The sequence below is a fragment of the Parasediminibacterium schistidii genome (genome assembly GCF_046546515.1).
GTDB lineage: Bacteria > Bacteroidota > Bacteroidia > Chitinophagales > Chitinophagaceae > Parasediminibacterium.
In genome coordinates this window covers 1-57,203 of the sequence record NZ_JBKHKJ010000012.1, presented here as the reverse complement: position 1 = coordinate 57,203, position 57,203 = coordinate 1, and the positions used below count along the sequence as shown (strand labels likewise).

The 57,203-nt window shown below is 40.5% G+C and carries 58 protein-coding genes; 23 read left to right on the top strand and 35 right to left on the bottom strand.

Annotation, left to right across the window (positions count from 1 at the left end):
* Positions 1–65 precede the first annotated feature (65 nt).
* The 3 genes from ACHFIY_RS08845 to ACHFIY_RS08835 are packed head-to-tail and all read right to left on the bottom strand — an operon-like array spanning position 66 to position 1,711.
* On the bottom strand, positions 66–293 hold the full coding sequence (locus ACHFIY_RS08845; protein ID WP_410845719.1) for a hypothetical protein: 228 nt from the start codon (positions 291–293) through the stop codon (positions 66–68).
* Positions 294–320: 27 nt separating this feature from the next.
* Entirely contained in the window at positions 321–443 is a 123-nt protein-coding gene (locus tag ACHFIY_RS08840; protein ID WP_410845718.1) for a hypothetical protein, read from the bottom strand.
* A 35-nt stretch (positions 444–478) separates the two neighbouring features.
* Positions 479–1,711: an NAD(P)/FAD-dependent oxidoreductase gene (locus ACHFIY_RS08835; protein ID WP_410845717.1), complete on the bottom strand. Its 1,233-nt coding sequence runs from the start codon at positions 1,709–1,711 to the stop codon at positions 479–481.
* A gap of 293 nt (positions 1,712–2,004) precedes the next feature.
* Here ACHFIY_RS08835 and ACHFIY_RS08830 point away from each other — a divergent pair, with 293 nt between their 5' ends.
* Positions 2,005–2,403 carry a DUF4890 domain-containing protein gene (locus ACHFIY_RS08830; protein WP_410845716.1) on the top strand — a complete coding sequence of 133 codons (399 nt, stop codon included), beginning with the start codon at positions 2,005–2,007 and terminating at the stop codon, positions 2,401–2,403.
* Positions 2,404–2,484: 81 nt separating this feature from the next.
* Here the strand turns inward: ACHFIY_RS08830 and ACHFIY_RS08825 are convergent, their stop codons facing one another.
* From ACHFIY_RS08825 to ACHFIY_RS08785, 9 genes are all read right to left on the bottom strand, one after another.
* A complete protein-coding gene (locus ACHFIY_RS08825) occupies positions 2,485–3,726 on the bottom strand; it encodes a pyridoxal phosphate-dependent aminotransferase (RefSeq protein ID WP_410845715.1) in 1,242 nt (413 codons plus the stop codon).
* A gap of 103 nt (positions 3,727–3,829) precedes the next feature.
* Complete coding sequence (locus ACHFIY_RS08820) at positions 3,830–4,252, bottom strand: DUF4293 domain-containing protein (RefSeq protein WP_410845714.1); 423 nt, start codon at positions 4,250–4,252, stop codon at positions 3,830–3,832.
* 101 nt (positions 4,253–4,353) lie between these two features.
* Positions 4,354–5,634 carry a serine hydroxymethyltransferase gene (gene glyA / locus ACHFIY_RS08815; protein WP_410845713.1) on the bottom strand — a complete coding sequence of 427 codons (1,281 nt, stop codon included), beginning with the start codon at positions 5,632–5,634 and terminating at the stop codon, positions 4,354–4,356.
* 244 nt (positions 5,635–5,878) lie between these two features.
* Positions 5,879–6,283, bottom strand: coding sequence for an RNA-binding S4 domain-containing protein (locus ACHFIY_RS08810; protein WP_410845712.1), 405 nt, complete (start codon positions 6,281–6,283; stop codon positions 5,879–5,881).
* A 26-nt stretch (positions 6,284–6,309) separates the two neighbouring features.
* Positions 6,310–7,938, bottom strand: a complete 1,629-nt coding sequence (locus ACHFIY_RS08805; protein WP_410845711.1) for an NHL domain-containing protein — start codon at positions 7,936–7,938, stop codon at positions 6,310–6,312.
* A 36-nt stretch (positions 7,939–7,974) separates the two neighbouring features.
* Positions 7,975–8,412 (bottom strand): IPExxxVDY family protein, encoded by a 438-nt coding sequence (locus ACHFIY_RS08800; protein WP_410845710.1) that lies wholly within the window; start codon positions 8,410–8,412, stop codon positions 7,975–7,977.
* The gene (locus tag ACHFIY_RS08795; RefSeq protein WP_410845709.1) at positions 8,409–8,759 is read right to left on the bottom strand and encodes a hypothetical protein; all 351 of its coding nucleotides are present in this window, start codon (positions 8,757–8,759) and stop codon (positions 8,409–8,411) included. Before ACHFIY_RS08795 ends, ACHFIY_RS08800 begins: the two co-directional genes overlap by 4 nt.
* Positions 8,760–8,860: 101 nt before the next feature.
* Positions 8,861–9,184, bottom strand: coding sequence for a hypothetical protein (locus ACHFIY_RS08790; protein ID WP_410845708.1), 324 nt, complete (start codon positions 9,182–9,184; stop codon positions 8,861–8,863).
* A 755-nt stretch (positions 9,185–9,939) separates the two neighbouring features.
* Positions 9,940–12,243, bottom strand: coding sequence for an ATP-dependent helicase (locus ACHFIY_RS08785; RefSeq protein WP_410845707.1), 2,304 nt, complete (start codon positions 12,241–12,243; stop codon positions 9,940–9,942).
* A 771-nt stretch (positions 12,244–13,014) separates the two neighbouring features.
* On the opposite strand from ACHFIY_RS08785, the gene ruvA reads away from it, so the two are divergent.
* From ruvA to ACHFIY_RS08770, 3 genes are all read left to right on the top strand, one after another.
* Positions 13,015–13,596, top strand: coding sequence for a Holliday junction branch migration protein RuvA (ruvA, locus tag ACHFIY_RS08780; protein ID WP_410845706.1), 582 nt, complete (start codon positions 13,015–13,017; stop codon positions 13,594–13,596).
* Between the two features lie 43 nt (positions 13,597–13,639).
* A complete protein-coding gene (gene sov, locus ACHFIY_RS08775) occupies positions 13,640–21,232 on the top strand; it encodes a T9SS outer membrane translocon Sov/SprA (protein ID WP_410845705.1) in 7,593 nt (2,530 codons plus the stop codon).
* Between the two features lie 125 nt (positions 21,233–21,357).
* On the top strand, positions 21,358–21,552 hold the full coding sequence (locus ACHFIY_RS08770) for a hypothetical protein (protein WP_410845704.1): 195 nt from the start codon (positions 21,358–21,360) through the stop codon (positions 21,550–21,552).
* 382 nt (positions 21,553–21,934) lie between these two features.
* On the opposite strand, the gene ACHFIY_RS08765 is transcribed toward ACHFIY_RS08770, so the two are convergent.
* Positions 21,935–22,096, bottom strand: coding sequence for a hypothetical protein (locus ACHFIY_RS08765; protein WP_410845703.1), 162 nt, complete (start codon positions 22,094–22,096; stop codon positions 21,935–21,937).
* A 198-nt stretch (positions 22,097–22,294) separates the two neighbouring features.
* On the opposite strand from ACHFIY_RS08765, the gene ACHFIY_RS08760 reads away from it, so the two are divergent.
* On the top strand, positions 22,295–22,447 hold the full coding sequence (locus tag ACHFIY_RS08760; RefSeq protein ID WP_410845702.1) for a lmo0937 family membrane protein: 153 nt from the start codon (positions 22,295–22,297) through the stop codon (positions 22,445–22,447).
* A gap of 282 nt (positions 22,448–22,729) precedes the next feature.
* Here the strand turns inward: ACHFIY_RS08760 and ACHFIY_RS08755 are convergent, their stop codons facing one another.
* The 3 genes from ACHFIY_RS08755 to ACHFIY_RS08745 all read right to left on the bottom strand — a co-directional run bounded on the left by ACHFIY_RS08755 (position 22,730) and on the right by ACHFIY_RS08745 (position 24,209).
* On the bottom strand, positions 22,730–22,960 hold the full coding sequence (locus ACHFIY_RS08755) for a hypothetical protein (protein WP_410845701.1): 231 nt from the start codon (positions 22,958–22,960) through the stop codon (positions 22,730–22,732).
* 104 nt (positions 22,961–23,064) lie between these two features.
* Positions 23,065–23,544 carry a hypothetical protein gene (locus ACHFIY_RS08750; protein WP_410845700.1) on the bottom strand — a complete coding sequence of 160 codons (480 nt, stop codon included), beginning with the start codon at positions 23,542–23,544 and terminating at the stop codon, positions 23,065–23,067.
* A gap of 119 nt (positions 23,545–23,663) precedes the next feature.
* Positions 23,664–24,209 carry an RNA polymerase sigma factor gene (locus tag ACHFIY_RS08745; RefSeq protein ID WP_410845699.1) on the bottom strand — a complete coding sequence of 182 codons (546 nt, stop codon included), beginning with the start codon at positions 24,207–24,209 and terminating at the stop codon, positions 23,664–23,666.
* A gap of 353 nt (positions 24,210–24,562) precedes the next feature.
* On the opposite strand from ACHFIY_RS08745, the gene ACHFIY_RS08740 reads away from it, so the two are divergent.
* The 3 genes from ACHFIY_RS08740 (at position 24,563) to ACHFIY_RS08730 (ending at position 25,778) form a co-directional block, all read left to right on the top strand.
* The gene (locus ACHFIY_RS08740; protein ID WP_410845698.1) at positions 24,563–25,069 is read left to right on the top strand and encodes a pyridoxamine 5'-phosphate oxidase family protein; all 507 of its coding nucleotides are present in this window, start codon (positions 24,563–24,565) and stop codon (positions 25,067–25,069) included.
* Positions 25,070–25,212: 143 nt separating this feature from the next.
* Positions 25,213–25,398 (top strand): phosphatidate cytidylyltransferase, encoded by a 186-nt coding sequence (locus tag ACHFIY_RS08735; RefSeq protein WP_410845697.1) that lies wholly within the window; start codon positions 25,213–25,215, stop codon positions 25,396–25,398.
* 35 nt (positions 25,399–25,433) lie between these two features.
* Positions 25,434–25,778, top strand: coding sequence for a hypothetical protein (locus ACHFIY_RS08730; protein ID WP_410845696.1), 345 nt, complete (start codon positions 25,434–25,436; stop codon positions 25,776–25,778).
* Between the two features lie 157 nt (positions 25,779–25,935).
* Here the strand turns inward: ACHFIY_RS08730 and ACHFIY_RS08725 are convergent, their stop codons facing one another.
* Positions 25,936–26,115, bottom strand: a complete 180-nt coding sequence (locus ACHFIY_RS08725) for a DUF6496 domain-containing protein (RefSeq protein WP_410845695.1) — start codon at positions 26,113–26,115, stop codon at positions 25,936–25,938.
* 593 nt (positions 26,116–26,708) lie between these two features.
* On the opposite strand from ACHFIY_RS08725, the gene ACHFIY_RS08720 reads away from it, so the two are divergent.
* The 3 genes from ACHFIY_RS08720 (at position 26,709) to ACHFIY_RS08710 (ending at position 28,294) form a co-directional block, all read left to right on the top strand.
* Positions 26,709–27,293 carry a DUF4142 domain-containing protein gene (locus ACHFIY_RS08720; protein WP_410845694.1) on the top strand — a complete coding sequence of 195 codons (585 nt, stop codon included), beginning with the start codon at positions 26,709–26,711 and terminating at the stop codon, positions 27,291–27,293.
* A gap of 224 nt (positions 27,294–27,517) precedes the next feature.
* Positions 27,518–27,979 (top strand): PA2169 family four-helix-bundle protein, encoded by a 462-nt coding sequence (locus ACHFIY_RS08715; RefSeq protein ID WP_410845693.1) that lies wholly within the window; start codon positions 27,518–27,520, stop codon positions 27,977–27,979.
* Positions 27,980–28,000: 21 nt separating this feature from the next.
* Positions 28,001–28,294: a hypothetical protein gene (locus ACHFIY_RS08710; RefSeq protein WP_410845692.1), complete on the top strand. Its 294-nt coding sequence runs from the start codon at positions 28,001–28,003 to the stop codon at positions 28,292–28,294.
* 71 nt (positions 28,295–28,365) lie between these two features.
* Here ACHFIY_RS08710 and ACHFIY_RS08705 read toward each other — a convergent pair whose 3' ends face one another.
* A complete protein-coding gene (locus ACHFIY_RS08705; RefSeq protein ID WP_410845691.1) occupies positions 28,366–28,578 on the bottom strand; it encodes a general stress protein CsbD in 213 nt (70 codons plus the stop codon).
* 3 nt (positions 28,579–28,581) lie between these two features.
* Positions 28,582–28,977 (bottom strand): cupin domain-containing protein, encoded by a 396-nt coding sequence (locus ACHFIY_RS08700; protein WP_410845690.1) that lies wholly within the window; start codon positions 28,975–28,977, stop codon positions 28,582–28,584.
* A gap of 121 nt (positions 28,978–29,098) precedes the next feature.
* Between ACHFIY_RS08700 and ACHFIY_RS08695 the strand changes: the two genes are divergently transcribed.
* The 5 genes from ACHFIY_RS08695 to ACHFIY_RS08675 all read left to right on the top strand — a co-directional run bounded on the left by ACHFIY_RS08695 (position 29,099) and on the right by ACHFIY_RS08675 (position 33,962).
* Positions 29,099–29,635 carry a ferritin gene (locus ACHFIY_RS08695; protein ID WP_410845689.1) on the top strand — a complete coding sequence of 179 codons (537 nt, stop codon included), beginning with the start codon at positions 29,099–29,101 and terminating at the stop codon, positions 29,633–29,635.
* Positions 29,636–29,855: 220 nt separating this feature from the next.
* Positions 29,856–30,713: a UbiA family prenyltransferase gene (locus ACHFIY_RS08690; protein ID WP_410845688.1), complete on the top strand. Its 858-nt coding sequence runs from the start codon at positions 29,856–29,858 to the stop codon at positions 30,711–30,713.
* Between the two features lie 12 nt (positions 30,714–30,725).
* Entirely contained in the window at positions 30,726–31,808 is a 1,083-nt protein-coding gene (locus ACHFIY_RS08685; protein ID WP_410845687.1) for a type III polyketide synthase, read from the top strand.
* Between the two features lie 114 nt (positions 31,809–31,922).
* Positions 31,923–32,621 (top strand): methyltransferase domain-containing protein, encoded by a 699-nt coding sequence (locus tag ACHFIY_RS08680; protein WP_410845686.1) that lies wholly within the window; start codon positions 31,923–31,925, stop codon positions 32,619–32,621.
* Positions 32,622–32,768: 147 nt separating this feature from the next.
* Positions 32,769–33,962, top strand: a complete 1,194-nt coding sequence (locus ACHFIY_RS08675) for an NAD(P)/FAD-dependent oxidoreductase (protein ID WP_410845685.1) — start codon at positions 32,769–32,771, stop codon at positions 33,960–33,962.
* 138 nt (positions 33,963–34,100) lie between these two features.
* Here ACHFIY_RS08675 and ACHFIY_RS08670 read toward each other — a convergent pair whose 3' ends face one another.
* Together ACHFIY_RS08670 and tgt are read right to left on the bottom strand one after the other, a co-directional pair.
* Positions 34,101–35,195, bottom strand: a complete 1,095-nt coding sequence (locus ACHFIY_RS08670; protein ID WP_410845684.1) for an LptF/LptG family permease — start codon at positions 35,193–35,195, stop codon at positions 34,101–34,103.
* A 489-nt stretch (positions 35,196–35,684) separates the two neighbouring features.
* The gene (gene tgt / locus ACHFIY_RS08665; RefSeq protein ID WP_410845683.1) at positions 35,685–36,824 is read right to left on the bottom strand and encodes a tRNA guanosine(34) transglycosylase Tgt; all 1,140 of its coding nucleotides are present in this window, start codon (positions 36,822–36,824) and stop codon (positions 35,685–35,687) included.
* A gap of 822 nt (positions 36,825–37,646) precedes the next feature.
* Here tgt and ACHFIY_RS08660 point away from each other — a divergent pair.
* Both ACHFIY_RS08660 and ACHFIY_RS08655 read left to right on the top strand, forming a co-directional pair.
* Entirely contained in the window at positions 37,647–39,206 is a 1,560-nt protein-coding gene (locus tag ACHFIY_RS08660; protein WP_410845682.1) for a sensor histidine kinase, read from the top strand.
* On the top strand, positions 39,203–39,616 hold the full coding sequence (locus tag ACHFIY_RS08655) for a response regulator (protein ID WP_410845681.1): 414 nt from the start codon (positions 39,203–39,205) through the stop codon (positions 39,614–39,616). Before ACHFIY_RS08660 ends, ACHFIY_RS08655 begins: the two co-directional genes overlap by 4 nt.
* 56 nt (positions 39,617–39,672) lie before the next feature.
* On the opposite strand, the gene ACHFIY_RS08650 is transcribed toward ACHFIY_RS08655, so the two are convergent.
* Positions 39,673–40,155, bottom strand: a complete 483-nt coding sequence (locus tag ACHFIY_RS08650; RefSeq protein ID WP_410845680.1) for a hypothetical protein — start codon at positions 40,153–40,155, stop codon at positions 39,673–39,675.
* A 272-nt stretch (positions 40,156–40,427) separates the two neighbouring features.
* Between ACHFIY_RS08650 and ACHFIY_RS08645 the strand changes: the two genes are divergently transcribed.
* A complete protein-coding gene (locus ACHFIY_RS08645) occupies positions 40,428–40,598 on the top strand; it encodes a hypothetical protein (protein WP_410845679.1) in 171 nt (56 codons plus the stop codon).
* A 384-nt stretch (positions 40,599–40,982) separates the two neighbouring features.
* Here ACHFIY_RS08645 and ACHFIY_RS08640 read toward each other — a convergent pair whose 3' ends face one another.
* Both ACHFIY_RS08640 and purU read right to left on the bottom strand, forming a co-directional pair.
* On the bottom strand, positions 40,983–41,555 hold the full coding sequence (locus ACHFIY_RS08640) for a hypothetical protein (RefSeq protein WP_410845678.1): 573 nt from the start codon (positions 41,553–41,555) through the stop codon (positions 40,983–40,985).
* A gap of 105 nt (positions 41,556–41,660) precedes the next feature.
* Positions 41,661–42,488 (bottom strand): formyltetrahydrofolate deformylase, encoded by an 828-nt coding sequence (gene purU, locus ACHFIY_RS08635; protein ID WP_410845677.1) that lies wholly within the window; start codon positions 42,486–42,488, stop codon positions 41,661–41,663.
* 406 nt (positions 42,489–42,894) lie between these two features.
* On the opposite strand from purU, the gene ACHFIY_RS08630 reads away from it, so the two are divergent.
* Positions 42,895–44,667 carry a hypothetical protein gene (locus tag ACHFIY_RS08630; RefSeq protein WP_410845676.1) on the top strand — a complete coding sequence of 591 codons (1,773 nt, stop codon included), beginning with the start codon at positions 42,895–42,897 and terminating at the stop codon, positions 44,665–44,667.
* Between the two features lie 190 nt (positions 44,668–44,857).
* Here the strand turns inward: ACHFIY_RS08630 and ACHFIY_RS08625 are convergent, their stop codons facing one another.
* The 9 genes from ACHFIY_RS08625 to ACHFIY_RS08585 all read right to left on the bottom strand — a co-directional run bounded on the left by ACHFIY_RS08625 (position 44,858) and on the right by ACHFIY_RS08585 (position 50,339).
* The gene (locus tag ACHFIY_RS08625; RefSeq protein ID WP_410845675.1) at positions 44,858–45,358 is read right to left on the bottom strand and encodes a DUF6691 family protein; all 501 of its coding nucleotides are present in this window, start codon (positions 45,356–45,358) and stop codon (positions 44,858–44,860) included.
* 11 nt (positions 45,359–45,369) lie between these two features.
* Positions 45,370–45,939, bottom strand: a complete 570-nt coding sequence (locus tag ACHFIY_RS08620) for a YeeE/YedE family protein (protein WP_410845674.1) — start codon at positions 45,937–45,939, stop codon at positions 45,370–45,372.
* A 243-nt stretch (positions 45,940–46,182) separates the two neighbouring features.
* Positions 46,183–46,644: an OsmC family protein gene (locus tag ACHFIY_RS08615; protein ID WP_410845673.1), complete on the bottom strand. Its 462-nt coding sequence runs from the start codon at positions 46,642–46,644 to the stop codon at positions 46,183–46,185.
* A 2-nt stretch (positions 46,645–46,646) separates the two neighbouring features.
* Positions 46,647–46,856 (bottom strand): YgaP family membrane protein, encoded by a 210-nt coding sequence (locus ACHFIY_RS08610; RefSeq protein WP_410845672.1) that lies wholly within the window; start codon positions 46,854–46,856, stop codon positions 46,647–46,649.
* 10 nt (positions 46,857–46,866) lie between these two features.
* Positions 46,867–47,181, bottom strand: a complete 315-nt coding sequence (locus ACHFIY_RS08605; RefSeq protein ID WP_410845671.1) for a rhodanese-like domain-containing protein — start codon at positions 47,179–47,181, stop codon at positions 46,867–46,869.
* A gap of 47 nt (positions 47,182–47,228) precedes the next feature.
* Complete coding sequence (locus ACHFIY_RS08600; protein WP_410845670.1) at positions 47,229–47,444, bottom strand: hypothetical protein; 216 nt, start codon at positions 47,442–47,444, stop codon at positions 47,229–47,231.
* A 122-nt stretch (positions 47,445–47,566) separates the two neighbouring features.
* A complete protein-coding gene (locus ACHFIY_RS08595) occupies positions 47,567–48,190 on the bottom strand; it encodes a Crp/Fnr family transcriptional regulator (RefSeq protein ID WP_410845669.1) in 624 nt (207 codons plus the stop codon).
* Between the two features lie 380 nt (positions 48,191–48,570).
* Positions 48,571–49,887: a DEAD/DEAH box helicase gene (locus tag ACHFIY_RS08590; protein ID WP_410845668.1), complete on the bottom strand. Its 1,317-nt coding sequence runs from the start codon at positions 49,885–49,887 to the stop codon at positions 48,571–48,573.
* 263 nt (positions 49,888–50,150) lie between these two features.
* Complete coding sequence (locus ACHFIY_RS08585; protein WP_410845667.1) at positions 50,151–50,339, bottom strand: hypothetical protein; 189 nt, start codon at positions 50,337–50,339, stop codon at positions 50,151–50,153.
* A gap of 1,061 nt (positions 50,340–51,400) precedes the next feature.
* Between ACHFIY_RS08585 and ACHFIY_RS08580 the strand changes: the two genes are divergently transcribed.
* Positions 51,401–52,096 (top strand): DUF1345 domain-containing protein, encoded by a 696-nt coding sequence (locus ACHFIY_RS08580; protein WP_410845666.1) that lies wholly within the window; start codon positions 51,401–51,403, stop codon positions 52,094–52,096.
* Between the two features lie 87 nt (positions 52,097–52,183).
* Here ACHFIY_RS08580 and ACHFIY_RS08575 read toward each other — a convergent pair whose 3' ends face one another.
* Positions 52,184–52,939 (bottom strand): lysophospholipid acyltransferase family protein, encoded by a 756-nt coding sequence (locus tag ACHFIY_RS08575; protein ID WP_410845665.1) that lies wholly within the window; start codon positions 52,937–52,939, stop codon positions 52,184–52,186.
* 250 nt (positions 52,940–53,189) lie between these two features.
* On the bottom strand, positions 53,190–53,888 hold the full coding sequence (gene ung, locus ACHFIY_RS08570) for a uracil-DNA glycosylase (protein WP_489685639.1): 699 nt from the start codon (positions 53,886–53,888) through the stop codon (positions 53,190–53,192).
* A 280-nt stretch (positions 53,889–54,168) separates the two neighbouring features.
* On the opposite strand from ung, the gene ACHFIY_RS08565 reads away from it, so the two are divergent.
* A complete protein-coding gene (locus ACHFIY_RS08565; protein WP_410845664.1) occupies positions 54,169–56,547 on the top strand; it encodes a DUF5916 domain-containing protein in 2,379 nt (792 codons plus the stop codon).
* A 206-nt stretch (positions 56,548–56,753) separates the two neighbouring features.
* Positions 56,754–57,119, top strand: coding sequence for a DUF5618 family protein (locus ACHFIY_RS08560; RefSeq protein ID WP_410845663.1), 366 nt, complete (start codon positions 56,754–56,756; stop codon positions 57,117–57,119).
* Positions 57,120–57,203: the final 84 nt, after the last annotated feature.

Sequence of the window (57,203 nt, the reverse complement as noted above, 5' to 3'; positions counted from 1 at the left end):
GGATTAAAGTGATTCCACTATGCTCAATTTTTCCCTTTAATCTTTATAATCCCAAAAATCCCGGTTCAGACCAATTGCATTTTAGCCACTTTAGGGTCAACCTCTACGGTGTCGTGTTCAAAGTTTAGCTTGATGCGCCATTTTTGCATAGTAGCGGCACCAATGATGGCCTCCTCACTTAGGCCAGGCACTACTAAAAATTCATCGCTTAGTAGTACATCGTGCAAATAAAAATCTAAACGGACTACTTCTTTTATTTCTATATAATGCCCTTTTGATGCCGTAGAAATCATGCGGATGCGACCAAGGTTTACGGGTATTTATAATCCTTCCACATAATCAGGGTGTATGCAGGACAGGTTTACTCCGCTGTCAAACAGGGAATACAGGTGCTTTTCTCCTTTGGAACCAACGTACAAAATGGGTAGGTTGATAACTGACATATGTCAGTTTTTGGTAAAGGTAAGAAAACTGTATTTTAATCTAAATTTACAGTTACCTCTTTTTGATAGGCCGTTTTTAGCCAGCCTTTCATGATATAGTTAAAACCAATGCGGCATATAAAATTGTCTCGTACAAAAAAGCCCATGAACGTATTGGTAATGCCAGGATGCCGCAGGTTGAACTCGTAACTTTTTATTTCTTGCTCCATCCGTTTAAATACCTCCCTGCTGTAATTGGCCAATGTGCCTTCGCTGAAACTCTTTGCTTTTATGCCTTTATCAATAAATTTTGCAGCTATATAGCCCGTCATCATGCCAGTGCCAATGCCTTCCCCTGTATTGGGAGACACCATGGAGGCTGCATCGCCAACCAATAGCCACCCATCTCCCACCACTTTCCTTTTTAAGGAGGCAAGGGGTATGCCCCAGCCTTCTACAGGAGCAATTGGAGTGGCATATTTAAAGCGGTGCGACAGTGCAGGGTCTTTTTCTATTAATTCAGCAAAAGTATTCCGCACGTTTAGGTGCTGCTTGCTGGCTATGCTGCTGGTAATGCCATAGCCTACATTGGCTTCGCCATTGCCCAGTGGGAAAATCCAGAAATAGCCCATTGGTATGTTGGGGGCATAGTAAAATTCTAATAAATTATCGGGGTGCGTGCCAGCAACATTTTTCCAGTATTGCCTTACGGAACTGGCATAATGCTCACGGTTTATTTTCCGGTCGCCTAGGTAACGCAGCAAAGTAGAGTGATCACCATCAGCACCAACCAGCATTTGGCAGGTAATTTCTACTTCGCCCGTGCTGCTGGTGGCTATTATTTTCCAGTCTGCCCCTTCTTTAGCAATGGTTTTTACAATTGTGCCTTGCCTGAATAGGGCAGTTGCGGAGTTTATTTTTTGGATTAAAAAATTATCGAAATAAAAGCGTTTGGTAATAAAAAAAGGGCATTCGTTTTCTTTGCCTGCTGGGGGCTTGTAAGCAAAATCTATATTTTTCCCATTGGTGGTGATGTAGCGCATACCCCATGATGGCGTGAAGTTGGGGTTGGGCATTATTTCATTAGGGATAATGTTGGGGTCGATATGGTTGAGCATACGGATACTTTTCATGTCAAGTCCATCGCCGCACACCTTATCCCTAGGGAAAGTTGCCCCGTCAATAATAATATGCTCAATGCCCAGCTTGCTTAAAAAAATAGAGGTTGAAGCACCTGCGGGGCCAGCCCCAATAATGCAAACTGTTGAATGAAGTTTTTCTAAAGCCATGAATAAATTTGATTTATATGTTGGTTGCTTACAACCATATTTAAACACAATAATAGCTGTTTTGTTTCTATTTGGTATTATTTTGCCACAAAGCTACAAATACTGGAAGACGCAACAAGCAAAATAAAGAAAAGGTGTGTTTCCGTGCTGTTCCAATTCATAAGCATCAAGAGTTGTGTCAATAAATCACAAAAATCCTATTAATCTTATAAATCTTGGTTAAGACAAAGGTTTTATTCCATTTCCACGTCTTATTTTCTGTACTTCATTTTAAAAAGTAAAAATTGCATAACATGAAAAAGAATGTATGGTTAATGGGGGTTTTATTGTTTATCACCGGTTTTACAATGGCACAACCAGGTTCGGAACATAAGCCACCCAAGCCCCCAACACCGGAAGAACACTTGAAAAAAGTAAGTGAAAAGCTAGACAAGGAACTGCATCTAACAGCAGCACAGAAAGAAACTGTACTAGCTGCCTACAAGGCATTTTTTGCAGATATAGAAAAAGAAAGGGTGAAAGAAGGCAAACCTGCAACACCGCCGCCACCTCCACCGCCACCAGTAAAAAGGGAAGTTGCTGAAAAGCTTAGTGGGGAAAGGGATGCAAAAATAAAGCAGGTGTTAACTGAAGAGCAGTTCCAAAAATATAACGAAATAGAAAAAACAATGCGCCCCAAAAGGCCTTGTTAATTATGAGTTATAAGTTATTAATTATGAGTCAAAGGGCAATACATAACTCATAATTAATAACTTATAATTAATAATTTAAAGCTATGCATACATTGCCTCTGCCAACACCCCTGAATCAGCAGTTATGGTAGTATGCTGTTTGTATTCTTTTAGTGCTTCTTCTAGGCAATCCATGGCAGCATTGATATCCGTTAGGTTTAGAACATAGGCCAACCTAACTTCTTTTTTGCCTAAGCCCGGCGTGGCGTAAAAACCAGTGCCGGGTGCAAGCATTACAGTAGCACCATTATAACTAAATGACTCCAACAGCCATTGGCAAAATTTGTCTGCATCGTCAATTGGTAGTTCTGCAATGGCATAAAAGGCACCACTTGGTTTAGGGCAGTTTACGCCCTTTATCGCATTTAGCCTTTTTACAATCAAGTCGCGCCTGTTTTTGTATTCTGCTTTAGTTGTATCGAAATAATCTGCTGGCAGGTCTAGTGCCGCTTCGCCCGCTATCTGGGCAAATCCAGGGGGGCAAAGCCTTGCTTGTGCAAACTTCATCACGGCATTTACCAGGTCTTTGTTGCGGGTTACCAAGGCGCCAATACGGCCGCCACATGCACTGTACCGCTTGCTGATGGTGTCCACCATTATAACGTTGTTGTCCACCCCTTTCAGGTTCAAAGAGGAGAGGGGCATTTCGCCTTCGTAGTTAAATTCACGGTAGGCTTCATCGCAAAACAGGAATAAATCGTGTTTTAGCACCATCTCGCCCAGTTGCTTCATTTCTTCCTTGCCATATACATAGCCAGTAGGGTTGTTGGGGTTGCAAATAACAATGGCTTTGGTGCGTGGGGTTATTTTTTTCTCCAGTTCCTCAATAGGTGGCAAGGCAAAGCCATTGGCAATATGCGAGGTAACCGTAACTACTTCCACGCCCGCTTCTGCGGCAAAACCGTGGTAGTTGGCATAGAAAGGCTCTGGGATTATGACTTCATCGCCATAATCCAAACAGGCCATGAAGCCAAACAAAATGGCCTCGCTGCCGCCAGTGGTTATTACTATTTGCGTGAAGTCAATATCTATATCCACGCTTTTGTAATATTTAACCAGTTTCCTACGGTAGCTTTCGTTGCCTGCGCTATGCCCATATTCGAGTATTTTAAAATCGCTGTGGCGCACAGCATCCAGCATTATCTGCGGCGTTTCAATATCGGGCTGCCCAATATTCAGGTGATATACTTTTGTGCCACGCTTGGTAGCCATCTCGGCAAAAGGAACCAATTTCCGTATAGGGGAGGAGGGCATGTCCTGCCCCCGTTTGCTTATTTTTAGCATATTTATTTGTGAATTATGAGTTATAAATTATGAATTATGAGTTATGGATAAAAAGTAGGTAGCCCCAACTTAAAACCCATAATTCATAACTCATAATTCATAACTAGCGAAGCCTATCTGTGCTTTTTACTAATTTTTCATCTTTCCAAATGCCCCTCACAGCAAGCAATAAAAAAATGGGAATAAGGAAAGAAAAGATCGAGGTTAAATTAAGTTGCCCTTGTGTGTATAATTTTATCTGGGTAAAATACAAAGCTATGGTTAGTATAGCCCCTATGGCAATGCCTGCTGTTATTAATAGTTGTCTTTTCCTGTCTTTGTATAAGAAAATGGCAACAAAAGCCGCAGCGGCTATTGCAACAGTAATGATAAGCAACGGGTTGGTGCTAAGCGCATTCAAGTGTGTGTAAACAGTTGCTTTTGTGGCATCATCTACCTTCATGCCGCTATAAAAAGACAACCGCAGCGTTATAAAAGCGCAGATTGTTGCTAGCAATAACCATACTGTTTGGATACGTTGTATCATATTTAATTAGGAATTAGGAATTAATAATTAGGAATTAGCCCATATTATTTAAAGCTAAATATTTATAATAGGGGTTGTTCTAATTCAAAATTTAAAATAACCTACCCAAGTTCCGGGTACAAAACAAATTGTGTCATAAACTCGTTCACTTGCTTTTTTACTGATGCTATCTCAGTTTCATTGTCTGCATTCATCAATACCCTATCTATTACATCTACCACAAACTGCATCTCGGCTTCTTTAAAGCCCCTTGTGGTAATGGCTGGTACACCAAAACGGATGCCACTTGTTATAAAAGCACTCTTGTCGTCAAAAGGTACCATGTTTTTATTGGCCGTGATGTCTGCTTTTACCAGTGCCTGTTCAGCTTTCTTGCCGCTGATGTTCTTGTTTCTTAAATCAATCAACATCAAATGATTGTCAGTACCACCACTAATAATATGATAATCCTTATCTACAAATGCCTTGGCCATGGCCTGTGCATTTTTTTGTACTTGCTGCTGGTAAACCAAAAATTCAACGGTTAATATCTCCCCAAAAGCAATTGCTTTAGCAGCTATCACATGTTGTAATGGTCCGCCCTGAATGCCTGGGAAAACGGCTAAGTCCAGCAGATTGCTCATCATTTTTGTGTTGCCCTTATTGTCTTTTTGGCCAAATGGGTTTTCAAAATCCTTGCCCATCATTATCACGCCGCCACGGGGGCCACGCAGGGTTTTGTGGGTAGTAGATGTTACAAAATGGCAATGTGCAAAAGGGCTATTCAACAAACCTTTTGCAATTAACCCCGCTGGATGCGCAATATCTGCCCAAACCAATGCGCCTACCTCGTTTGCCACGGCACGGATGCGGGCATAATCCCAATCCCGGCTATAGGCACTTGCACCACAGATAATCAATTTGGGTTTCAGTTCACGGGCTTGTTTTTCCAGCATTTCATAGTCAACCAAGCCCGTTTCTTTCACCACGCCATAAAACTGTGCATTGTACAATTTTCCGCTATAGTTTACAGGGCTGCCATGGGTAAGGTGTCCGCCCATGCTTAAATCTAGCCCTAAAGTAGTATCCCCTGGCTGTAACACTGCCAATGCAATAGCCGCATTGGCCTGTGCACCACTGTGTGGCTGCACGTTGGCATATTCAACGTTAAAAATTTCTTTGAGCCTGTCAATGGCCAATTGTTCTGTTTGGTCCACAATTTCGCAGCCGGCATAATAACGCCGCCCCGGGTAGCCTTCCGCATATTTATTGGTCATTACGCCGCCCATTGCCTGCATTACCTGCAACGAGGTGAAGTTCTCGCTGGCAATCAATTCTATGCCATGCCGCTGGCGTTCCAGTTCCTTGTTGATGAGGTCAAAAACCAATGTATCTCTCTGCATTCCTTGCGTTTTTACAGTCAAACAAGCGTGCCTATTTGAAAATGAGCGGCAAAAATAACAGTTGCAAGCGAGTAGGCAATATTTTTTGTGATACTATCCAGGTATTTTTTCACCACATAGGCAGATAGCACAGATAAATTTATGCAAGTAAAAGAAAAAGAACATCGTTTTTTGACTTATTTCTAACTTTTTTATATGCCTTGGAAGCTAAAAAACACAAGCAAAGTACTATGTTTTCTTTTTCTTAATCTTCCATAAACCCATCCAAGTCCCTTCTTCCCCTTTTGGTGGGGCGGCCTACTTTGCTTAGGCGTTTGCCAGTATGGAATGATGATGGTTGGAATTTGGTAATGTCCAATTCTTCTGCTGGGGTAAGGTCTATATAAAAATTGAGCGATTCGGTATAGGCTACCCTGTTGTGCAGCAAGCCAGTTACCTTTATGATCCATTTTTTTGCTTCTGTTTTTACTTCGTATTCATCCCCCACGTTCACGGTTTTGGATGCTTTTACCGAGCTGCCTTGTAGTTTTACCTTGCCTTTGTCGCATGCTTCTGCCGATAGGCTGCGGGTTTTAAACAGCCGTATGGCCCATAGGTATTTGTCTATCCGTAGTTTTTCTTTTGCGCTGTTTGGTGCGGGTGCTGCCATAAGTGTTTTCTAATAAACCAAAATTACTATTTTACAATTACTTGTTGTTGCTGCGTTGTGCCGTTTGCCGCCATTATTTTTATTAAATAAGTGCCACTTGCCATGCCATTAAGGGTAAGGATATACTCAGAAACAATTGCATTTATACCTTTGTTTAATATTTGCTTTCCATTCATGCCATATACGCCAATAGCTTTAACCATTGTTGGGATGTTAAAAGAAATAGTTGCTTTTTTTCCTTGTATGGGGTTAGGGCTAATTGAAAATTGTTGCCTAATGGAAGATAAATCTAGTACAACTATTTTGCTGTAAGCAAAACTGCCATCCTTGTCCTGTATTTTTAGGCGGTAAGCCCCCATGCCCTGAAGGGGTGTTATATCCGTAAAAGTATAGCTGTTGTTGCCACTGCCTTTAGCTGCTATTGTGCCTATTGAACTGAAAGATTGTGCATTATTGCTTCGTTCTATAATGAATTGTTGGGTATTGGTTTCGTTCGTTGTTTGCCATTGCAGCAGGGCGTTCATTTGTTTGTTTAATGATATTGCAAAGGTTTCTAACTTTACACCCAAGGTAGGGCTATAAGTTATCTTCCTAATCCGGTTATTATTTGCATCTGCAATATAAAAGTTGCCAAAAGCGTCTTGGCAAATGCCATCAGGGGCGTTTAAACCAGCATTTGCAGGGGAGCCGTTGTCGCCACTAAAACCTTGAATTCCATTGCCTGCGATGGTAGTAATTATGCCAGCAGGGTTAACCTTACGAATACGGTTGTTGCGGGCATCTGCTATATATAAATTGCCAGCAGTATCTATAGACGCACCCCAAGGCCAGCTTAAACTAGCAGATGTAGCTAGGCCATTATCGCCACTAAATACCTTATTGCCATTGCCGGCCACAGTAGTAATGATGCCAGCTGTATTTACTTTTCGGATAACGCTATTCCAAAAATCAACAATATAAATGTTGCCTGCTGCATCTACTGTAACGCCCGAAGCCTCATGCAAACTAGCAGCAGTGGCAGGACCATTGTCGCCACTGTAATTATACATCCCATTGCCTGCAACTGTAGTAATGATGCCGCTCGTGTTTACCTTTCTAATCCTGCTATTCCACTGGTCGGCTATAAATAGGTTCCCGGCATTATCAACGCATACGCTCGAAGGCTTTGATAACTGTGCTGATATGGCTAAACTACTGTCGCCACTAAATCCATAGCTAGTGCCTGCTACGGTGGTGATGATACCAGCCACACTTACTTTCCGCACACGGTTGTTTTCTGTATCTGCTATGTACAAATTGCCAAAGGAATCAATGCATACGCCATAAGGGCTACCTAAACTAGCTGCTATTGCTGGGCCATTGTCGCCACTAAAGGCTGCTTTGCCATTGCCAGCAACTGTTGTAATAACCCCACTTGTGCTTATCTTTCGGATACGATTGTTGGTGCGGTCTGCAACGTACACATTGCCAAGTGCATCCACGCATAATCCTGTTGGGTTAGACAAACTTGCACTAGTAGCAAGGATACTATCCCCATTAAAACCTGTTGAGCCATTGCCAGCAATAGTAGTAATTGTTTGACCGTTGCTTTTGTAGGCTATACATACGATAATGAATGCAAACACTAAGTTTGCTCTTTTGTTAAATTGTTTCATTTAAGTTCTTTAGTCAAGTAATTAGTTTCAATAATGCTAAAACACTAAATTCCCTTTTGTTTTTATTTGTTCGTTGCTTAGCTCGGTCACAAATTGCACGTCGGCAATGCTTTTGATGCCTTGCTTTATCCATTGGTAATGTTCTTCTTCTATGGAGTCGCCCCTTATCAACCATAAATAATCTATATGTTTAAATTCTGGCAGCAGGTATTCGCCGTCGCATTGGTTGTAGTACACCAAATGTTCTAGGCTGCTATTGTACTGCTGCGAGCGGTATAGGGCAAAAAAATAGTTGCGTTCTTTTTTCCGTAGTGGTATTTCTATCTCATTGCTTAGGTTGAAAGAAAAGCCCATTGTATCGTTTAGCCGCCAACAAAAAAGGTGCTTTTTAATGGGCGCAATAATGCCAAGCAGCCTAGTGCCTTCAAAAAAGTCATCGTTCAGTATGTCTATATTGAGCTTGAGGGGTTTCATTGGTTTTTCAAATGTAAGCTAACTAAATTTATTTTAGATGATGTTTTTTGATTTAATTTCATGTCCAATAAAGGAACTGGATAGGTTTCTTTAAACCACTTTATGTCGTGTATGGCCACAGGGCTTTCTATAAATTCTAAAAGGGCTTTTTCTTTTGTTACAATTATCTCGCTGTTGGTTTGTATTACCAAGTCGAAAAGGAAATTATCTTTGATATCTGGGCTATCTGTAAAATATGGAAATTTTTCTACTAGGGTAGTAAATGATTTTATGGTATCCAAATCCTCTTTTGTATTTGTTGTTTTAGTCCAACCAATTTTGGGAAGGTTTTTTTCTAATTTAAACAAAATGTTACTGTTTATAAATACCTGTATATCATACATTGCCACAGCGTTGGAAAGGCGGAAGAGTTTGCCATAAGAAGCAATAAGTTATGAAGACAGAGGTGTCAAGGATTAAGCGAGGCATCATAGTTTTCTTTTCTGAATTTGCTTATCATGTCTCCTATTTCATCTTCCGTCAAGGTTATTTTATTGTCAGCATACCTTTCATCCATTGCTTTTATCTTTGCTTCCACCTCATCCCAGTGCAATTTCATGTATTCAAATTGTTCATCAGGGGGCATTTTAAGTTTTGCTTCCAGATCAAATTTGCCTATATTAGTAGATTGATTTACATTATTTTTTGTTTCTAACAATGTTGCTTGTTCCTTAATGGATTGTTTGTAACATGCAAGATAAAGAATAATCTGTAAAAGTTCTTGGGCTTTCAAACAGAAGGGTGCATAAAAGTTTTTCGCTTTTTAGTGAAAAAATACCCTACTATAACCCTGCCCGCCACTTATCCCAAAAAGCCGGAACAAACACCCCCAGGGGCAAGAAGATGGGATGCAAAACGAGGACACTTATACAATTTCTATACTATTACTTTTTCTGGGTTTTTTATTAAAATAGTTTCAGTTTTGACAATTTTCGGTTTTTTTTTTCCTATTTGCGATTTTTTGAAAAAACGTCCCCTCTCCTTTAAATCATTGATTATCAACAATAACGGCAAATTTTAATGCGTATTTTGTGCGTATTTTGTGCCTATTTTTTGAGTGATTCGTGCATACTTTTTGCGTATTTCATGCTCATTTTGTGCGTAATTTTTGCGTATTTTACAGCCATCAATACAAGGCTAATTTTTTAAGCTAAAACTATCTTAATATTAATAAAAAAAGAACATTGATGCAAATACTAGTTGATAGCTAGTAAAATGTGTTTAACCTAGGTTTTTAGCAAGGGCATTTCTGGCACAAAGATAAGGTTTTTAAAGATTAAGGAATAGCGCCACAAAGCGAAAAACTCCTATACAACTAATTAGCCACTAATGCACGAATAGCACTAATTTTTTATACAAATTGGTTGTTTTTAGCTAAACAACAGTTGCTTGTAGGGAGACTTTTATGCACCCCAAACAGAAAGCCCGAGACTTTACTTAGCTTTTAGCTTTATATTCAACCTCCGCCTAACTCCAGATAACTTCCACTTATTCCACAATCCTCAGTTTCGCATAATTCAGCATTATTTTTTTCTCTCCGTTTAGTTTAAAGTTGATATTGGCAATAGGGTTGTGTGCAGAGCCTTCTACTTTTATTACGGTGCCAAAGCCAAATTTTTGATGTTCTACTTGCTGCCCTTCCTGCAAGGTGCTAGTATCGCTGGCCACAAAGTTTTCGCTGGGTCTGTGTTCTACCACTTTTGGGGCAACTGGTTGAGCTGGCAGGTAAGTAGGCTTCGGTTTTGCTGCAGTTGTTGTTTCACGGCTGTAGGCTTGCTGGCCACCCCTTTGCATACGCTCAAAAGCGCTGCCCATATTGCTCATGCCTTGGTTTTTGGCACCGCCGCCAGAATATGTCCTGTCTAAATATTGGTCTGGCATCTCGTCTAAAAAGCGGCTGGGTTCATTTTGCACCAATTGCCCAAAACGGTAGCGTGAGTTGGCATGGGTAAGCCAAAGCCTGTCTTTTGCCCTTGTAACAGCCACATAAAACAACCGCCTTTCCTCCTCCAGTTCTTCGCGTGTATTGATGCTCATGGCATTGGGGAAAAGGTTTTCTTCTACCCCACCTACGAACACGCAGCCAAATTCCAGGCCTTTAGCGGCATGGATGGTCATTAGCTTTACCACATCGCCATTTTCTTTGTCATCGTCTGCATCTGTAAACAGGGTAACTTGTTGTAGGAAAGCCCCAAGGTCTTTCGTGCCTACCTCGCCGTCTTCGTTGTCCGGTATTTCTGTCCAGTATTTAATAGAGTTTAGTAATTCCTGCACGTTCTCGTAGCGGGCAAGCCCTTCGCTGGTTTTATCGGCAAATAGCTCCTTAACTAGGTTGGTGTGTTTGCCTACCAGTACAGCCACGTCATAAGCATTTTTTTCTGCCAATAGGGTTTGGAAATAGCGTATCATGGTTTCAAAGTTTTGCAGCGATTCCAGCGTGCCGCCCTTGAAACCAAATTCGCCAGCCCTGCCCACGGCCTCGTACATAGTCATGTTTTGCTCGTTGGCCACGATGGCCAATTTTTCAATGCTGGTTTTGCCAATGCCACGCACTGGGTAATTGATGATGCGTTTCAATGCTTCCTCGTCCCTAGGGTTGGCAATGATGCGCAGGTAAGCCAGCATATCCTTGATTTCCTTACGCTGGTAGAAGCTAACGCCCCCGTAAATGCGGTAGGCAATGCCCATGCGGCGCAGGCTTTCCTCATAAGAACGGCTTTGGGCATTGGTTCGGTACAAAATGGCAAAATCACGGTTGAAATAATGGTTGCGCAGTTTTTGTTCCTGTATGCTGTCGGCCACAAATTTGCCTTCCTCATTATCGGTCATGGCGCGCACCACTTTTATCTTGTCGCCGAGTTTATTGTCTGTCCATAGTTCCTTAGGTATCTGCCCCTTGTTGTTGCCAATAATTTCGTTGGCTACTTTTAGTATGCTTTGCGTGCTGCGGTAGTTCTGTTCCAGCTTCACCACTTTCACATCATCGTAATCTTTTTGGAACTGCAATATGTTTTCAATAGTAGCCCCTCTAAAACTATAGATACTTTGTGCATCATCGCCCACTACACAAATGTTCTCGTTCATGGCAGCGAGTAATTTAGCAATTTGGTACTGCACGGCATTGGTATCCTGATACTCATCTATCATGATGTACTTAAACTTGCGCTGGTATTTGCTCAGGGCATCGGGCTGGGTATTCAGCAGTTCAAACATTTTTAGCAGCAGGTCGTCAAAATCCATTGCCCCGTTCTTAAAGCAGCGGGCACAATATGCTGCATAAATTTGCCCCAAGGCAGGCCTGTTTGCTCGGATGTCTTCCTGTTGAATATAGCTGTCAACAGAATAGGCCACAGGCCCCACCAGTGCATTTTTGGCTGAAGATATGCGATTGCCCACCACATTGGGTTTGTAATGCTTGTCGTCTAGGTTTAGCTCGTTTACCACTGTTTTTATCACGCTGCGGCTATCGTCTGTGTCGTAAATAGTGAAATTGCTTGGGTAGCCAATGCGTGTGGCTTCTGAACGCAGTATGCGTGCAAATACGCTGTGGAACGTGCCAATATACAGGTTGCGGGCTTCGTTGTTGCCTAGTATTTTGGCTATCCGCTCTTTCATCTCGGCGGCGGCCTTGTTGGTAAATGTAAGTGCTAATATGTTAAAGGCATCTACGCCTTGTGCCATCAAGTGGGCTATTCGTGTGGTTAATACTTTTGTTTTGCCGCTACCTGCACCCGCCACAATCATTAGCGGACCATTGATATGCTCTACGGCTTCCTTTTGGGGTTCGTTCAATCCTATTAAATAATCCTGCATCGAGCGAAGATACGGAGCGGATTTTGTTATGGCTTATGGTGGGTGCATAAAAGTTTTTCGCTTTTTTAGTAAAAATTAACCCTAGCACAAACATGCTCAACTTATCCAGAAAAGTAGCGATAAATTCTCGCATAGGAGTGGGAGTAAGCAGAGGGAGCGCAAAACGAGGACAATTGTACATTTTTTACAATATTATTTTCGCCGGTTTTTTTATTAAGATAGTTTCAGTTTTGCCAATTTTGGGTCTTTTTGCCGCTCCTGATTTTTTTTTAAAATCCTCGCTTCTTTTGCAATCCATTGATTATCAATAATATTAGCGAATTTTTAGTAGAAAAAAAAGTGTCATTTTATGATAATTTACTATCATTTATTGGCAAGAAACTGATAATAAACTAATCATTTTATGATAGTAAAGTGATTAGTTAGTGATAAGAAATTATAATACCCTAATTTTTTAAAAAATACTATTTTAATATTAGTAAAAAAAGAACTACGATATTGTTGCCATGATACTAGCTTTGTAAAAGCTTTGTATCAGGTGAATTTATACACTAAAGATAAGGTTTTTTATAAATTAGGGCAGGTTTCAGGACAAATCAAAAAAGACAGTTCAAGCGAAAAACTTTTATGCACCCCTTACGGTTGCACAATCATATTACTGCAGAAAGTATAAATTAACACTTATATCCACCGTTTTTTCTGCCAGAAATAGCTGTTTCATTAGGTAAACACCTATTTTCGTTGTTAAGTATGATAGCATTTGTAAGAGGCAATTTTATAGACAAAAGCCCAGCCCGTGTAATAGTAGATGTAAACGGGGTTGGGTACGACCTGCACATAAGCCTAAACACGTATAGTTTTATTACAAATAAGGATAGTGGGCTGCTATATACTTACCTCCACCTGTTTGAAAATGGGCAAACTATGTATGGCTTTGCAGAGGTGGCTGAAAAAGAAATGTTCCTGCAATTGATCAGCGTGTCGGGCGTGGGTGCAGCAACAGCAAGGATGATGCTGTCTGGCATGAAGCCGGAAGAAATAACAAGGGCGATAGTACAAGGCAACACTAAGCTGCTAGAAAGCATCAAAGGCATTGGGAAAAAAAGCGCAGAAAGGATAATAGTAGAGTTGAGGGACAAACTGGGCAAACAAGCCTTGGAAAATCCATTAGGGGGCGTTTCGATGGCATCAACAGACAATGACGCCATCACTGCATTGGTTTCTTTGGGCATAGCAAGGCCTATGGCCGAGAACGCAGTAAAAAAAGTAATGCAAACAAACCCTAATATTGCATTGGAAGACATTATTAAACAAGCCCTAAAAAATCTCTGACATTTATTGGAATCATCTCTACTTTAACTAAGGTTTACTCGTTTTGAATCAGTTTATCAGGTCATTATTTTTCTTTTTGTCCCTTGTTCCTGCTTGTTGCCTAAGCAGTAGCACTGCTATGGCACAAGGCAAAGACACCACCGCAAAAAAAGCAAAAGACACTACCCTTGCCAATGCGAAAGACACTGCTATAAAACCGTTTATAGATAGTTCACGTTTTCCACTAGGCGACAGGCGGGGTGATAGGTTTACCTACAGGAACAAAAATAGTTTTGATGTAAACGATACTGCCCTGATAAACCAGAACATAGAATACGACCCAAAGACAAACCAATACTATATAACTGAAAAAGTAGGCGGTAATATATACCGCAAAGCAACTTACCTCACTTTTGAGGAATTTTATGCCTTGCAAAACAGGCTGAACGAAGCTGCCTATTTCAAGCAAAGGTCAGATGCGCTGGCCATGCTGAACAGGAAGGTAAAACGCCCAAACCACAATGTGGTGAGCAGCCTCTACGACAGGATTTTTGGCGCATCGGACAGTGCATCCAACAACCCCATAAATAATATAAAGAAGCAAGCAACAGGGTTGAAAAACAAGGTAAACGGCTTAAAAGACAGTGCTGCAAATGCCCCGGCCAATATTGCGGAGCAACTAAAGAATGCCTTGAAAATAGACATAAAGCCGCAAGGTTCCATCGACATATTAGCAGGCTACCAAGGGCAAAAAACACTAAACCCCACATTGCCCGAGTCGGCTCGCAAAAATGGCGGGTTTGACTTTAACATGAATACCAACTTTAACATGAACGCTAGCATTGGTAATAAATTAAAGCTGCCTATTAGCTACAACACTTTGGCCAATTTCGATTACCTGAACCAGCTAAAGCTGGATTACAAGGGGAAAGACGATGAAATAATTAAAACCATAGAAGCAGGCAATATGTCCTGGCAATCGAAAGGCACATTGATACCTAGTTTCCAGAACCTGTTTGGCTTGAAAACAAAATTGCAGTTTGGCAAGTTTTACTTCACGGCAGCAATTGCCAACCAAAAAAGCCAGCGTCAGACACAGACACTAAAAGGCGGGGCAGCGTCCACCACTTTCCAGAAAAAGCTGGACGACTACGAAGAGAACCGCCACTTTTTATTGGCACAGTACTTCCGCGACAATTACAACACTACCATGGCAAAGCTGCCCGTGGTAAGCAGCCAAGTACAGATACAAAGGATAGAAGTTTGGATTACTAATAAAACGGGTGCTACTACCGATGCCCGCTATGTAGTAGGCTTGGCAGACTTGGGTGAAAAGAACCCTTATAACCCCAGCAATGCAGGGGGTAGCCCTTCTGCTGGCGGTTACCCAGACAATGGGGCCAATGGCCTGTATTCAAAGGTAACGGCTGGTGGCCTACAATCCGATTTCCGTAGCCCATCTAAAGTGAGCCAGCAATTGACTGGCATTAATTTAAAACCTGTAAACGACTATGAAATAACGTTTGCCCGCAAGCTAGCCCCCAGTGAATATTACTTTAACCCACAAGTAGGGTTTATCTCTATCAATTCGCAGTTGCAATCAGACGATGTATTGGGCGTGGCTTATCAATATACTTCTAACGGCAGGGTATATCAAGTAGGTGAATTTAGCCAGGACATTGCCCTAGACACCACCACGCAAAATGCAGGCGTGCAAAAAGTATTGTTTTTGAAACTATTAAAAGCAACATCTGCACGCACGCAATTGCCTATCTGGAACCTGATGATGAAAAACGTGTATTCGTTAGATTTGGCAGGGCTTTCAAGGGAAGATTTCAAGCTGAATGTTTTGTACGATGACCCAAGCGGCGGGCTGAAAAGGTATTTGCCCGAATCATCCCCGGCAACTAGTGGCAAATCGCTGCTAAACGTGCTGAATTTAGATAGGCTGAACAACCGGAACGACCCACAGCCAGACGGCGTGTTCGACTATATTGAAGGTTTCACGGTGCTGTCTCAGCAAGGCAAAATTATTTTTCCTGTGCTGCAACCCTTTGGCAACGACTTACAAACACTTGCGTTTACAGGCGTAAGCCCCATTATTACCAATAAGTATATTTTTCACCAACTGTACGATTCTATAAAGGCCATTGCCCAAACCTACCCAAACCTAGACCGATTTTTGATGCAGGGGCAGGCAAAAGGCACAGGCGGCAGCGAAATTTACCTAGGTGCATTCAACATACCACAAGGATCAGTAAAAGTAACGGGAGGCGGGCAAGTATTGATAGAAGGGGTGGACTATACCATAGACTACAACCTAGGCAGCGTAAAAATATTGAACCAAGCCATCTTAAATTCTGGTGTGCCCGTAAACGTTTCTTACGAGAACAATGGCAATTTTGGCATACAGCAAAGAGGCTTCCTAGGGTTAAGGGCAGACTATATTGCCAATAAAAAATTATCACTAGGTGCTTCGCTTGTACGCTTGAAAGAACGCCCGTTTTTCACAAAAATGGACTATGGCGACGACCCCATTAACAATACCATGTATGGGTTTGACATCAGCTATAGGTCGGAAATGCCTAGTATTACCCGTTTGCTAAACAGGCTGCCATTTTATAAAACAAAAGCACCAAGTTCTATCACTGCTTATGGCGAAGCCGCTTACTTAAAGCCCGGCCATGCCTCGCAGATAGGCAGTGGCGACAACGGCTTGATTTATATTGACGACTTTGAAGGCAGCAGCAGCACACTAGACTTGAGATTCCCGTTAATATCTTGGGCATTGGCTTCTACCCCACAAAGGTTTCCAGAAGCCCAATTAAACGACAGCTTGCCTTATGGCCAAAACAGGGCAAAACTGGCGTGGTACAATATAGAGCCAAATTTACAGGACAAGAACAGCAGCACCAACCCGCTGAAAAGCAACCTGAAAGCCCTTAGCGACCCACGCACACGCTTGGTTTACACCAACGAGTTGTTCCCGCAGCAAACAACTAATATCACCAACACGCAGACAACCACTTTCGACTTAGCGTATTACCCTAAAGACCTAGGGCCATACAACTACGAAAGCGACCCCGGGCAAATTGATGCCAACGGCAAGCTAAAAAACCCTGCCAGCCGCTGGGGAGGAATTATGCGTGCGCTAGACCAAACAGATTTTGAAACAAACAACTTTCAATACATAGAGTTTTGGGTACAGGATCCTTTTATTAAAAACCCAAGCAACAGTACTGGCCAATTGGTGTTCAACCTAGGCAGCGTGAGCGAAGACATTTTGAAAGACGGGCAGCGTTTTTATGAAAATGGCTTGAACACGCCTACCTCGCCTGCCGCAGTTGACAGCATCAGCAGCGTGTGGGGTAAAGTACCCGTGAACCCAATACAGGTAACCCAGGCATTCAGCAACGACCCCAACGACAGGCCTTACCAAGACGTGGGCTTTGATGGGCTGGACGATGCTGGGGAAAGGTCAAAACGCAAGAAATACCTAGACACAATAAAAAATAATTTTGGGGAAACCTCTACTTTTTACAAAAACGCCTTCAATGATCCATCGCACGATGACTATGTATGGTACAGGGATGCTAGCTATGATGCTGCTGGCACCGACATATTAGGCAGGTACAAAAATTACAATAACCCACAGGGCAATTCGCCTATCGCATCTTCCAGCTCACAGTTTTCATCGGCAGCCACGCTGTACCCCGATAATGAGGACTTGAACAAAGACAATACCCTGAACCAAACAGAAGAATACTTCGAATACACGGTAAACCTTTCTAGCAACATGGCAGTAGGCACCACAAAATATGTTACAGATTCACGCCCAGTGCAAGTTACTTATGCTGATGGGGGCACTGGCACTGAAAACTGGTATTTGTTCCGGGTGCCTATTAAGGATTACACAGGCAAAGTAGGGCAGATACCCGATTTTAAGTCTATCCGTTTTATGCGGATGTACATGACTGGCTTTGCAGACTCTGCAGTGCTTCGTTTTGCCAAGCTAGGCCTTGTTCGCAACCAATGGAGGCAATACAACTACACGCTGGACACAAATGGGGTTTATACGCCCTTAGACAGCATCGGCACCACCAACACCACTACTTTCAACACTCTTTCTGTAAACCTGGAAGAAAACAGCAGCCGCAAGCCTGTAAATTATGTGATACCCCCAGGCATAGACAGGGTACAACAACTAAGCAACAACGGCATCAACCTACTGCAAAATGAGCAAGCCATGAGCATGCAGGTATATGGACTGAAAGATGGTCAAGCAAGGGCCACGTTCAAGACCCTGAACCTAGACATACGCTCCTATGGCAAGCTTTCTATGTTTGCACATGCCGAGAGTGTCCTTGGTCAAACAGCATTAAAAGACAGCGACTTGAACTTGGTAGTAAGGATTGGTCAGGATTTTTCCAGCAATTTCTACGAAGTAAAAATACCCTTAAAAATTACGCCCGCAGGCTCTTATAGCAGTGCCAGCAGCAATATTGTATGGCCTGCTGCCAACAACCTCGACTTTAAATTGCAAGACCTAATAAACCTGAAACTAAAAAGGAACAATACCAATGGTACGAGTTTTTCAACCATATACAGGGAGCAGCTACCGGGCGACAATAAAACATATAGTGTTTTAGGCAACCCCAACCTAGGGCAGGTGCAGGGGATATTGGTAGGCGTGGAAAATGCTGCTGGGGGTACCACTTCAGATTTAAGCACAGAGGTATGGATAAATGAACTGCGGCTATCGCAAATACAGGAACAGTCCTCCCACGCAGCTATTGGCCGGGTGGATGTGCAATTGGCAGACCTAGGCAGGCTGTCTGTTTCTGCCAGCAACTATTCGGTAGGATGGGGTACTATTGAGCAAAAAGTAAACGACAGGGCAAAAAATAGCCTTACCACGTTTGATGCTGCACTTACGATAGATGCAGGCAAACTATTGCCCAAAGAAGCCAGGATTTCTTTGCCTGTGTATGCTGGTTACAACAACAGCATCAGTACCCCGCAATACGACCCTTACGACCAGGATGTATTGTATAGTTACAAGCTAAATGCTGCCAAAAACAAAGCTGCAAGAGATTCTATCAAACGAGCATCTGTAGATCAAACCATTGTAAAAACGTTGAACTTTACCAATGTGCGCATATTGCCCAAAGGCAAGCCGCACCTGTGGAGCATCAGCAATTTTGATGCGAGTTTTTCTTACACAAAAACCACCCAAACCAGCCCCACGATATTGGGCAACGACGTAACAAAATACAAAGTAAACGCTGGCTATGTGTTCAATAGCCCTTCCAAATACATTGAACCATTTAAAAAAATCATTAAAAGCCGAAGCCCATGGCTTGCTGTTTTTAAAGACATCAATTTCAATTTAAGGCCATCGCTGGTAAGCGTACGAACAGACATCAACAGGCAGTTTGGGCGGTATATTCCAAGGATTGTAAACACAGACGAAGTTGCGAGCAAAGTAGAAAGAGTAGATACCACTTACGATAAGTACTTTACTTTCGACAGGTTCTACAACCTGCGGTGGGACCTGACACGCAGCGTGAACGCTGATTTTTCTGCTACAAACAATGCACGGGTAGATGAGCCAGACGGCGCACTAAACACGAAAGCCAAGAAAGACACCTTATGGAAAAACTTTTTTGATGGTGGGCGGAATACATATTACTTCCAAAAAACAACACTTGGCTATACCGTGCCATTGAATAAAATACCTGCTTTGGACTGGTTAACTGCCCGCTACAGCTATGGCACTTCCTACGATTGGATTGCTGCAAGCCAAGTTGCCGATAAATTGGGCATTTCACTCGGCAACATCATAGAAAACAGCCAAGATAATACCTTTAATGGCGAGATAGATTTTACCCGGTTATACAGCAAATTCCGTTGGCTAAGGGCAATAGACAACTCGTCTCGGGGCGGGAACAGAGCTGGCAGCCCGTTGAAACCCGACCTTAAAAAAACAGGCTTGTTGAAAGACAAAAAAGGCAACCCAGCCCCTGCCGTGGAAGACAAACAGCCTAAGCCAAACGCACTTGGCATCGTGATAGCAACAAAGGACGAAGTGCTTATGGGCAAAGATGGTAAACAATTGACCGGTAAAAAACGCACGGAAGCATTGCTAAAATGGCGGAAACAAAAAAGGGACTTGCGCATTGCCGAGCGTTTGCAGCGCAATAACAAGCCTGTGGAGCTAAACGGTTTTGAAAAAACCGTAGGCAGGTTCCTGACAATGGTAAAAAGGGTTTCCATTAATTATAATGAGAACTATAAGAGCCGTGTGCCTGGCTACTTGGAAAGTACCCGCATACTGGGCCAGAACTGGAAAACAATGCAGCCAGGGATGGATTATGTATTTGGTAAACAACCAAACCAGGCGTGGCTTGACAGGAAAGGAAGGCAGGGCGTACTCTCCCGTGATAGCAATTTCAATAATTTATACCGTCAAAATTTTGAACAAAAGTTAAGCATCACAGCACAAATAGAACCCATCAGGGATTTGCTTATAGACCTGAATATTGACAAGACATTCAGCAAGGAATATACCGAGTTGTTTAAAGACACCACCTATAGCAATAGCCCCCAGCAGCACCTTAGCCCGTATGCCAGTGGTGGGTTCAACATATCGTACATTGCGTTTGGTACCATGTTTGGTAATACCAACCCCAACGAAGTGTCTGCCACTTTCCGCAGGTTCGAGGCTAACCGTGCCATTATTTCCGATAGAGCGGCAAGGGCTAACCCATATTGGGTGAATTCGGGCAGCAAAAAAGTAGATGGCTATTCAGATGGCTATGGCCGTTACTCACAGGATGTATTAATACCCGCTTTCCTCGCAGCTTATACAAAACAAGACCCGAATAAGATAGCATTAATTAACCAGTCGAACAAAACCATTAAGACCAACCCTTTTGCAGGCATTATACCAAGGCCAAACTGGCGGCTTACTTATACAGGTTTGTCTAAAGTACCTGTGTTAGCCAAGATATTCAATGCCATAACTTTTACGCATGGCTATACAGGCAATTTGAGCATGAACAGCTATACCAGTGCGCTAAACTTTACTGACCCTACACCCTATGGCCAGCCTAGTTTTTACGACACCATCAGCCACAATTATGTGCCGTTTTACTTATTGCCAAACGTAACTATACAAGAAAACTTTGGTCCGTTGATTGGGTTCGACATTACCACCAACAAGCAGGTAAACATTAAGTTTGAATACAAAAAAAGCCGCACGCTAAGCCTAAGCCTTATTGATTACCAATTAAGCGAAACGAATAGCACCGAGATAGTGTTGGGTGCTGGCTATCGGGTAAAAGGGTTCAAACTGCCATTTAGCCTGCCGGGTATGCTAGGCAAAAAGAAACTGGACAACGACATGAGCTTTAGGTTGGATATAGCCAAAAGGAACGATGCCACCAGCAACAGCAGGCTAGACCAAGCCAATGCCTACGGCACAGGCGGGCAAAAAGTACTGACCATACAACCGTCAATCGATTATGTACTAAACAAGCGGGTAAACATAAAACTGTTCTTCGACCAGCGTAGGGTAACACCATACATATCCACCTCGGCTCCTACCATCAGCACCCGTGCGGGCTTGCAGATAAGGGTGAGCTTGGCACCGTAGGGTAGCTACCGTGTACAAAAATCTACAAAAAGATGCTGGGAAACATAAAATCCACTGCATTTAAACCAAAAAAAATAGGCATAGCTTTTGGATTTATTGGTACAAACAAATAAAACATAAAAGTTATGATACGCCACAAAGAAAAACTGAACCCAAATGTGCAAGTAAATTTTAATAAGTCGAAAGAAATGGCTTACTGGGCAAAAAAGCTTAACCTTAATGCAGCCGATTTACAGAAAAAATTCGAAGAGTTTGGCTCTTCCATTAGCCATACTATTGCTTATTACCGCAGGGAAACAAGCAATATGCAGTTTAATTAATTCACGAATCCTGCTAGGCAATTGCAAACACATTAGGTTGCTATTGCTTAGCAGGGTTTATTTTCAAGTAATTGCATGTTTTTATGGGTATGCCAATGGGATATCATAAATTTCCAGAAAGAGCATTACGAAAAGTATGCGATAAAGACTATGCACTATGAATGGTTGATTATTCCAGCTAGTATTTTATTCAAATAAGATAAACCGCTGAAACATCAAATTTTCGCCGCCTCCAGTTTTCTACCCAACTCTTAATTATTTCAAATCAAGTAACAAGTAATAACAAGCTAAATACTACTGCGGTAGTTACCAGACAACTAAAGCAAGAATTTTACAAAAACTGGTGCGCAGTGGAGGCATAAGCACAGCATCACATCTTTTCTTAACTATCCTTTTCCCTTTTCTTCACTGCATTTGTTTTTGGTGGATAGGCAGGCTGCTCCTGTGTATCAGGTTTAAAAACACCCTGTGGTTGTGCGGGAGTCTTTTCGTTGTATCCTTTTTTTACCTGGTCTGGAGTTGTGTTTTTCTTATTGCTTGGCATAAAATAGTATTTTAACCAACTATAAGAAATTTGTGCCAGCAATTTCTTGTCCTAATATTCTTTTATCCCGTCTCAAAATGAAAACAAAACCCCTTTTTTGGGTAAATATTTACACATCCATTTGCGATATGAATGCTGTACTAAAGTAGTAAACAGGTTGGCATGGTATTTTTATTGTGTACTAATAAAATCTATATTATGCGAAGTTTATTATACCTTATTGCAGTAATCCTTGTTATAGGATGGTTAATCGGCGTTTTTGCTTATAGCATTGGTGGGTTGATCCACGTGTTGCTTGTGCTTGCTGTAGTTTCAATTTTGTTGGCAGTTATCAGGAGGGCTGCTGATTAAAATTAAAATTATTATTCAACAACGGGTTTCTTTTATTTTTTGCCGCATTTTTAAAATGCGGTTTTTTTTTTAGCTTTAACCACCAAGAACGAACAAGTATTTACAATGGCAGGGGGATAATGTCCCATCTACTTACGGTTAAAACTTAATTGAAATACAGCCATTTATTAAAGAACTAAAAGCTAAGCATTGTATTTAAGCTTAAACTAAATAAATAATCTACTGCCGAGTTTGTTCTGTTTGCACTGCCATTATAAATAATGATTTTGTTTGCTGCCTTTACTAACCACCCATTTCTATTTGATCGGGTCTATCATTCCTCCCTAAAAGCTTCCTGAAAAGCTTGTCTATGCTGTATGTTAAACTCATAGTTACACACATCGGGCAAACACCAAACCTAAAAAATGTTAACGCCACCTTTTTATACCAAGGCAGATTTACTGGAATAATTGAACAGCTTATTCCGTCTCCTTTATATTCGTTAATGCCCCAAATATTGACTGATTCTTTCATTGTAAATAGATTTTATTTAGTTCCAAAGAAGTGGTAAATGCAAATTGCAATTAATAAAACTGAAGCACTACAAAGTATAATTTTTGTTCTTTTAGTCATAAAACTTAATTTAAAAGGCTATCAATAGTTGTTTTCATTTCATCATCGGAAACAGAGATGCTCAATTGCTTTAGCATTTTGTGGGTTATTGGACTTACGAATGTTACAATGCCAGATACCTCACTCGATTGTTTTTTCCCTTTCACTAATCCACAAGATTGAAGCATTTTACCCATCCCTTTTCTAGCAACGGTTGTAACTGCTTTGTAAATATTTGCATTCTCCAATTCTGTTTTTGATGCTGGTTTTGTGGTGTCATTTGAAAGGTCGTTTATATAAATCTTAACCCCTTTTACCGCATAAGGCATTAGTACTGCCTCGAAACGTTGAGCATTGTCTTTACAAACCATACACCAATTGGCACTGTTTACTACTGCAATCAGTTTTGGGCTTTCTAATTGACTAGCTGATCTTTTGTTTTGGGCATTACAGACTGAACCAATTGCCAATAACATAATGGAAAACATTAACCTGCTTTTTTTCATTGTTTAAATATTTGTTACTTAGATTAATACCTAAACATTTAACCAATCACCCAACCTTTCTAATTATTTTAATATTTGCGAAGGTCAACAATCAACACAGTTACAGAAAAACAAACGTATTATTTTATACTTTTTTGCTTCTTCACTTGTTGAATGCACTTGTATTGTTGGTTGGCAGCGGTATGTTTATTTTTCCAACCCATCTTTTGCATGAGGCTTCCCATGGATTCGTTATAAAAGAAAATGGCTTTTAGGATACGTTGGCAGTTTTCTGTAATATTTTTCATCCAAGAGCTGACTTTCTCTTCCTTTGTTGGCTCATTTTGCAATTCGAATGTAAACGGCTCTACTATTTCTTGTACTTCTGTTAGACTGTGAATGGAACCCAATTTATTATCTCTTAATTTCTTTAACCAAAGGTTTCTTGCGATAGCAAATAGGTATGTTTTAAGTGAAGAGGTAAGAACAAAGTCACGCTCACGAACCTTGTGAAGCAATACAATAATAGCTTCTTGAAAAACATCTTCAGCGTCTTCATTATTTCCAAAGTTTTGTGAGATATAGGTTGCAACAGAAGGAAAATAAAACTGATACAAAACTTCAAAAGAAGCGTTACTTTCATTTTTAAGATTGTCAAGAAGTACTTTGTCTGAAATTGTTTGCATTTGATTATAAAATTATTCAAATATCTATACTTAAAAGATAAAATTATCACCTACGAGGCTTAAATTATTTTGTCTAATTAAATTATTGAAGTGTCAAGTGGGGTAACAAACAACTAAAATATTTCACACAAGAAAGGGCAAGCTATAGGTATAGGCTAAATATCCTTGTACCCTTAGTTTAGCCCATTATGTTCCTTTCGGTTAAATTATATATGAAAACACCTGAGCAACATACTCTACAATTTTTACTTTTTGTTGAAGATTGGGTACAATAAATTACCCGAAAAATTAGTTTTTTAGCCTCAGTTTGCAGTGGAATAATAATTGTGTTTTAAGTTTATAAAATCTATTTTATGGGCAACACGCAAAAATTAAGCACCACCGAAGGCATAAAAAAAATACAGGAACTGGCCACAGATGCCAATGTTTGCCTGTTTGTAACCAATCTTTCCAGCACGCCGTTATCTGCAAGGCCAATGAGCACGCTAGATGTTGACGATGAGGGCAATGTATGGTTTTTCAGTAGGGACAAAAGTGATAAAAATACGGATATAGCCAACGACAACCGTGTACAGCTATTTTATTCCAACAACAGCAGCTCGGAATACCTCAGCATTTATGGTGAAGCGGAAATAACCACGGATAAAGAAAAAATAAAAGCCTTGTGGACACCTATTGCCAAGGCATGGTTTACCGAAGGCGAAGACGACCCAAGCATCACTGCCATAAAAGTAAAACCCATTGATGCCTACTATTGGGACACAAAAAACAACAAACTGATTTCAGTAATTCAGATAGCTATCAGTACCCTTACTGGCAAAACAATGGATGGAGGTATAGAAGGCGAAATAAAATTGTAGGCATACCTGACCCTAGCACTATCCAAAGTGAGGGGTGCATGAAAAATGGCGAATTGTACGGATTATGCCATAGCGTTTTTGATTAAGTAAAGGGATGTAAAATTTGGCAGGAAACTTGAATTTTAAACAATAAAAACAAAGCAATGAAAAAACTAAATCTGTTACCCATTTTAATGGCAGCATTGGGCTGCATGTTTACCCTAAGTTCCTGCGCAGTTATTGGCGGTATTTTTAAAGCTGGTGTATGGAGCGGGATATTTTTGGTAGTGTTCGTAATAGCTATAATTATTTTTATCATTTCAAAAGCTAGTGGCGGTGGAAACAAATAATCCAACCTTTTTACATCACTTTAAAAATTGAAAACATGCAAAATAATGAAATGACAACGTTAAGCACCGTAATGGAAAAACTGCGTTGCGACAAAATGGATAATGAATTCCGCTGGGGCCCAGATGGTTTCCATGCCAACAAAGGCAAAAACTATGCTCCTGAAGACTTGAAGATAATTAAAACCTATCGCTTTGAGGGCGATTCGGATCCTTCGGAGTCTTCTATATTGTACCTTATAGAAGCCAATGATGGGCTGGTGGGTTATAGCCTAGATGCTTATGGGTTATACAGCAACCATGAAGATGAGGAAGGGTACGACAATTTCATCCGCTTGATACCACAAACCAACCACGAAGGGCAATTGCTGTTTGAAGTATAGTTAATCTAATGCTTAATCTAACCACCAATGCACGAAAACACAAAGAAGCATAAAGGTTTGAATCTAGCAAAAAGGAAAGAAAATAATTGTTATTTTCTTTCCTTTTTGCCACTTCGATTCTTCGTGCCTTTGTGGCAAAAAATACCATTCTAGCCTATTAGCTATTTTTCTTTTTAGGCACTTTTGCGCCTTCGGCCCTTGCTTCTGAAAGCCCAATGGCAATAGCTTGCTTGAGGCTTGTTACTTTTTTGCCAGCGCTTGTTTTTAGCGTGCCTTCGTTTCTTTCGTGCATCGCTTTTTCTACTTTTTTACTTGCTTTCTCGGGATACTTTGCCATGGTATTTTTATTTACCTAGATAAAAATCTATGCCAACGCTTAATTAACGTTGTCAAAATAACTTTCACCAACCACTTTCATTTTTAAAAGGATGTTTAACCGCAAAGTTTGCAAAGCCATTAAACGCAAAGAAGGCGCAAAGGGAAGTAAAAAAAGTTAAACCCGGATTTTGCAGTTGAAATCTATTGCAAGCCTCAACTACTTCAAACACAAGCATTTGCTTGATTTTTTGGCCTTGCCATAGTTCACTATGTTTTCGACCAAAAATTCGACTCAAATACTTGTCTTTATTGCATTTGAACCTTTCATAACGAAGTCAACTGCAAAATCCGGGTTAAAACGCTTCGCTTAAAGGATGCAAAGAATATTGCAGCTGCGCTAACTAAATGAAAAAAGTCCTATTCGGAAATGGGAAAACTATTTTGAAATAATCCCTAATTCATAATGATTTGCTTTATGCCGTAAAAAATCTACATAAATGTAAATAGTCATAATTGCCAATACTTAAAATGTAGAAATAAAATCACCTTTTATATATCACTTTTAAATGGCACTATTTTTTAACACAATAGTAGTATAAAAACAAATTAAATATGAAATCGACAATTTTAAACCTACTTCTCGTAGGCACGATTGCTATTACAAGTTCTTGCGGCAATAACGACACAGACAGCAAGAAAATAGCAACAGATGATAACAAGACAAAGGAAAAGGTGGATTCCTCTTCAACTGTGCCTGCTAATGATTCGAAATTTGCAGTTAATGTTGCCGATGACGGCATGATGGAAGTGCAATTGGCCAAGCTGGCTTTGATGAACAGTTCTTCCACTAAAGTGAAAAAATTTGCACAGCAGATGGTTGATGACCACGGGAAAGCAAACAGCGAATTAAAAACGCTGGCTACAGCTAAAAACATCACTTTGCCTGACTCTATCAGCAACAAAAACAAAGACAAGTACATCGACATGGCAAAAAAGAAAGGTAGCGATTTTGACAAAGCCTATACAAGTGCCATGGTAGGTGCCCATAAAGATGCAATTGACGCATTTACAAAAGAAGCAGATAAAGGAACAGATCCTGATTTGAAAAGCTGGGCAGGAGGGAAATTATCTACGTTGGAACATCATTTGATGATGGCCCAAGCCAATGATTCTTTGATAAACAAACAAAAAATGTAAGTAAAACCACAATAACAAAATAAGAGGGCATCATGCAAAATCATGATGCCCCTCTTATTTTGTGGCAGAGGCAAAAAACATAATCGCCATAATTGGCATTTGCTGTATTATCCGTACAAAAATTTCCACAAAAAAATAGCACTAAATTTTCAAAAGCCTCTAACAGGTCTAATTAAAAAATGGCATGGATTTTTAATTACTATTTGTAAATAAAAAAACGAATTATGATAACCACAGACACCACCACAGAAATCTTAAACGATCTTGTAGCTATTAACAACGATCGTATTGAAGGCTACAAACATGCCTTGAAAGAATTGACAGATGCCGATGCAGACTTGAAAGCATTGTTCCTGTCGATGATTGACGAAAGCCATAATAATAAAATGGCACTGGGTACCGAAATAGAAGTATATGGTGGCACTATTGAAAGCGGCACTACCGTTTCTGGTAAAATTTACCGGGCATGGATGGATGTAAGAGGGGTTTTCAGCACTGACAACAGGCAGGCAATTTTAGGCTCTTGCGAAGAAGGCGAAGATGCTGCCCAAAAAGCTTACAGCGAAGCCATAGAAGAAGCAGAGATGCCTAGCTATATACGTGAGATGCTTGCAGAACAAAAAGATAAATTGAAGGCATCGCACGATGAAATAAAAGCACTTAGGGATGCTAGTGCTACCGTATAACTTCATCTGTAAAAAACAATCATGAAAAAGGAATATTTTAGCAGTAGCAATTTTGCGTATAAAACAAGTTTACTTGCTGTTTTTTCGCTGGCAAGCCTGCGTGGTTTTTGTGAAAGCAATAAACCAAAAGTTGATTTTAATGAGACAGAAGTGGGTTATTGGCTTAGCCTTCATTGGTCTGCGGTAATAATAGTCATTGCTGTTTTAATAGTCGGTGTAATTTTGGTAAACAGTGGTGCCAGAAGGCGTACCATTACTACCGTTACCGACTCTGCAGGCAATGTGCGGAAAAGTATTAGCGAAACCGAGGAGTGATAAATAAGCTCAATCATGATAAATAAAAATGGTAAATAACTTTTAAAAGTTATTTACCATTTTTATTGGAATTAATAGGCTTTGCCCTTGTTGCCAGAAACGCTTTCTATCCAGGTTTTTATATGCTCCTTGCTCCGGTTCATTTTTACTGCAAGCCTTTCAACCAGCTCATTATCCTTGCCAGGCGTATATTCAAGATCCTCATCAGTAAGATCTATATTAGTTTCCTTTAGCTTGTCTTTTACTTCTTCCCATGATGCTTCTAACTTTAATTGATTAGCCATATACTAATTTTGAGTGTTTTTATAAATAGTCATTAATATCACGCTTTCTTTCAAAGCATAAATGCTGTGGACAATATTGGGTTGTATAACAGCCATTTTATCTTCGCATAGTTCAAATGCATCACTTTCTGTGCTTACATTTACTTTCCCTTCTATTACTTGCAGCGAGGCAACGCCGTTTACCTCTATATCGCTCATCGTAACTTCATCGTGTAAGGCAACTAAAACAATGGTAACGCCTTGGGTTTTAAAAAGCGTTATCGCATTCCGGTCTTTTTTATCCCATGTTTGTTCATCTTTTAGCTCTGTTATCCTTTCTTCAATATTTGTAACTACATAAGGTGCTTCAATTGTCCGTTCGCCATCCGGCCGGTTATGGGTGGCATCATTATTTTTCATAGTTCCATTTTATTATAATGTATATAAATGTGTGCCAAACAATTGTAAACTAGATAGAAAATAATCTAAGATAAATTGCTTTTGGCTTAACATTTGAAATAATAACTTCAAATAAATCACTATGGAACTTTCACAAAAATCTTTAGAGGCACTGAATGCGCAAGTAAAAATAGAGGCAGACGCATCGCACCAATATTTGGCCACTGCTGCTTGGCTGGAAAGCCAGCCTGGGCTTGATGGGCTTACGCAATTTTTTTACAAGCAAGCCCAAGAAGAGCGGGAACACATGACACGCTTAATGCACTATATAGCCATGCGAAAAGGAAAGGCCCTTGTACAGTCACTAAACCCTCCGCAACAAGCATTTAAAGATTTGAAAGAAGTATTTGAACTTTTTTTGAGGAATGAGCAGGAAGTAACCAAAAGCATTAACCAATGGGTGGGCATTGCACTAAACGAAGGCGACTATATTACCTTCCAATTTTGGCAATGGTATTTGAAAGAACAACTGGAAGAAGAGAACCAAGCAACTAAAATGTTGGACGAACTAAGCCTAATTGGCGAAAACCGTGCTGCCTTATATAGCTTTGATAAAGACATCCTGAACGTGCGTGAAAAAATAAGCCAAGAAACCAGCGAGGAACTGAGCCACGCATAGGATTTTTTATTACATACATTTCCTTTTTACTACTTTCTAAAGAAATTGGTATAGATAGCACGATTTATATGAAGTTAGTGTTTCAAGCACGTTTCTATGATAGGCTTAGGGTGGATTTCCCTTTGGCTATTAAGTGTTTTGTACTTCCTATGTTTGCAATGTATCTGGTTGGTTATTGCCAAAAGGTATGTATCTTTAGCGTAAATCAATTAATACCCTTTTGTTACAAAAATCTACTATCCAGTTACTTCGGTTTCCTTTTTCCTTTTTCCTGCTGCCTGTGTATTTGTTTGCGCTTAGTTTTTTGCCTGCTATACACTTTTGCAGGGCAATATGGGTATTTGTGCTGCTGCATTTGCTGCTTTACCCTGCCAGCAATGGCTACAATAGCTATATGGACAGGGACGAGGGCAGCATTGGCGGTATCAAAAACCCCATGCAGCCCACCAAGCAACTATTTTATGCCACTATGCTACTCGACCTTTTGGCCTGTATCATTGCCCTCGCAATTAGTGCTACTAGCTTATTGCTTGTGGTTACATACATCGTTTTCAGCAGGCTATACAGCTACCGTGGCGTGCGGCTAAAACAATTCCCAATAATTGGTTTCCTCACCGTAATACTAAACCAAGGAGCTACTATTTTTTATTTGGTTTACCATGCCGCTTCTAGTGATTTAACCACGCACATCCCCATCACTGGCTTAATCATCAGCACCTTGCTTATTGGGGGTTTTTACCCCATCACACAGGTTTACCAGCATGGGCAGGATGCTAAAGATGGCGTAAAAACCATTAGCATGTTGCTAGGTGCTAAAGGCACTTTTATTTTTTGTGCTGTGCTGTATAGCCTTTCATTTGGGTTGCTTTTCCAGCATTTTTTTGCCTTGAGACAGTTGCGGTCTTTTATTATTGTACAAATCTTATTTGCCCCTGTTATCGTTTATTTCTTATATTGGTTTGTGTTGGTATGCAGGGATGGCACGATGGCCAACTTTAAACACACCATGAATATGAACTGGTTGGCATCCACCTGTACCAACACGGCTTTTTTGGCACTTATTTTTCTTAATCATTGATAAACAAATATTTTGGCTAAAATTATTTCTATTGGCACGGCAGTACCTGCTTATCAGCATTTGCAAGAAGATATACTGCATTTCATGCAGGATTCTTTTGATATTGACGATGTAGAAAAGCGGAAGCTGAAATTCTTATACGCCCAAAGCAGCATTGGTACCCGCTATTCTGTAATAGCTGATTTTAGCCAGCCAAAAAAATTGTGGGATTTTATACCCACTGGTCCTGCTGCTCCATTCCCCAATTTAGACAGGCGGATGGAGATTTACGACAAGGAAGCATTGCCACTTAGTATTACCGCAATTGGTAATTGTTTAAAAAACAAACTAGAACCCAAAGAAATAACTCATTTAATAACCGTTAGCTGTACCGGCATGAGCGCTCCTGGCTTAGACCTTCAAATTGCGGAGCAACTGGCATTGCCCCCAACTATTTTCAGGACATCTGTTAATTTTTTAGGATGTTATGCAGCTATTCATGCGTTAAAGTTGGCTAAGTTAATAGCAGACAGCAGCCCCACGGCCAAAGTGCTGGTTGTTTGCACAGAATTGTGCACCATCCATTTCCAAAAAGAATATACCGCAGACAATGCTTGCAGCAGCTTGTTGTTTAGCGATGGTTGTGCCGCTGCATTGATTACCGGCGACAAAGCGGAACAAAAGGGAGTTACCATACTTTCTTTTTATAGCGAAATAGCGGCAAGCGGCAAGGGCGACATGAGCTGGAAACTGAGCAGCAATGGTTTTTTAATGAGCCTGAGCAGCTATGTTGCAGATATAATTAAGCAAGACATAAAGACACTGGCTACTAAAAGCTTGCAGCAAAACAACCTGAACCCAAACAACATAACCCATTGGTGCATACACCCGGGTGGCAGGAAAATATTGGAAGCGGTGGAGCAAGCCATGCAACTGCACAAGCCGCAATTGCAAGACAGCTACCATGTGCTTGGTAAGTATGGCAATATGAGTTCTCCGACCATACTGTTTGTGTTGAAAGAAATAATGGCAAAAGCAACCGTGGGCGAGCATGTATTTGGATGCGCGTTCGGCCCGGGATTAACAATGGAAACATTCACAGGGGTTTATGAGTGATTTTTTTCTTTCTTAGTGCAACTTCGAGTCTTTATGCCTTTGTGGCAATATTTTTTGAATAGCTGTATTTTTATTTGATTCATCGCTAGCCAGAATGAGAATTGATAAAATAATATGCCGGATTTTAAACAACGCAGTGCTAAAAAAGAGTTGCTAGACCAGGATGGAATCCCATTTGAGGACATCAGGCAGAACATGCGGGAACTAGACATGATCAATACCTGGCTAGGCGGTCATGGCATTACTTTGCAAGGAATAAAAGCATTGATGCCGCTGGGGCCGAAAAACCCTGTGTCGATATGCGAGATTGGCTGTGGCGGGGGGGATAACCTGCACGCCATAGCTAAAGAGCTGAACATGCAAGGCATCCTTTTTAAAACACTAGGCATTGACATCAAAAAGGAATGCCTAGAAACGGCTCATGCCCAATATAAAAACGACAATGCCGTGTGGGTGCAGAGCGATTATAAAAAAGTTCGTTTTGCCCAGCCAGAAGACATTATTTTTTCGTCGCTTTTCTGCCATCATTTTAGCAACGAGGCACTTGTGGAACAATTAAAATGGATGCACAGCAACTGTAGCAAAGGTTTTTTTATTAACGACCTGCACCGGCATTGGCTGGCTTATTATTCCATCAAATTCATCACTCGTTTGTTTTCCAAATCGTACCTTGTTAAAAACGATGCGCCTTTGTCTGTGCTAAGGGGTTTTACCAAAAAAGAATGGATAGCTATTTTGCAGCAAGCCGGCATCAGCAACTACACTATCCAATGGAAATGGGCTTTCAGGCATTTGATAGTGGTGAAAAAGTGAGGATAGTTTGTAACACGAACTTAGCGATTACCACTTAGTGGTTGGTGAAACACCAAAGTGAATGGCATGCCAATGTTTTATGTAGATACGTTGCATGCAACTTCCCTACAAGTGGCAAGGAGTTATTGTATTTAAAAATTTGGAAAAATGGACGGGTTCAAAGGTAAAGACGGCTATTCAGTTATTGCCATTGTTGGCGGTGGGTTGGCTGGGCTTTGCTTTGCCATACAAGCGGCCGACAAAGGGTATTCGGTTGCACTGTTTGAAAAAGAAACCTATCCGTGCCATAAAGTTTGCGGGGAATATATTAGCAAGGAATCCTGGCCTTTCCTCCAAGGCCTAGGGCTAAACCTAGCAAGCTTGGATTTGCCCCATATCAACCAATTGCAAGTAAGCTCTGTAAACGGCAAGTCGTTTTCGCACAAGCTGCCGCTAGGGGGCTTTGGCATCAGCCGCTATTTGATAGATAAACTGCTTGCTGATATTGCAGTAAAAAAAGGTGTGCAGTTATTTACTGCCACAAAAGTAAAAGACATACAGTATAAAGAGAACAGCCTTGGCAAAGGCAATTTTTCTATCCATGCCCAGCCGCTTTCAGATACAGGGGCAAGCACAAACTTTAACTGGGAAGCCGATGTTGCCATTGGCAGCTTTGGCAAAAGAAGCAATATAGACCTGCAATGGAAAAGGGATTTTGCTGCACAAAAGCCTAATAAGCTAAACAATTATATAGGCATCAAATACCATATAGAAGTGCCATACCCGGACAATACCATTGCCCTGCACAACTTTGAAAATGGGTATTGCGGCATGAGCAAAATAGAGGATAACAAAAGCTGCCTGTGCTACCTTACAACCGCCCAAAACCTGAAAAATAATGGCAATTCCATCAAGCAAATGGAGGAAAACATCCTTTACAAAAACCCTTTCCTAAAGGATATATTCACTAATGCACATTTTCTTTTCCCTCAGCCGGTGGCCATATCGCAAATTAGTTTCCAGCCTAAAACAATAGTAGAAAACCATGTATTGATGGCTGGCGATGCAGCTGGTATGATAACGCCTTTGTGCGGCAACGGCATGAGCATGGCCATGCACGCATCGAAACTGGCATTTGAGCAGGTTGATTTATTCTTGCAAAAAAGAATAACGAGGGAAGAAATGGAACTTCAATACAAAAAAAAATGGAGGGAGCAATTTAGTACACGCCTTTCCACAGGGCGAGTGATACAGTCTTTGTTTGGCGGCGTGACAACCTCTAATGTATTGGTAAGCACCATGCGTTTGTTCCCTTTTTTGGCTACGCCTTTAATAAAAGCAACACATGGGGTTGTGTTTTGATTTTTTTTTTGCCACAAAGGCCCCAAGGCTCGAAGAAGCGCAAAGGAAAAAAGAAGGAAGAAATACAACTTTGTATTGTTTTATTTAAAAACTTCGTGCCTCTTTGTGTTTTAGTGCTTTTGTGGCAAAAACCCTTTCCTACTTAGGTGCTTTTTTATACAAATACATGGCCACAAACACAAAAATACCATTAGGTATCCAAGCGGCTATGATGGGGGGCAGGTTGCCTTTGGTAGAAAAAATAGTAGAAAACCTGTCTGTGATAATAAAAGCCGCCGCGGTAATAAAACCTACTGCCAAGTGCGCCCCACTTCCCCCACGCACTTTGCGCCCGGCAACAATAGCCCCTATCACCGTAAGCAGGAACACCGTTACGGGCGTGGCATCCCTCCTGTAAAGCTCTACTTTCAAATCGTTGATGCCCTCTGAACCCCTTGACTCCTCCAGGTTTATAAATTTTGCCAGTTCTGGCGAAGTCAGCTTGTCTTTCGTGTACTTGTCCCGGCTTAGGTCTAGCGGCTTGAAGTTAAAATTAGCTTGTTGCGTTGGCACCAATACCAGCTTCTCCCCTAGTGGCAAAATGGTTCGGGTAAGCGTATTTTCCAGCCGCCATTTTTTGGTAGCCGTGTCCCATTGTATGTTTTCGCCACGGATGTTTTGGGTAACCTTGCTTTTTTCTACCCGTTCCATGAAAAAGGGGCCTCCCCGCTTTGTAAGCGTGTCATAATTAAGTATGCCAGCATAAGTAAAAGAATCTATTTTGAAATAAATGCTGGTATTGGTGTTCATGGTAAGCTGGTTGTAAGAATTATCATTGTCAACATACCTAGCTTCAAAAGCACTCCTTATCTGGTTTGCTTTTGGTATCACATACTGGTCGGCCAGCCAAAGCAGCCCTGCAAGAATAAACCCACCCATATAATAAGGGCGCAGCCACCTGTTGTACGATATGCCACTTGCCAGTATAGGTATAATTTCTGTTCGGTTAGCCATTTTGGAAGTAAAAAATATAACAGATATATACACGAACAAAGGAAATAACAAGGCGACTATATGGGGTATAAACCCGTAATAATACCCTGTTACTATCCTAAAGAACCCTAGGTGTGACTTTACAAAGTTGTCTGTTTTCTCACTCAAATCTATCACCACCGCTATTATGGTAAACAGAAAGATGGCAAAAAAGAAAGTGCTTAAAAAATTCTTGAGTATATACCAGTCTAATTTCTTCATTTATACCACTGATTAAAAATGATTTGAATGATGCTAATGATTATTACCCATAGCAGCTTAGGAACTCATAAAAGTTATTTTAGCAAACCAATTTTTGCTTGTACATGTATCTATGCATTGCAAATATAATTGCAAGACAGCTGCCCTGAACGGTTTAGTAATTCTGCTATGGCAAATTGAGCAACATAATCCGGCAATCTGCTCACAGGCGGTTTTTATGGAAAGAGCATAAATTTCTTGAACTCATTTCGTAATATTCCATTATTAATAATACGTCATTTTTGATAATCTGTCATAGTATATTAGGGCAAAAAAATACATCCTTTAACAAGGATGTACGGATTATAGCATTTTACAGGTATTAGATTTGTAGTAAAAATAGCTACAACATCCCTCCCATATAGTAAAACTATTATTTGGTGGATAAAGAAAATAATGTATTATCATTTATACACATTTATAGTTTGTAATAAAGTAAAAGGTAATTTATTATAACCGCTGCTTTAAAACAGGAATAATATCATTTTTCCAGCTTACAAAATTATTATCTAGTATTTGTGCCCTCGCTTCTGTAACTAGCCATAAGTAAAAAGCAAGGTTATGGATGCTGGCTATTTGCAAGGCCAGTATTTCATTAGCCACAAACAAATGCCGCAGGTATCCTTTGCTGTAATACTGGCTGGTAGGGCAGGGTATGCCATCGTCGATACAGCTAAAATCAGTTGCCCATTTCTTGTTGCGGATATTGATAATGCCTTTTGAGGTAAACAACATGCCGTTGCGGCCATTGCGGGTAGGCATCACACAATCGAACATATCTACCCCTATGGCTATATTTTCCAGTATGTTCCACGGTGTGCCTACGCCCATGAGGTAGCGAGGCTTTTCTACTGGCAAAATATCGCAGCACAGTTCTGCAAACTCATACATCATTTGTTCTGGTTCGCCCACGCTAAGGCCGCCAATGGCATTGCCTGTTGACTGTTGGCTGGCAACATACTCCGCAGATGCAGTTCGCAAATCTTTGTAGGTGCTGCCTTGTATAATGGGGAACAGATTTTGCGTGTAGCCATATTTATCAGGCGTTTCGCCTAGGCGTTTAAAACACCTGTCTAGCCAGCGGTGGGTAAGTTCCATGCTTTTTTTTGCATAGATGTATTCGCTAGGGTATGGGGGGCATTCGTCAAAAGCCATGATAATGTCTCCGCCAATGCTGCGCTGTATGTCCATTACCTTTTCGGGCGTAAACAAGTGCCTGCTGCCATCTATATGGCTTTGGAACAATACGCCTTCCTCATTTATTTTCCTGTTGGCCGCTAATGAAAATACTTGGTAGCCACCACTATCCGTAAGTATCGGCCTGTCCCACCCGTTAAATTTGTGCAGCCCGCCTGCTGCTTCCAGCACTTCTGTGCCGGGACGGAGGTACAAATGGTAGGTATTTCCCAAAATAATTTGTGCCTGTATTTCTTCTTTTAACTGCGCTTGGGTTACCGCTTTTACACTGCCAACCGTACCAACAGGCATAAAAATGGGTGTATTAATAATGCCATGGTCGGTAGTAATGGTACCCACCCTTGCTTTGCTTTGTGTATCGGTATGTTGAAGGTTAAATGCTAATGCAGCCATCTGGCAAAAATAAGGTACTAAGCTCTAAGTGTAGGGCAATGGTTTTAATGGGTTATTTTTTGTTTTTTGGTGGCTTATTTTTTTTTGATAATTTCCTTTTTTACCTATAACTCATTGATATTCAATTGTTTATGTTTTTTTTAGCCTCATTTTTTATGATAATTTAAGTGAATTTTATGATAGTTTATTGATAATGGAATGATAGTTTTATTATAGTAAAATGATAGTTTATTGATAAGAAACTGATAAGATTTTGATGGTGGATTATCATTTTCCTAAGCCAACTAACCTCCCATTCTGAAAGCAAGGCCAAGATGCCCCTAGGTGCTCCTTTAATGTAAAATTAGCAGGAATAGGTATATAGCCCAAAATAAAAATCCTATATGGGGGAAATATTCCCCCATGGGTATCCAAAATTTCCCCCATATAGGATGCTAGTTGAACCGCAAACACCAAGTTGGTTATTTATGTAGATAAAACGTAAATAACCCTATTTCTGCCAAATAGAAACCAACAAAAAACGAAGTTTTGAAATGACACAAAATTTATTTGGCAAATTCAAAATCCAATTGTTAATTTAGCTAAATTAATTGTTGCTACATTGTTAAAAAATAGTATATTTAGCTGGAATCCGATTTTAAAATTAACTTAAAAAACTTATGAAAGCATCTCACTCAAATTTAAAGGCTTGGATTCCTACATAAATTCTCCAATCCAAAAAACTTGAAAGTTTTTTCTGTTCCTTTTTGGTCAATTAATTAAATACCTATCATATTTTAACCTTAAGCACTAACAATTGCTAATCCTGTAATCGTAGCAAAAATGAACAGTTTAATAGACTTTTTCAATAAATTATTTGAAACGAATGGCTTTATGCCACGCTGGCAATGCGGCCACTGGACAGAGGCACATGGATGGGTATATATATTATCAAATATTAACATTGGGCTTGCTTATTTAACTATCCCTATGTTAATGGTTTATTTTATAAAGAAAAGGGAGGATACCCCTTTCCGTGGTATTTTTATATTGTTTAGCCTTTTTATTATTTTCTGTGGTCTTACCCATATTGTTGATGCCGGTATGTTTTGGTATCCGCTATATAGGCTAAATGCAGTTTTGCTATTTATCACTGCCCTTATTTCTACCGCCACAGTGGTTGCATTGTATAAGAATTTGCCAGCAGCATTTAACTTAAAATCGCCCGCTGAACTTCAAAAAATAATAGATGAACAAACCGCAGCCTTGCAAATTGCCAACCAAAAGCTAAAAGCAAGCGAAGAGCAGTTTAAAGCCTTGGTGAATAATAACCCAGACGTGATAATGTTGATGGGCAAAAACCTAGAATATAAGTTTGTAAACGAATCGGTAACATCGGTATCGTCAAAAAGCATAACAGATTTTATTGGCAAAAAACCTACTGATATTTTTAGCAAGCATCCTAATACCCCAAAATTCACCAAGCATTTGGAAGATGTATTTGCAACAGGAAAAAATGCCCATTATGAAGTAGAGTCAGTGACGGATAAAAAAGGGGCTGGCTATTTTGCAATTAATATGATACCCTTGTTCAGCAAAGAAGGAGAAGTGAGCGACGTACTTGCCATAACCAAAGACTTTACCGAAATAAAGCAAAACGAACAAAAGCTGAATGAAACCATTGAAAGACTGGACAAATTATCAAAAAGGCTAGAATTTAAAAAGAATACGTTGCAGGATTTTGCTTACATCGTTTCGCACAACCTACGCTCCCCTGTTGGCAACCTTAGCTTGCTGATGGATATTTACAAAAGAACTACAATCGCTGAAAAGAAAGAGGAATTATTGGGCAAGCTGTTTCAAGTAACCACACAGCTTTCCAAAACCGTGCAGGATTTAAGCGAGGTAGTAAACATAAACCAAAACATGGAACTGGAAAGGCAAGCACTGCCGTTTAGCACCGTTTTAGAAAGCCAGATTACTAGTCTTTCTACCCAGATTGCTGCCAGTAATGCAACTATTACTTACCATTTTGCTGATTGTGAAACAATTAATTACCCAAAGATTTATTTGGAAAGTATTTTTTTGAATTTACTTACCAATGCCTTGAAATATGCCTCGGAAAACCGGCAGCCAGAAATTGTTTTTACCAGTTTTAAAAATGAAAATGGGCTTATTACCCTTACATGCAAGGACAATGGCATGGGTTTGGATTTAAATAAATATGGCAACAAAATATTTTCGCTGCACAAAACATTCCACAACCGCCCGGATTCAAAAGGTGTTGGCCTTTTTATAACCAAGCACCAGGTAAAATCGCTGGGCGGCAGCATCCGTGTTGAGAGCGAACCCGACAAAGGCGCAACATTTATTATTAACTTTAATGAAATTGATTTTCTATGAAAAACAAGGTAGACAGCGTATGTATTGTGGATGACGACTTGATATATCAATACCTAGCTAAAGAAGAAATTGAATTCACCGATATGGTTAGTAAAATCATGTTTTTTGACGATGGCGAAAAAGCCATACAGTTTATTCTGGAAATGCTGGACAAAAACAAAAGGCATGAGCTACCTGATATCATATTCCTAGATGTTAATATGCCAGTAATGGATGGATGGGAATTTTTGGAGGCCTATATACTGCTAAAACCAAGGCTAGAAAAAAATATTGTCATCTACCTCGTTAGTTCGTCTATCGACATGAGAGACATGGACAGGGCAAGGGAAATAAGTGAAGTAAGCGACTATATCATTAAGCCCGTTTCGGGCGATAGGCTGCAAGCTATTTTTACTGAACTGCTGGGGTAGGATGTATTGCAAATTTGTACATTTGCAATATACATTTTAAAATCCCCCCCGCAATACTATTCATTGCCTGCACTTAACTTGGCTTGCGGCCTTTGCAAAGCCAGCCCAAAAACGGCAGCCGTGATGGCACCCCATAAAAAATTGACCATTATGGCATTGATAAAAATATTCCATACTTGCCCGCTGTTGCTGTCTAAAGGGTTGGTAACTGGGGTGTTGGCCGATGCAAATGGCTGCAATGGCATTAAAGCCAGCGCAAGCAACAATAGCAAGCACGAAAAGAATACCCCCATTGCTGTAACAATGGCGCCCGCAATTACTTTAAGGCTGCCAGTAGGAATGGTGAACCGCTTAAGCCAAACATACAGTAACACCACCCCTGCAAATGCAGCATTGCCAATGTAGAGTTGCCATGTATTTTCCGACTGGTGCACGCCTGCTATAACAGAGGCCGTTATGCTTGCATATAAAAGGGCGGCTACAAAGCCGAAACCTATATAACCTTTCCAAAAGCTTTTGCTAAATATATTCGTTTCCATGCATACTATCAATCCAAAGGGTGTGCCACCATTTTTTGTTAATTCTTATACTGTTATGATTAAGTGGCAGGCTATAACATATAGTATATTGTAGAATATTTTTCATGGATTTGCTTTTTGAAAAATAATAGTTGTGGCATATTAATAGCATTTTGTTTCCTTTTCTCCTCAAATGAAGGATGGCATAGGTTCATTTCACATGGGCATTAAGTTTGTTGCTTGCTGTGGTATAGAAGCAATACCGCTTCATTAAATTCAATAAAAAAAACATCATGGAAAAGAAGCACAGCGATTCAAAAAGAGAAAGTAGTGTTGCTAAAAACGGCAGCCATGCTGCGGAAAACAAAAGTACAAGTGCTGCATCTAAAAAATCTACAGCAGGTACTGCAAAAACAAAACAAGCTGGCCATGGCGATAAAATGCCGTCTGGAAATGCTAAGTAAGATTGGTAAAACAATCGTCAAGTTCAAGGCACAATAACACCAAAGGGGGCGTTCTTTTTAAAAAGAACGCCCCCTTTGGTGTTATTAAAAATGGGCTATTACCAATGTAAAATCTTGATTAATGTGCCATTAATGCACCGATGGTACCAGTATTACTTAAACCCGGATTTTGCAGTTGAAATCTATTGCAAGCCCCAACTACTTCAAACACAAGCATTTGCTTGATTTTTTGGCCTTGCCATAGTATGCTATGTTTTCGACCAAAAATTCGGCTCAAATACTTGTCTTTATTGCATTTGAGCCTTTCATAACGAAGTCAACTACAGAATCCGGGTTAAAAAAGGGATGCTGCTTGCTAAAATATCAGTAGCTTATTTTGAGATATTAAGCCTCGTTTTTTTCCTCTTCATCCAGAAATACCTCAAACTGCTTATTGGTCAAAAAGTCATTGAAATTGTCGGTAATACTGGGTGATATATTGTAAAGGGTAAGCTGGTTTTTATCTAGCTGCCCATTGATGAGCCGTGTGATAAAGTCTTTGAATTCTAACTTTTCAAGGCCTAATAAAAATGCAAGTTCCATGTATTCTTTGTAATTGAACAATTGGAAACGGGTAAAATACTGCTCGTTGTGGATAGGGGAGGTGTCAAATTTCTTATAGTCGTTTGTGCCACGATGGTCTATCAGGAAGGGCACAAGCTCGTTGTTATCCAAATAAAACCCAACTGTAAGGGAATATTTATGCCCTTCAAAATGGGTAGTAGCACCTGCTATATGGTTTACTTTTTTAAAAAAGTATTCATCGTAAAGGGTGCTTTCTTTGTTGTAGGATAGCTGGGCTGTTTGCTCTTTTGAATAAAAGACTACAAATAAATCTGTAGCTGGCACGGTGTATTCCACAGCCAGTTCCAGCTTTACATTTTTTTGGTTTTCTAGGTCGAAAAGATAAATATGCATAATATAATTAGGAATTAGAAATTAAGAATTAGGAAATAAACAAGGTTTCAACGACTTATCCTTTATAGGCCTGTTTTAAAGTCGCTTTAATTCCTAATTCCTAATTTATTCGAATACAATCGTTTTGTTTTCATGAATAATTACTTTGTTGTCAAAAACCAGTTGCAGGGCTTTGGCCAGCACGGCCGTTTCTATTTCCTTGCCAGCTTTTACCATGTCGGCGGTGGTAAAGGAATGGTTTACAGAAATGATTTGCTGCGCTATGATGGGGCCTTCGTCTAGCTGATTGGTTACAAAGTGCGCAGTGGCACCGATGAGTTTTACCCCCCTTTCATAAGCCTGCTTGTAGGGGTTGGCACCAATAAAAGCTGGCAGGAAGGAGTGGTGTATATTAATCAACCGCAAAGGGTATTTTTCTACAAAAGCAGGGGAGAGGATGCGCATGAATTTGGCCAATACTATATAATCTGCATTGTAGCTGCTAACTGTTTTGTATAATTCATTTTCAAATGCTTCTTTAGTTATTCCTTCATGGCTTACCAAGTGAAAAGGCATATCGAACCTGCGGCAAATGTCTTGCAAGGTTGGGTGGTTGCCCACTACGCAAAACATCGAAGCTCCTAGGGTATTAAAATGGTTACGGATTAATATATCGGTGAGGCAATGATACTCCTTGGTTACCAGTACTACTATTTTCTTTAACGGGTTTGGGGTTGCCGTTACTTGTGCATCTTCAGGAAGTACTGCTTTTAGCTGTGCTTCTAATATGGCGGCATCTACAGTCTTGGTTATTTGGATGCGGGCAAAAAAGCGGTTTTGAATAGTATCTACATGTTCACGCATGGATACGATATTTAATTCCTGTTCCCTTAGCAAGCCAGCAATATTGGCTACTAAGCCAACTTTGTCCGCACATTGAATAACAATAACCATTTTCAAACGTAAATTTTAAAGCCTTATCTTATGAAGGGCAGCAAAAGTAATGGTGGGGGGAATAAGTTGGGGAATAAATATTTTTGGTATTAATGCAATTAAATAGAAGTTTACTACTCTGGTGCAAGTTTGCTTAATCTGCCACGAAGGCACGAAGACTCATAGAGGCACAAAGTTTTAAGGGAAGAAGAAAAAAAGAAGAAAAATGATGTTATCAATACCTTTTTGGCTTCTTTTTCTTTGTGCTTCTTCGTGTTTTTGTGTCTTGTGGCTAAAAAAGCATATTCCATGTGGTGAGCAGTAACAAACTTTTTAATTGCTGATACATGTAAATACTGTTGATTTGCATTTGCTAAATTGCTGTGAAACAAAGGCTATATGAATGGCATTAAACCAATAAATTAAAATGAGGAAAATAATTTTAGCTTGCTGCTGTATATGGGGTTCTTTTGTGGTGGCGCAAAAGCAAGTTTACATATTGGACATGGTGCACAATAACCCTGGCGAGCCATTAACTGTAACGGCTTTCAATAACCCTGCATACCTAAAAGAAAAGGGTTATAACGGGCAAGTGATGAACGACTTTACGTTTGCCCATGCAGCTATCACTTTCGATAAACTGAACCCGCAAATCTTCCCTCAAGGCTCTAAAGAAAGGGCTTGGGTGATGGCAGCCGCAGACAGGGTGCGAAAAAACATAAAAGCAGCCCATGATGCGGGGATAAAGGTTTATTATTTTACAGATTTGATTGTGCTGCCCAAAAAACTAGTGGAACTATACCACGACCAAATCTGCGATGCGAAAGGCAAAATTTCGCTTGAGCGTCCCAAAACCATCGAAATACACAAAATAATGCTCGACGAGTTGTTCGAGACATTCCCCGATTTGGATGGCTTGGTGATAAGGACTGGGGAAACATACCTAAACAATGTGCCTTACCACACAGGTAACAACCCTATAACCAACGGCGTTGCCAGCCATGTGAAATTGATAAACCTGCTACGGGAGGAAGTGTGCGAAAAGAGAAACAAGGCTATTTTTTATCGCACATGGTCGTTTGGTGGCATGCACGATTCTGCGGCTTATTACCTTGCGGTAACCAACCAAATAGAGCCGCACAAAAACCTTGTTTTTTCCATAAAACATACAAAGGGGGATTATCACCGTACTTATGATTTCAACCCTACACTGGGGATTGGCAAGCACGCCCAGATAGTGGAAGTGGAATGCCAGCGTGAATATGAAGGCAAGGGTGCGTATCCAAATTATGTGATGGATGGTGTTATCAATGGTTTTGAAGAGTACAATACAATCAAGCCGCAAACGGGTAACAAGTGCCTGAACGATATAAAAAACAATCCCAATTTTACTGGCGTATGGAGCTGGAGCCGAGGTGGCGGATGGGTTGGCCCATACATCAGCAATGAGTTTTGGTGCAAACTGAATGCGTATGTAATTAGTAAATGGGGGGCTGATAAAAACCGTACGGAAGAAAGTATTTTCAATAGTTTCATGGATGAGAACGGCATTGTGCAATCCGATAGCAGAAAAGCTTTCCGGCAGTTGTGCCTTTTGTCTGCCAAGGCAGTATTACGGGGGCATGAAAGCGGCAAATACCATTTTGAAAAAGATTGGGTATGGTGGATGAGGGACGAATTTTTAGGTGGCATTGATACAGCCAACCTGCCCCAAAAAATGTTCCCTTCCGAGGGGTTCCTGCAGCAGGCATTTGATTGGTATTATAAAAATGGATTGTTGGATAAAGTGATTGAAGAGAAGCAGGAGAATGTTGGCACATGGAAGCAAATAGTAGCCTTGAGTGCCAAAATAGAGATGCCCAACAAAGCAGATAAAGACTACATGAAAGTTTCTAGCAAGTATGGGCTATTGCTGCACGCCATTATTGCAGATGGCTGGAAAGTGATGGCACTGGGATACAAAGGCGACAAAACAGGCATTTACGATAAGGCGAAATTGGCAGCAACCATCAAAAAATATGATGAAGACTGGAAGGTTTACAACAAGCTAAAAGCCGAAAACCCAGCCTGCGCTTCGCTTTATAAACCATTCTCCTTTATAAATGTAGCCCCAACCTATCATGGCGAACAGGGCATGGCACAATCCGTTGACAAGTACAGGGCAATGCTTGGCATTGGTAGCGAAAGGGAAATAAAGTAGGGTGTCAAGTAGCCTTTTACCACACACACAAGGGGATAAAAAATAAAAATTGCATAAAGGATAGAACAGAAAGAGAAATTGTTTTCTAAGCTCAACTACATTTTCAAATTTCCTTTTTTGTATTTCTGGGCACTGTATTTTGCTTTTGAGGCTAAAAAAGTACAATACAATGCCTAGATATACCATTTACTTAATGCGGCAGCCTATCCCTAAAATATCCATAGCACCAGGTGCCGGCAATGGCACTAAGCAAGGTTACCACAATAACAGTAGCACCCGAACCTATTTGTGCTAACAATGGCCCAGGGCAGGCACCGGTAATAGCCCATCCAAAACCAAACAACAAGCCGCCATAAACTTGCCCCTTATTAAAAGTCTTGGGGTGAAAAATAATGGGTTCGCCATAAATGGTTTTGATATGGAAACGCTTTATCAGGTAAACAGATAGCATACCCACCAACACGGCACTGCCAATAACCCCATACATGTGGAAAGATTGTAGGCGAAACATTTCCTGTATGCGGAACCAACTGACAATTTCTGCTTTTACAAATACAATCCCGAATAAAAGGCCAACAATCAGGTACTTGATATTGTGGTACCATTTGTGTTCCAATTGGCTTTCGTTTGTGCAGATGGTATCCAGGGAACGAACTTCAAAATCGGTATTTTTCTCAACGATATTTTCCATGTAAACAGTTTTTATAAGGATAATATAAAAGGCAGTATCAGGTTGGCCATTACAAAACCACCTGCCATAAAGCAACAAGTAGCCACTAGCGAAGGCCACTGCAAGGTAGACAACCCCATAATGGCGTGCCCACTGGTACAGCCACCTGCATAGCGGGTACCAAAACCCACCATAAAGCCCCCCATCACCATCATTACCATACCCCTAAGCGTAAATAGGGCAGGCCAATTGAATACTTGGTTAGGCACAAGGGTTGTATAATCTGTAATGCCATATTTGGACAGGCTTTCTGCGAGGTGGGGATTAATTTGAATGGGTTGTGGGTTTGCCAGCAACTGTGCTGCAATAATGCCTCCCAATAAAATGCCCGATACAAAAAACAGGTTCCAGGCTTCCCGCTTCCAGTTGTAGGAAAAAAAAGGAATGTTGGCTGGCAGGCAAGCCGCACAAATATGTCGCAACGAGGAACTGATGCCGAAGGATTTATTGCCCAGTATCAATAGCGTAGGCACTGTAAGCCCTATCAATGGCCCTGCCACATACCATGGCCAAGGCTGTTTAATTGTTTCTATAATGCTCATGTATCCTAGGGTTTAAATGCATTCGTAAATTTGTAACTACTCACCATATCGGAATGATTCTTTAGCCACAAAGGCACAAAAACACGAAGCAACACTAAGAAAAAGAAGATTAAAAGGTATTGATAAGATAATTTTTCTTCTTTCTTGTTCCTTAAAACTTTGTGTCTCTTTGTGTCTTCGTGCCTTCGTGGCAGATTCTAAACTTGCACTTGAATAGTAATGCAAATATCTACTTTTTGCATTTTAAGCAACTGCACTATCCACCAGCCCATTGTTAAATAAGGTTACTTTATTAAAACTTACCTCCCAACTGATGGGGATGGCTTTTTTAAGCATGTGGCTTACACCACAATATTTTTCCTGCGAATCCATAACGGCTTTTAGGGCAGCTTCCTTATCCTTGTCGCTGCCTGTAAAATCATATACCACATGCATGGATACATACTCAATAGGCTGTTGCTTACTTAGTTCACCTGTAACCCTAATGTTCAAGTCTTGTACTTCATTGCCCGATTTGCGGAGCAAGGCCACAATATCCATACCTGTACAGCCAGATAGTGCAGCTAGTACAAAAGGTTTAGGTATGGGGCCATTATCTTCCCCGCCAACCCTTTCCGGTGCATCCATAACTATTGTGTGACCATTTACCAATGCATTAAACTGCATCTTTCCCATCCATTGTGTTTCAACTGCGTGTTGTGCCATAATTATTTGTTTTTATTTTTTGAAGTATTGATACCAAAAGGCAGATACAAAGGGCAAAAGTTAATAAAACTTGTAGCCAGGAAAACGACAGCTATTGCAGCCAACACAATGGCCCAAGTACCCATTACTACTTTTGTCGCTACCAAAATCCCAATTGCAATGGCAACTGCAATACGCAATCCCTTATCTAATAAACCCATGTTCTTTTTCATGCTATTTCTTTTAATTGTTTAATAAACCATTTATGTATTCCCATGTGCCGGCGTTGGCCACATTAGCCACGCCCATCTTATCCAATATGCGTTTTGCTTGTGCTGCCCTAGCACCACTGCGGCAAAAAACAATACAGTTTTTTTTGTTCTTAAACTGAGTCGCATTTACGAGTATTTTATCTAGCGGGATATTTACAGAACCTTTCACATGCCCTTGTGAATATTCCAGCGGGGTTCGTACATCTACTAGAAAAGCACCATCCTTAATCATATTTTCAAGTAAAGCATTGTCTTTTTTTCCAAATAACCAATTGAATAAGCCCATGTGTAGTATTTTTTATTTTTAAGGAAATGGCAAGCATATAGCCTAATTTAAATATGGCAGCTATCGCCTAAGCACCTTTTAGGCCGTAGGAATGCAGTTACGAAAAGGACGAGTGCCATCATAAACAATACAATAGCCCCTTCTTTTGATCCGGGATAAGTGCCGTAACCTATAAAGCCAAAAAGCAACCCTAAACCTAACCGAATAGCCATATTGAATACAATAACTATTTTGGTACTTCTTGTGTCATTTTTCTGGAACATCTTTTTAAGTTTTACTTCTTGTTACGTACATGATGGGTAAGAAATAAAATACCCACATTTACTATATCATTTTTTGATACAGCAAATGTGGGTAAACTAAAATGCCCGTTTTGTGACTTTAGTTACACAAGGATAATTTTATTCCTGCCTAGTTTTACAACACCATTTTCTTCCAACTGTTTTAGCAAGCGGGATACTACTACACGGGCAGTGCCTAATTCATTGGCCAACTGCTCGTGGGTAATGGGTATAGATTTGGAACCTGTTAATGCTTCTTTCATTTGTAGCAATGCAAGCAGCCTTTCATCTACTTTTTTAAATGCGATGGCATTGATAATTTCTAATAACTCCTCAAAACGCTTATGGTACAGTCGGAAAATATAATCCAGCCATTGCGGGTATTCTTTTATAAAAAGGGTAGCTTTTTGTACGGGCAGGAACCATATTTCGGCATCTTCCTCTACTTCGGCCTTTACTTTACTAGTATCGTTATGCATCCCTCCCAGAAATGACATGATGCAACTTTCACCCGCTTTTATATAATACAACAATATTTCCCTGCCATCTTCTTCTGTCCTGATAACCCTGATGCTTCCTTTAACCACAATAGGTATAGACCTGATATAGGCATTTTCGTTAAGGATAGTGTCCCCAACCTTATATGTTTTTATCACGCTATATTGTGCTAACTGTGTGGCAAGCTCCCCTGAAAAATGCAGGGTGTCTGTTATAAAATCAGTATCCATAAAGAGAGGTTAATAATAAAACGTAGATGGGCTTAGATGTCTTATTGTGTGCAAATAAAACATATATATAAGCGATAACCGCCAAGGGTATCTTTGATATAAGTTAACTTAAAAAAACAAAAAAATTTATATCGGTAGTTATCCCCTTGCCGATGGGGTTAAGTAAGATGCAAGTTCCTGCATATGGTTTGTAAACAAGGGTTTTAAGGGGTCTGGGGTTAACTTCCCGAAAGTTTTAACTTTCGGGAAGTTGCAAAATAAAAGGTACTTGCCATTAAGCAAGTACCTTTCAAAAAATATCCAGTTTAAAACTAGTAAGCCTATCTGTAAAGTAAGCCATCCCCAATTCAAAACTTAAAATTCAAAACTTAAAACAAATCCTAATACCTTCTCCTGCTATCGCTGCTCCTTTCATTTCTGTTATTACTGCTACTTCTGTTGTTTTGAGGCCTGTTGTTATTACCCCTGAAAGAATTATTGGAAGACTGGGATGTAGGCTGTGGCCTATAAGGTGCATTTTCGTCCATCAGGTACGGGTGTTCCCTGTCCACAGGTATTTGCTTGCCAATTACTTTATGGATGTCGCGCAAAAACTCTTTTTCTTCTGCATCGCAGAAAGAGAATGCAATCCCGCTAAAACCTGCACGGCCGGTACGGCCAATACGGTGTACATAGGTTTCAGGGATATTGGGCAATTCAAAATTGATAACGTGCGACAATTCGTCAATGTCAATGCCACGGGAAGCTATGTCTGTTGCAACCAATACACGGTTTTTGCCGCTTTTAAAGTTGCTCAATGCTTCTTGGCGGGCATTCTGAGATTTATTGCCATGAATGGCTTGGGTTTCAATGCCCAGTCTTGTCAAATGCTCAGCCACCTTGTTAGCACCATGTTTGGTCCGGGTAAAAACCAATGCACTGTTTATGGCAGTGTCTTTTAGCAAATGAGCCAGCAAGTCTTTTTTGTTGCCTTTGTCCACATAAAACAATTTTTGTTCTATGGTGTCTGCCGTGGAAGATACTGGGGAAACTTCTACTTTAACCGGGTTGGTCAAAATGCTGTTTGCCAATTGCTGAATGTCAGAAGGCATGGTAGCTGAGAAAAACAGCGTTTGCCTTTTAGCAGGTATCTTGGTAATGATGCGTTTTACATCATGCACAAAACCCATGTCCAGCATCCTGTCTGCCTCATCCAATACAAAAGTGGTCAGCTTGTCAAGATGTACATATCCTTGGTTCATCAAATCTAGCAAACGGCCAGGCGTGGCAATCACAATGTCCATGCCTTTTTGCAAGGCTTGTACTTGGCTGTGCTGGTTTACGCCACCAAATATTACGAGGTGTTTGTTGTTCAAGTGCCTGCCGTAGGCTACTAGGCTTTCACCAATTTGTATTGCCAATTCCCGTGTAGGTGTTAATATCAACACTTTTATGCCGGGTGTTTTGGCTATTTTCTTTTGTGCATCCAGCAATTGTAAAATAGGGATGGCAAAAGCGGCTGTTTTGCCAGTGCCTGTCTGGGCACAACCCAATAGATCTTTACCAGATAAAATTTGTGGGATAGCTTGGGCTTGGATAGGTGTAGGCGTACTGTAGCCCTCTTCTTGCAAGGCTTGCATGATAGGGCTAATAAGCCCCATGTCATTAAATGTCATGTGAAAAATGTATTGCAGCAATGCTTGCCGGGTTAGGGGCATAGCGTTGCCAAATTAAAAAAGGTGCTAGAGATCATTTCAGGGATTGCCGATTGAGGAATTGTGTATCATCTGTATTACCGGGAGAAGATGGTAAATTAGGGTAGATGAAACCTTTTTCGGCTATAATAGTAATGCGCAAAAGCGATTGTTGCTATCAAATACAGACGGATTGTATAACACAGCATAACAAAGATGCAGTAAATTATTGGTAAGGAGGGAAAAATGTTTTTGTTAGGTGGGTTTTGAAAGTTTATTTTATCCCATTATTCAGTGTTTAATTCTTCAAAAAGTTCGCTCATGGGTTTTAAGCTGTCAGGATTTTGCGCTAATGCTAATAACCTGCTATCAAGTAGCTGCTTTTGCCATTCAGGTATATACTGGTCCAATGTATCAATGTCAGTATAATTTGCTTTTATTACTGCCCATTCTTCTGCTGGGTTGAATACGCCCATATTTTCACCTTGATTGTTTTGCAATATTTAATATTTCATAAATGAATTGTTTAAAACTAAAAGAAACAGCAATGAAATATTGCTGTTCCAAAAATAATCATCTTTCGGTAGTTAACTATTTGCTTTATTCGATGGGGTGCATAAAACTTTTTCGCTCAGGGTAAACGCATCAAAATTCATTTTGCTCGAATCTTCGAGTTTGACACCAGTCCTGGCATAAGCCACCTTATTTTATCCTTTGAAAAAAATGCGCAGCATATTTTTTTCAAAGGATAAAATAGAGTGGCGGTGCCTGGACGAAGCCCGCCGGCTATGAGGCAAAAGGACTGAAAAGAGGCATTTTTGAATAAAATAGGCAATTAGGCGCAGATTAAATTTTGATGCGTTTACCCTGTTTTCGCTTTGTCCTGATACTCCCCAATCTATAAAAAACTTATCTTTGTGATATAAATGCTCTTGATCAAAGCATTTATAAAGCTAGTTTCTAGGCAATAGTATCGTAGTTTTTTTTACTAATATTAAGATAGTTTTAGTCCCAAAATTTGGTCTTTTATTTATGGCTATAAAATAAGCACAAAATGAGCATAAATTATGCATAAATCAGGCACAAATTACGCATAAAATAAGCATAAAATAAGCACAAATCACGCACAAAAATTTGATGTTATTGTTGATAATCAATGGCTTACAAAGGGGTTAACGATTTTTGAAAAAAAGAAACAGCGTAAAAATCCCACAAAAATGGCAAAACTGAAACTATTTTAATATAAAACTAGGAGATATTGATATTATTAAAAATATGCAAATATGGTCTCCTTGCCCTGTTCCTGTTACCTTTTCCTTTAGGTAACTTGTCCTGGCCTTTCGGGAGGGATGAGGTTTGGTTAGGTTGATTTTTAATTGAAAAACTAAAAACTTTTATTCATCTTATTCTATAGGTTTTTTGACGTTGCACCAAGTTTACTAACAATTACTCCTGTTTGGTACTTTGAAAAGGTAGTGGAAGTTTCTTTTTGCTTTCTCGAAAAACATTGTATCAAATCATTCTTTACATTCGATGAATGGAAAAGTTGCCGAAGAAACACAGCGTTGTTAAAAAAATATTCTTGCAGTCGCACCCCATACAGCGGTTATTGATTGCGTTGGTTGCCATGGGCATTGCTTCTTTATGGATAACGGGCACGCACCTGAATGTTTTATTGAAAACCATTGCCTTGTGGGATGTATTTGCGGCAACCATGCTGGCTACAAGCTGGTTTGTTATTTTTGTCCGCACCCCCGCGCAAATACGTGTATTGGCAAGCGATGAGGATGGTAGTTTGTTGTATGTGTTTTCACTAATTGTGTTTGCTAGTTTTGCCAGTATTTTTACGGTGCTATTGCTAATGGTATCAAAAGATGTGTCGGGGGCACCCAAAGCGGTTTACTTGCCTGTGGCTGTTGCTGGGATGATGCTTTCGTGGATAATGGTGCATACTACTTTTACCTACCACTATGCAAGGCTATACTATAGTGATGATGAAAACGACGAAAAAATACATGCTGGCGGCTTGTGTTTCCCACATGAAGATTGCCCAGATTATGTTGACTTTGCCTATTATGCCTTTGTAATTGGCATGACATTCCAGGTATCTGATGTAGAAACCCGTACCAGAAAGTTCAGGCGTATCACATTAGCACATAGCTTGTTGTCTTTTGCGCTAAATACGTTTGTGGTTGCATTGACCATTAATTTAATAGCGAGCTTGAAGGCGTGAGTGGTCTGTGGTTAGTGGTCAGTGGTTAGTCATCAGTGGTCAGTAGGAAAGGATAAATATAAATGTCTTATTACTGATGACTGACCACTAATGATTAATATAAAACTCCTGCATGACATTAAACACCTTTTCTTTCAATGCCTCAATGGTCATGTTTTCTGGTGCCACTGGTGGCAAAAAATGAAGTTGCAAAGGGGTTGGGAACAAGAAAAGTGGCTCGTGTATAGGTGTAGCTTTGGCAGTGCCGATGATTACGCAAGGGATAATAGATGTTTTGGTATCCCTGGATAATTTAAAAGCCCCATCTTGGAACTTGCCCATTGGCTTGTCTGACCTGTTCCTAGAGCCTTCGGGGAAAATGCACATGTGGAAGCCTTGTTTCAGGGCAGTTTTCATAAGGTCGAAACTGCGTTTTCTGCTGGCAACGCTTTCCCGGTTTACCAATACCGAGCCACGGGCATAGTACCAGCCAAAAATAGGCACTTTAGTAAAAGTGTCTTTTGCAATGGTTTGGTTGGCACCCGGCACAAAGGGGCAAAGCAAAGGCACATCAAGAAATGAATTGTGGTTGGCCGTAACAATATACGTTTCGCCCTTTTGGAAATGTTCCTTTCCATATACTTTTAATGGGCAGCCTACCAAGTACAGCCAAGTGGTATTCCACCATTTGGCTATTAAAATAAACCACCATATCCCTTTCGGGTTTTTCACCAGCTTGGTAGCCATGGAAGGGATGAAAATGATTAAAAATGTTGCCGCAAAACTAACAATGCCCCAAACGGCCCATACCCGGGCAAAAGCAGCTTTGAAAATATTGGGTTTAGTATTGTTCTCTATACTCATAAACTAGAAAAACTTTGTTAGACCCCTGCCCAAGTTTCAATCAGTAGAAACAGGGCAAAAAGAGTCGTTTTAATTCAATATTTAAAATTCAACATTTAAAATAATTCAAAGTATGCTTTGTATTTCTTCTTCCCTTAAACCTTTGTGCCTCTTTGCGACTTAGTGCCTTCGTGGCAGATTAACCAGACTTGCACCAACGTAGTAACCATTTTTTTTAATTCAAAACCTAAAACACAAAACTCAAAACAACCTATACCATCCAGTCTATAGGATCCAAACCCTGTTTTACAAGCATTGCATTGGCTCTGCTAAAATGCTTGCAGCCAAAAAAACCAGAAAAGGCGCTTAATGGCGATGGGTGTGCCGCTTTTAGCACATGGTGCTTGGTCTCGTCAATCAATACCTGTTTTTCCTGTGCAAATTTACCCCAAAGCAAGAAGATAACACCTTCTTTTTCATCAGAAATTTTCTTGATAACAGCGTTTGTAAAATCCATCCAGCCTATTTTGGCATGACTGGCTGGCTCATTTGCCCTTACGGTAAGCACTGCGTTTAAAAGCAAAACGCCTTGCTCGGCCCACTTGGTCAGGTTGCCTGTTGTGGGTATAGGCATCCCAATATCTGTATGCAATTCTTTGTAAATATTTACCAGTGAAGGGGGGGGCGGCACGCTATCTGGCACGCTAAAACTAAGACCCATGGCCTGATGGGGATTATGGTAAGGGTCTTGCCCCAAGATCACTATTTTTACTTTGTGGAAAGGGGTTTTGTCAAAAGCATTGAAAATAAGCTGCCCCGGGGGGTAAATGGTGGCCCCTGTAGCCTTTTCTGTTTTTAAATGGGTAACCACCTGCAGAAAATAAGGCTTTTTAAATTCACTGTCTAATACAGCCTTCCAACTTGCCTCCATTTTTACATCCATATCCTTGCTTTCTTGAAATTCAAACATACGAATGATTGTGGATTAAAGTGGGTTTTTTAGGGTGCTAAATGGTTTTCGCTTTGACCCCTCGCCTTTGGAGAGGGGTTGGGGTGAGGTTTAACTAAAACTTCGAAAAACTTTTAAGTTTTCGTTTTTAACTTACCAATCATATTTTCACCCTGTAACATTTCTTTATCAATTTCGTTCCTATGTCAATCAACAACATTTCATGAGAAACCTATTACTCATTTTTTGCCCTTTTTTTTGTTGCTGTTTGTTTGCCCAAACGGGCAATATCCATAAAACAATGCCAGCAGCAAGGGCTACCCAAAAAATAATCATTGATGGCGACCTGGCTGATGAAGCCTGGAAAGCAGCACCAGTTGCGGATAGTTTTGTGCAGCGGCAGCCTAGCTTTGGCAAGCCAGAAAGCTATAAAAACAGGACAGAAGTAAAGATCTTATACGATGACAATGCCATTTACATCGGTGGTTATTGCCATGAAGGCAGCAAAGACAGTGTTTCTTCTGAATTAGTGGGCAGGGATGTGATTGGGGTAAATGATTTTGTAGGCGTACTGTTTGATACTTACAACGATAAAATCAATGGGTTCGGCTATTATGTTACCCCGCTTGGCGAGCAGTACGATGCCAAATATTCCTCCACTGGTGAAGATGGCAGTTGGAACAGCGTGTATAAAAGCGCAGCAAAACTGGTAGGTGACGGATGGACATTTGAAATGAGGATACCATATTCCGCTATTCGCTTTGGCAAAGCCAATATACAAAACTGGGGCATGAATATTTTCCGTCGGCGGCGAAAAGCAGGGGAGAACCTGACTTGGAACCCTATTGACCAAAAAGAATATTCCTTTTTTGCACAGTTTGGCTTGTGGGCAAACATCACCAATATAAAGCCCCCGGTAAGGCTTTCATTTTCACCCTACCTATCTACCGATATAGAAAACTACCCGTACAACAACCCCAACCTGAAAAACACGACCGCTAGGGTGAATGGCGGCATGGACGTGAAATACGGCATCAACCAGTCATTCACGCTGGACATGACGTTGGTGCCAGATTTTGGGCAGGTGCAAAGCGACAACCATGTATTGAACCTTACCCCATTTGAGGTAAAATACAACGAATACCGTAGTTTTTTTACCGAGGGCACCGAGTTGTTTTCTAAAGGCAGTATCTTGTACAGCCGCAGGATTGGCGGCACGCCCATCCATTTTTATGATGTGCAAAACAATTTGAATGCGGGTGACAGCATCCTTAAAAACCCCACGGAAAGCAAGCTAATAAATGCCACTAAGGTAAGTGGCCGTACTGCTAGTGGGCTAGGAATAGGTTTCCTGAATGCAGTTACAGCCGCACAGTATGCTACTATACAGGATGCCAACAAACACGAGTACCAAGTACAAACCAACCCACTGACCAACTATAATATTTTCGTTCTAGACCAAAGCCTGAAACACAATTCAAGCATTTCATTAATCAACACCAATGTTTCCCGCAACAGCAAGGACTATAATGCCAATGTAACCGCTGGCCTGTGGGATTTGTACGACAAAAAAGTGAAATGGAACTTTTTTGGCAAGATGGCCCTAAGCCAATTGTATGGCTACCCGGTAAGCAACAACCAGACACAAACCCAGTTGGGCTACAACCACAACCTGAATTTTGCCAAGGTAAGCGGCAATTTCAATTTTACGGTTTCCCAGTATTATACCGATGACAAATACACCCATCAGGATTTGGGCTATTATACCAACAACAACTTCCTGGATCATGAACTTTACCTTGGCTACAAGTGGCTAAAGCCTCGCTCTTTCTACAACAATATGTACTACAATTTCGATTTGTACTATTCCCGCCGTTACATACAGCCTGCCAGTTTCCAGGGCTTTTACTTGAATACAAATGTAAATGGCCAGTTTAAGACATTGGGTTATTATTTCTTTAAACTCAATATAACATCCAACGAGAACGACTTTTACGAGCCTCGCAAACCCATTGACTCAGGCTATGTATTCAAGCGGCCGGGCAGTTGGCTCTTGGGCTTCAACCTGCAATCGAACGATGCCAAGAAGCTTTCTGGCAGCATTGGTGAATACCACCGTTTCTACCATACCTATCAATCTACGCTGGACGAGATAGACCTGAGTGGGCAGTACCGTTTCAACAAGAAGCTGTCTGCCAACATTGTCAGCACCATCAATATTTGGAACAACAACTTGGGCTATGCCACTACCGTGAACGATAGCGTGATTATTGGACTAAGGAGGGTAAGGAGCGTGGAAAATATTTACACGGCCAAGTACAATTTCACCAACAAAATGGGTATTAGCTTCCGACTGCGGCACTATTGGAGCAAACTCACTAATGGGCAGCTAAAATACCTTAGCAAAGACGGCTCTATGGCCAATATTGACGGTATTAGCCAAAATGCAGACTACAATATAAACTTCTTCAATATAGACATGGTATATACCTGGCAGTTTGCCCTCGGCAGCTTCCTCACAGTCACATGGAAAAACGCTATCGGCACTTCGGACCAGAGCGTGTACAACAACTATGTCAAAAACCTAGGCACCACTCTGCACAGCAACGAGCTAAATACCGTGTCCATAAAAATGATTTACTTTCTGGATTATTTGGATATAAAGAAACACAAGGGATAAATTTTGTGTCCAAGCGTTTAGCCTGCTATTGAGCATTTACGGCGATAGCACCGTTCAAGGCTTAGCTACCTATTCGGCTTTTCCCGAAGCGAAGAAAAAGGGCGAAGCCCAAAATTCCCCGCAAGAGGTGTGGCCGTAGGCCGGGGTGGTTACTTCCAGTACATTAATGTGGCAACAACCCTTAACTTTGCGGCAAACCATACAAAATGAAACACATAGCAGAAGCAAACCGATACATAAGCAATGCAAAAGAAATATTGAGGGAGAAAGCCCAAAAGGAAGATGGGTATTACAAAGACAAAAAATATGTAAAGCTAGCAGGCCATGCCGCCTACTCGGGAGTGTTGGAAGCCTTGGACGGCTTATTTGGCATAAAGAAAAAAGGCAGGAAAAGCGTTGATTGGTACCAAGAAGAATTGTCTAAAATTGACAAGAAAATATTAAACAGTTTTAATGTTGCCTACGATGCCCTTCATTTGTCCATGGGTTATGACGGCACTAAAAGTGTTGATTTTGCCAATATAGGGTTCAAAGAAGCCGAAAAAATAATCAATTGGGTAGCAGCCAAGTAAGCTGTGGCAGGAAATTGAGTATAAGTACACAATGAATCAAGCGTACAAATTGGAATTACAAATCTTCTTATCTGGGTTCAACCA

Excerpts from the sequence above, each read along its gene's own strand:
- ACHFIY_RS08820 (WP_410845714.1), bottom strand. The coding sequence starts at position 4,252 with ATGATACAACGTATCCAAACAGTATGGTTATTGCTAGCAACAATCTGC.
- ACHFIY_RS08580 (WP_410845666.1), top strand. The coding sequence starts at position 51,401 with ATGGAAAAGTTGCCGAAGAAACACAGCGTTGTTAAAAAAATATTCTTG.
- ACHFIY_RS08740 (WP_410845698.1), top strand. The coding sequence starts at position 24,563 with ATGGGCAACACGCAAAAATTAAGCACCACCGAAGGCATAAAAAAAATA.
- ACHFIY_RS08600 (WP_410845670.1), bottom strand. The coding sequence starts at position 47,444 with ATGTTCCAGAAAAATGACACAAGAAGTACCAAAATAGTTATTGTATTC.
- ACHFIY_RS08845 (WP_410845719.1), bottom strand. The coding sequence starts at position 293 with ATGATTTCTACGGCATCAAAAGGGCATTATATAGAAATAAAAGAAGTA.
- ACHFIY_RS08825 (WP_410845715.1), bottom strand. The coding sequence starts at position 3,726 with ATGCTAAAAATAAGCAAACGGGGGCAGGACATGCCCTCCTCCCCTATA.
- ACHFIY_RS08760 (WP_410845702.1), top strand. The coding sequence starts at position 22,295 with ATGCGAAGTTTATTATACCTTATTGCAGTAATCCTTGTTATAGGATGG.
- ACHFIY_RS08750 (WP_410845700.1), bottom strand. The coding sequence starts at position 23,544 with ATGAAAAAAAGCAGGTTAATGTTTTCCATTATGTTATTGGCAATTGGT.
- ACHFIY_RS08745 (WP_410845699.1), bottom strand. The coding sequence starts at position 24,209 with ATGCAAACAATTTCAGACAAAGTACTTCTTGACAATCTTAAAAATGAA.
- ruvA (WP_410845706.1), top strand. The coding sequence starts at position 13,015 with ATGATAGCATTTGTAAGAGGCAATTTTATAGACAAAAGCCCAGCCCGT.
- ACHFIY_RS08765 (WP_410845703.1), bottom strand. The coding sequence starts at position 22,096 with ATGCCAAGCAATAAGAAAAACACAACTCCAGACCAGGTAAAAAAAGGA.
- glyA (WP_410845713.1), bottom strand. The coding sequence starts at position 5,634 with ATGCAGAGAGATACATTGGTTTTTGACCTCATCAACAAGGAACTGGAA.
- ACHFIY_RS08610 (WP_410845672.1), bottom strand. The coding sequence starts at position 46,856 with ATGAAAAAGAACATGGGTTTATTAGATAAGGGATTGCGTATTGCAGTT.
- ACHFIY_RS08680 (WP_410845686.1), top strand. The coding sequence starts at position 31,923 with ATGCCGGATTTTAAACAACGCAGTGCTAAAAAAGAGTTGCTAGACCAG.
- ACHFIY_RS08595 (WP_410845669.1), bottom strand. The coding sequence starts at position 48,190 with ATGGATACTGATTTTATAACAGACACCCTGCATTTTTCAGGGGAGCTT.
- ACHFIY_RS08605 (WP_410845671.1), bottom strand. The coding sequence starts at position 47,181 with ATGGGCTTATTCAATTGGTTATTTGGAAAAAAAGACAATGCTTTACTT.
- ACHFIY_RS08560 (WP_410845663.1), top strand. The coding sequence starts at position 56,754 with ATGAAACACATAGCAGAAGCAAACCGATACATAAGCAATGCAAAAGAA.
- ACHFIY_RS08705 (WP_410845691.1), bottom strand. The coding sequence starts at position 28,578 with ATGGCTAATCAATTAAAGTTAGAAGCATCATGGGAAGAAGTAAAAGAC.
- ACHFIY_RS08620 (WP_410845674.1), bottom strand. The coding sequence starts at position 45,939 with ATGAGCATTATAGAAACAATTAAACAGCCTTGGCCATGGTATGTGGCA.
- ACHFIY_RS08810 (WP_410845712.1), bottom strand. The coding sequence starts at position 6,283 with ATGGCAGCACCCGCACCAAACAGCGCAAAAGAAAAACTACGGATAGAC.
- ACHFIY_RS08735 (WP_410845697.1), top strand. The coding sequence starts at position 25,213 with ATGAAAAAACTAAATCTGTTACCCATTTTAATGGCAGCATTGGGCTGC.
- ACHFIY_RS08720 (WP_410845694.1), top strand. The coding sequence starts at position 26,709 with ATGAAATCGACAATTTTAAACCTACTTCTCGTAGGCACGATTGCTATT.
- ACHFIY_RS08630 (WP_410845676.1), top strand. The coding sequence starts at position 42,895 with ATGAGGAAAATAATTTTAGCTTGCTGCTGTATATGGGGTTCTTTTGTG.
- ACHFIY_RS08805 (WP_410845711.1), bottom strand. The coding sequence starts at position 7,938 with ATGAAACAATTTAACAAAAGAGCAAACTTAGTGTTTGCATTCATTATC.
- ACHFIY_RS08585 (WP_410845667.1), bottom strand. The coding sequence starts at position 50,339 with ATGGGCGTATTCAACCCAGCAGAAGAATGGGCAGTAATAAAAGCAAAT.
- ACHFIY_RS08670 (WP_410845684.1), bottom strand. The coding sequence starts at position 35,195 with ATGAAGAAATTAGACTGGTATATACTCAAGAATTTTTTAAGCACTTTC.
- ACHFIY_RS08700 (WP_410845690.1), bottom strand. The coding sequence starts at position 28,977 with ATGAAAAATAATGATGCCACCCATAACCGGCCGGATGGCGAACGGACA.
- ACHFIY_RS08675 (WP_410845685.1), top strand. The coding sequence starts at position 32,769 with ATGGACGGGTTCAAAGGTAAAGACGGCTATTCAGTTATTGCCATTGTT.
- tgt (WP_410845683.1), bottom strand. The coding sequence starts at position 36,824 with ATGGCTGCATTAGCATTTAACCTTCAACATACCGATACACAAAGCAAA.
- ACHFIY_RS08800 (WP_410845710.1), bottom strand. The coding sequence starts at position 8,412 with ATGAAACCCCTCAAGCTCAATATAGACATACTGAACGATGACTTTTTT.
- ACHFIY_RS08830 (WP_410845716.1), top strand. The coding sequence starts at position 2,005 with ATGAAAAAGAATGTATGGTTAATGGGGGTTTTATTGTTTATCACCGGT.
- ACHFIY_RS08625 (WP_410845675.1), bottom strand. The coding sequence starts at position 45,358 with ATGGAAAATATCGTTGAGAAAAATACCGATTTTGAAGTTCGTTCCCTG.
- ACHFIY_RS08755 (WP_410845701.1), bottom strand. The coding sequence starts at position 22,960 with ATGAAAGAATCAGTCAATATTTGGGGCATTAACGAATATAAAGGAGAC.
- ACHFIY_RS08650 (WP_410845680.1), bottom strand. The coding sequence starts at position 40,155 with ATGGAAACGAATATATTTAGCAAAAGCTTTTGGAAAGGTTATATAGGT.
- ACHFIY_RS08575 (WP_410845665.1), bottom strand. The coding sequence starts at position 52,939 with ATGAGTATAGAGAACAATACTAAACCCAATATTTTCAAAGCTGCTTTT.
- ACHFIY_RS08710 (WP_410845692.1), top strand. The coding sequence starts at position 28,001 with ATGAAAAAGGAATATTTTAGCAGTAGCAATTTTGCGTATAAAACAAGT.
- ACHFIY_RS08590 (WP_410845668.1), bottom strand. The coding sequence starts at position 49,887 with ATGCCCCTAACCCGGCAAGCATTGCTGCAATACATTTTTCACATGACA.
- ACHFIY_RS08715 (WP_410845693.1), top strand. The coding sequence starts at position 27,518 with ATGATAACCACAGACACCACCACAGAAATCTTAAACGATCTTGTAGCT.
- ACHFIY_RS08725 (WP_410845695.1), bottom strand. The coding sequence starts at position 26,115 with ATGGCAAAGTATCCCGAGAAAGCAAGTAAAAAAGTAGAAAAAGCGATG.
- ACHFIY_RS08655 (WP_410845681.1), top strand. The coding sequence starts at position 39,203 with ATGAAAAACAAGGTAGACAGCGTATGTATTGTGGATGACGACTTGATA.
- ACHFIY_RS08695 (WP_410845689.1), top strand. The coding sequence starts at position 29,099 with ATGGAACTTTCACAAAAATCTTTAGAGGCACTGAATGCGCAAGTAAAA.
- ACHFIY_RS08645 (WP_410845679.1), top strand. The coding sequence starts at position 40,428 with ATGGAAAAGAAGCACAGCGATTCAAAAAGAGAAAGTAGTGTTGCTAAA.
- ACHFIY_RS08565 (WP_410845664.1), top strand. The coding sequence starts at position 54,169 with ATGCCAGCAGCAAGGGCTACCCAAAAAATAATCATTGATGGCGACCTG.
- ACHFIY_RS08640 (WP_410845678.1), bottom strand. The coding sequence starts at position 41,555 with ATGCATATTTATCTTTTCGACCTAGAAAACCAAAAAAATGTAAAGCTG.
- ACHFIY_RS08660 (WP_410845682.1), top strand. The coding sequence starts at position 37,647 with ATGAACAGTTTAATAGACTTTTTCAATAAATTATTTGAAACGAATGGC.
- ACHFIY_RS08840 (WP_410845718.1), bottom strand. The coding sequence starts at position 443 with ATGTCAGTTATCAACCTACCCATTTTGTACGTTGGTTCCAAAGGAGAA.
- ACHFIY_RS08730 (WP_410845696.1), top strand. The coding sequence starts at position 25,434 with ATGCAAAATAATGAAATGACAACGTTAAGCACCGTAATGGAAAAACTG.
- ACHFIY_RS08770 (WP_410845704.1), top strand. The coding sequence starts at position 21,358 with ATGATACGCCACAAAGAAAAACTGAACCCAAATGTGCAAGTAAATTTT.
- ACHFIY_RS08835 (WP_410845717.1), bottom strand. The coding sequence starts at position 1,711 with ATGGCTTTAGAAAAACTTCATTCAACAGTTTGCATTATTGGGGCTGGC.
- purU (WP_410845677.1), bottom strand. The coding sequence starts at position 42,488 with ATGGTTATTGTTATTCAATGTGCGGACAAAGTTGGCTTAGTAGCCAAT.
- ACHFIY_RS08615 (WP_410845673.1), bottom strand. The coding sequence starts at position 46,644 with ATGGCACAACACGCAGTTGAAACACAATGGATGGGAAAGATGCAGTTT.
- ung (WP_489685639.1), bottom strand. The coding sequence starts at position 53,888 with ATGTTTGAATTTCAAGAAAGCAAGGATATGGATGTAAAAATGGAGGCA.